This is a genomic window from Micromonospora sediminimaris, from assembly GCF_016863575.1.
GTDB classification, from domain to species: Bacteria; Actinomycetota; Actinomycetes; order Mycobacteriales; family Micromonosporaceae; genus Micromonospora; species Micromonospora sediminimaris.
The window spans coordinates 1-57172 of the sequence record NZ_BOPD01000007.1; the positions used below are offsets into that span (position 1 = coordinate 1).

52 protein-coding genes (1 of these 52 cut by a window edge) are annotated in these 57172 nt (G+C 72.1%); 20 read left to right on the forward strand and 32 right to left on the reverse strand.

Going from position 1 to position 57172, the window contains the following annotated elements:
- Positions 1–353, reverse strand: a 353-nt coding sequence (locus tag Vse01_RS03960) for a PadR family transcriptional regulator (RefSeq protein ID WP_204019232.1), incomplete at its 3' end; no start/stop codon positions are given.
- A 97-nt stretch (positions 354–450) separates the two neighbouring features.
- Positions 451–1875, reverse strand: a complete 1425-nt coding sequence (gene glnA, locus Vse01_RS03965) for a type I glutamate--ammonia ligase (RefSeq protein WP_093401257.1) — start codon at positions 1873–1875, stop codon at positions 451–453.
- Positions 1876–2184: 309 nt separating this feature from the next.
- Between glnA and Vse01_RS03970 the strand changes: the two genes are divergently transcribed.
- The gene (locus tag Vse01_RS03970) at positions 2185–2589 is read left to right on the forward strand and encodes an RDD family protein (RefSeq protein ID WP_093401256.1); all 405 of its coding nucleotides are present in this window, start codon (positions 2185–2187) and stop codon (positions 2587–2589) included.
- Between the two features lie 63 nt (positions 2590–2652).
- Here Vse01_RS03970 and Vse01_RS03975 read toward each other — a convergent pair whose 3' ends face one another.
- Entirely contained in the window at positions 2653–3342 is a 690-nt protein-coding gene (locus Vse01_RS03975) for a DUF4191 domain-containing protein (RefSeq protein ID WP_093401255.1), read from the reverse strand.
- Between the two features lie 195 nt (positions 3343–3537).
- Here Vse01_RS03975 and Vse01_RS03980 point away from each other — a divergent pair, with 195 nt between their 5' ends.
- Both Vse01_RS03980 and Vse01_RS29585 read left to right on the forward strand, forming a co-directional pair.
- The gene (locus Vse01_RS03980) at positions 3538–3708 is read left to right on the forward strand and encodes a hypothetical protein (protein WP_170863258.1); all 171 of its coding nucleotides are present in this window, start codon (positions 3538–3540) and stop codon (positions 3706–3708) included.
- Positions 3709–3785: 77 nt separating this feature from the next.
- A complete protein-coding gene (locus tag Vse01_RS29585) occupies positions 3786–6665 on the forward strand; it encodes a helix-turn-helix transcriptional regulator (RefSeq protein ID WP_275415489.1) in 2880 nt (959 codons plus the stop codon).
- Positions 6666–6689: 24 nt separating this feature from the next.
- Here the strand turns inward: Vse01_RS29585 and lipA are convergent, their stop codons facing one another.
- Positions 6690–7682: a lipoyl synthase gene (gene lipA, locus Vse01_RS03990; protein ID WP_093401253.1), complete on the reverse strand. Its 993-nt coding sequence runs from the start codon at positions 7680–7682 to the stop codon at positions 6690–6692.
- A 484-nt stretch (positions 7683–8166) separates the two neighbouring features.
- Here lipA and aspS point away from each other — a divergent pair, with 484 nt between their 5' ends.
- Positions 8167–9453 carry an aspartate--tRNA(Asn) ligase gene (gene aspS / locus Vse01_RS03995; RefSeq protein WP_093401252.1) on the forward strand — a complete coding sequence of 429 codons (1287 nt, stop codon included), beginning with the start codon at positions 8167–8169 and terminating at the stop codon, positions 9451–9453.
- Between the two features lie 108 nt (positions 9454–9561).
- Here aspS and lipB read toward each other — a convergent pair whose 3' ends face one another.
- Positions 9562–10206 (reverse strand): lipoyl(octanoyl) transferase LipB, encoded by a 645-nt coding sequence (gene lipB, locus Vse01_RS04000; RefSeq protein WP_093401251.1) that lies wholly within the window; start codon positions 10204–10206, stop codon positions 9562–9564.
- Positions 10207–10274: 68 nt separating this feature from the next.
- Positions 10275–12095 (reverse strand): DUF6311 domain-containing protein, encoded by a 1821-nt coding sequence (locus Vse01_RS04005; RefSeq protein ID WP_093401250.1) that lies wholly within the window; start codon positions 12093–12095, stop codon positions 10275–10277.
- Between the two features lie 170 nt (positions 12096–12265).
- Between Vse01_RS04005 and Vse01_RS04010 the strand changes: the two genes are divergently transcribed.
- Positions 12266–13507 carry an extracellular catalytic domain type 1 short-chain-length polyhydroxyalkanoate depolymerase gene (locus Vse01_RS04010; protein WP_093401249.1) on the forward strand — a complete coding sequence of 414 codons (1242 nt, stop codon included), beginning with the start codon at positions 12266–12268 and terminating at the stop codon, positions 13505–13507.
- A 95-nt stretch (positions 13508–13602) separates the two neighbouring features.
- Here Vse01_RS04010 and Vse01_RS04015 read toward each other — a convergent pair whose 3' ends face one another.
- The 3 genes from Vse01_RS04015 to Vse01_RS04025 form a co-directional block, all read right to left on the reverse strand.
- Positions 13603–14502, reverse strand: a complete 900-nt coding sequence (locus tag Vse01_RS04015) for a TIGR01777 family oxidoreductase (protein WP_093401575.1) — start codon at positions 14500–14502, stop codon at positions 13603–13605.
- Positions 14503–14549: 47 nt separating this feature from the next.
- Positions 14550–15557 (reverse strand): aldo/keto reductase, encoded by a 1008-nt coding sequence (locus Vse01_RS04020; protein WP_093401248.1) that lies wholly within the window; start codon positions 15555–15557, stop codon positions 14550–14552.
- A 226-nt stretch (positions 15558–15783) separates the two neighbouring features.
- Entirely contained in the window at positions 15784–16128 is a 345-nt protein-coding gene (locus Vse01_RS04025) for a hypothetical protein (protein WP_093401247.1), read from the reverse strand.
- 60 nt (positions 16129–16188) lie between these two features.
- Between Vse01_RS04025 and Vse01_RS04030 the strand changes: the two genes are divergently transcribed.
- Positions 16189–17028, forward strand: coding sequence for an alpha/beta fold hydrolase (locus tag Vse01_RS04030; protein ID WP_093401246.1), 840 nt, complete (start codon positions 16189–16191; stop codon positions 17026–17028).
- Between the two features lie 99 nt (positions 17029–17127).
- On the opposite strand, the gene Vse01_RS04035 is transcribed toward Vse01_RS04030, so the two are convergent.
- The 3 genes from Vse01_RS04035 to Vse01_RS04045 are packed head-to-tail and all read right to left on the reverse strand — an operon-like array spanning position 17128 to position 19565.
- On the reverse strand, positions 17128–17565 hold the full coding sequence (locus tag Vse01_RS04035) for a type II toxin-antitoxin system Phd/YefM family antitoxin (protein WP_093401245.1): 438 nt from the start codon (positions 17563–17565) through the stop codon (positions 17128–17130).
- Positions 17566–17618: 53 nt separating this feature from the next.
- Complete coding sequence (locus Vse01_RS04040; protein WP_093401244.1) at positions 17619–18941, reverse strand: low temperature requirement protein A; 1323 nt, start codon at positions 18939–18941, stop codon at positions 17619–17621.
- 45 nt (positions 18942–18986) lie between these two features.
- Positions 18987–19565, reverse strand: a complete 579-nt coding sequence (locus Vse01_RS04045; RefSeq protein ID WP_093401243.1) for a TetR/AcrR family transcriptional regulator — start codon at positions 19563–19565, stop codon at positions 18987–18989.
- A gap of 137 nt (positions 19566–19702) precedes the next feature.
- Here Vse01_RS04045 and Vse01_RS04050 point away from each other — a divergent pair, with 137 nt between their 5' ends.
- A complete protein-coding gene (locus Vse01_RS04050) occupies positions 19703–20656 on the forward strand; it encodes an SDR family NAD(P)-dependent oxidoreductase (protein WP_093401242.1) in 954 nt (317 codons plus the stop codon).
- Between the two features lie 98 nt (positions 20657–20754).
- Here the strand turns inward: Vse01_RS04050 and sucB are convergent, their stop codons facing one another.
- Positions 20755–22566 carry a 2-oxoglutarate dehydrogenase, E2 component, dihydrolipoamide succinyltransferase gene (gene sucB / locus Vse01_RS04055; protein ID WP_093401241.1) on the reverse strand — a complete coding sequence of 604 codons (1812 nt, stop codon included), beginning with the start codon at positions 22564–22566 and terminating at the stop codon, positions 20755–20757.
- Positions 22567–22638: 72 nt separating this feature from the next.
- Positions 22639–24030 (reverse strand): dihydrolipoyl dehydrogenase, encoded by a 1392-nt coding sequence (gene lpdA / locus Vse01_RS04060; RefSeq protein WP_093401240.1) that lies wholly within the window; start codon positions 24028–24030, stop codon positions 22639–22641.
- A gap of 179 nt (positions 24031–24209) precedes the next feature.
- Here lpdA and Vse01_RS04065 point away from each other — a divergent pair, with 179 nt between their 5' ends.
- Complete coding sequence (locus Vse01_RS04065) at positions 24210–24539, forward strand: hypothetical protein (RefSeq protein WP_093401239.1); 330 nt, start codon at positions 24210–24212, stop codon at positions 24537–24539.
- Between the two features lie 159 nt (positions 24540–24698).
- Here the strand turns inward: Vse01_RS04065 and Vse01_RS04070 are convergent, their stop codons facing one another.
- Positions 24699–26270, reverse strand: coding sequence for a leucyl aminopeptidase (locus Vse01_RS04070; RefSeq protein ID WP_093401238.1), 1572 nt, complete (start codon positions 26268–26270; stop codon positions 24699–24701).
- Between the two features lie 162 nt (positions 26271–26432).
- Here Vse01_RS04070 and gcvT point away from each other — a divergent pair, with 162 nt between their 5' ends.
- Complete coding sequence (gene gcvT / locus Vse01_RS04075) at positions 26433–27557, forward strand: glycine cleavage system aminomethyltransferase GcvT (protein ID WP_093401237.1); 1125 nt, start codon at positions 26433–26435, stop codon at positions 27555–27557.
- 152 nt (positions 27558–27709) lie between these two features.
- On the opposite strand, the gene Vse01_RS04080 is transcribed toward gcvT, so the two are convergent.
- The 5 genes from Vse01_RS04080 to Vse01_RS04100 all read right to left on the reverse strand — a co-directional run bounded on the left by Vse01_RS04080 (position 27710) and on the right by Vse01_RS04100 (position 33777).
- Positions 27710–28999: a DUF2314 domain-containing protein gene (locus Vse01_RS04080; RefSeq protein ID WP_093401236.1), complete on the reverse strand. Its 1290-nt coding sequence runs from the start codon at positions 28997–28999 to the stop codon at positions 27710–27712.
- Between the two features lie 67 nt (positions 29000–29066).
- A complete protein-coding gene (locus Vse01_RS04085; protein ID WP_093401235.1) occupies positions 29067–29840 on the reverse strand; it encodes an adenosylcobinamide-GDP ribazoletransferase in 774 nt (257 codons plus the stop codon).
- Positions 29830–31776, reverse strand: a complete 1947-nt coding sequence (locus Vse01_RS04090) for a bifunctional adenosylcobinamide kinase/adenosylcobinamide-phosphate guanylyltransferase (protein WP_093401234.1) — start codon at positions 31774–31776, stop codon at positions 29830–29832. The genes Vse01_RS04085 and Vse01_RS04090 overlap by 11 nt, the downstream gene beginning before the upstream one ends.
- Positions 31777–31850: 74 nt before the next feature.
- Complete coding sequence (locus Vse01_RS04095; protein ID WP_093401233.1) at positions 31851–32057, reverse strand: hypothetical protein; 207 nt, start codon at positions 32055–32057, stop codon at positions 31851–31853.
- Positions 32058–32109: 52 nt separating this feature from the next.
- Positions 32110–33777 carry a serine/threonine protein kinase gene (locus Vse01_RS04100; protein ID WP_093401232.1) on the reverse strand — a complete coding sequence of 556 codons (1668 nt, stop codon included), beginning with the start codon at positions 33775–33777 and terminating at the stop codon, positions 32110–32112.
- A 117-nt stretch (positions 33778–33894) separates the two neighbouring features.
- Between Vse01_RS04100 and Vse01_RS04105 the strand changes: the two genes are divergently transcribed.
- Positions 33895–34095, forward strand: coding sequence for a hypothetical protein (locus tag Vse01_RS04105; RefSeq protein ID WP_093401231.1), 201 nt, complete (start codon positions 33895–33897; stop codon positions 34093–34095).
- The gene (locus Vse01_RS04110; RefSeq protein WP_093401230.1) at positions 34095–34886 is read left to right on the forward strand and encodes a site-2 protease family protein; all 792 of its coding nucleotides are present in this window, start codon (positions 34095–34097) and stop codon (positions 34884–34886) included. The genes Vse01_RS04105 and Vse01_RS04110 overlap by 1 nt, the downstream gene beginning before the upstream one ends.
- 60 nt (positions 34887–34946) lie before the next feature.
- On the opposite strand, the gene Vse01_RS04115 is transcribed toward Vse01_RS04110, so the two are convergent.
- Together Vse01_RS04115 and Vse01_RS04120 are read right to left on the reverse strand one after the other, a co-directional pair.
- Positions 34947–35945, reverse strand: a complete 999-nt coding sequence (locus Vse01_RS04115; protein WP_093401229.1) for an aldo/keto reductase family protein — start codon at positions 35943–35945, stop codon at positions 34947–34949.
- Positions 35946–35990: 45 nt separating this feature from the next.
- Positions 35991–36656, reverse strand: coding sequence for a TetR/AcrR family transcriptional regulator (locus Vse01_RS04120; RefSeq protein ID WP_093401228.1), 666 nt, complete (start codon positions 36654–36656; stop codon positions 35991–35993).
- A gap of 101 nt (positions 36657–36757) precedes the next feature.
- Between Vse01_RS04120 and Vse01_RS04125 the strand changes: the two genes are divergently transcribed.
- Complete coding sequence (locus Vse01_RS04125; RefSeq protein ID WP_093401227.1) at positions 36758–37282, forward strand: quercetin 2,3-dioxygenase; 525 nt, start codon at positions 36758–36760, stop codon at positions 37280–37282.
- Positions 37283–37459: 177 nt separating this feature from the next.
- Here Vse01_RS04125 and Vse01_RS29235 read toward each other — a convergent pair whose 3' ends face one another.
- The 4 genes from Vse01_RS29235 to nadA all read right to left on the reverse strand — a co-directional run bounded on the left by Vse01_RS29235 (position 37460) and on the right by nadA (position 45516).
- Positions 37460–41533, reverse strand: coding sequence for a WG repeat-containing protein (locus Vse01_RS29235; protein WP_232510993.1), 4074 nt, complete (start codon positions 41531–41533; stop codon positions 37460–37462).
- A 538-nt stretch (positions 41534–42071) separates the two neighbouring features.
- Positions 42072–42677, reverse strand: a complete 606-nt coding sequence (locus Vse01_RS04135) for a DUF3043 domain-containing protein (protein WP_093401226.1) — start codon at positions 42675–42677, stop codon at positions 42072–42074.
- Positions 42678–42757: 80 nt separating this feature from the next.
- The gene (gene murA, locus Vse01_RS04140; RefSeq protein ID WP_093401573.1) at positions 42758–44113 is read right to left on the reverse strand and encodes a UDP-N-acetylglucosamine 1-carboxyvinyltransferase; all 1356 of its coding nucleotides are present in this window, start codon (positions 44111–44113) and stop codon (positions 42758–42760) included.
- A gap of 227 nt (positions 44114–44340) precedes the next feature.
- Positions 44341–45516, reverse strand: a complete 1176-nt coding sequence (gene nadA, locus Vse01_RS04145) for a quinolinate synthase NadA (protein ID WP_093401571.1) — start codon at positions 45514–45516, stop codon at positions 44341–44343.
- A gap of 68 nt (positions 45517–45584) precedes the next feature.
- Between nadA and Vse01_RS04150 the strand changes: the two genes are divergently transcribed.
- From Vse01_RS04150 to Vse01_RS04160, 3 genes are all read left to right on the forward strand, one after another.
- Complete coding sequence (locus Vse01_RS04150; RefSeq protein ID WP_093401572.1) at positions 45585–46724, forward strand: glycerate kinase family protein; 1140 nt, start codon at positions 45585–45587, stop codon at positions 46722–46724.
- 152 nt (positions 46725–46876) lie between these two features.
- On the forward strand, positions 46877–47245 hold the full coding sequence (gene erpA, locus Vse01_RS04155; protein ID WP_093401225.1) for an iron-sulfur cluster insertion protein ErpA: 369 nt from the start codon (positions 46877–46879) through the stop codon (positions 47243–47245).
- A 261-nt stretch (positions 47246–47506) separates the two neighbouring features.
- Positions 47507–48484, forward strand: a complete 978-nt coding sequence (locus tag Vse01_RS04160) for a carbohydrate kinase family protein (RefSeq protein WP_093401224.1) — start codon at positions 47507–47509, stop codon at positions 48482–48484.
- A gap of 106 nt (positions 48485–48590) precedes the next feature.
- On the opposite strand, the gene Vse01_RS04165 is transcribed toward Vse01_RS04160, so the two are convergent.
- On the reverse strand, positions 48591–48809 hold the full coding sequence (locus Vse01_RS04165) for a sulfurtransferase TusA family protein (protein ID WP_093401570.1): 219 nt from the start codon (positions 48807–48809) through the stop codon (positions 48591–48593).
- 71 nt (positions 48810–48880) lie between these two features.
- The gene (locus Vse01_RS04170) at positions 48881–50032 is read right to left on the reverse strand and encodes a cysteine desulfurase family protein (RefSeq protein ID WP_093401223.1); all 1152 of its coding nucleotides are present in this window, start codon (positions 50030–50032) and stop codon (positions 48881–48883) included.
- A 193-nt stretch (positions 50033–50225) separates the two neighbouring features.
- Here Vse01_RS04170 and ctaC point away from each other — a divergent pair, with 193 nt between their 5' ends.
- Together ctaC and Vse01_RS04180 are read left to right on the forward strand one after the other, a co-directional pair.
- Entirely contained in the window at positions 50226–51197 is a 972-nt protein-coding gene (ctaC, locus tag Vse01_RS04175) for an aa3-type cytochrome oxidase subunit II (RefSeq protein ID WP_093401222.1), read from the forward strand.
- Between the two features lie 10 nt (positions 51198–51207).
- Positions 51208–51636 (forward strand): cytochrome c oxidase subunit 4, encoded by a 429-nt coding sequence (locus tag Vse01_RS04180; protein WP_093401221.1) that lies wholly within the window; start codon positions 51208–51210, stop codon positions 51634–51636.
- 67 nt (positions 51637–51703) lie between these two features.
- Here the strand turns inward: Vse01_RS04180 and Vse01_RS04185 are convergent, their stop codons facing one another.
- From Vse01_RS04185 to Vse01_RS04200, 4 genes are all read right to left on the reverse strand, one after another.
- Positions 51704–51904: a hypothetical protein gene (locus Vse01_RS04185; RefSeq protein WP_093401220.1), complete on the reverse strand. Its 201-nt coding sequence runs from the start codon at positions 51902–51904 to the stop codon at positions 51704–51706.
- Positions 51905–52010: 106 nt separating this feature from the next.
- On the reverse strand, positions 52011–53057 hold the full coding sequence (gene trpD / locus Vse01_RS04190) for an anthranilate phosphoribosyltransferase (RefSeq protein WP_093401219.1): 1047 nt from the start codon (positions 53055–53057) through the stop codon (positions 52011–52013).
- Between the two features lie 84 nt (positions 53058–53141).
- Positions 53142–53537, reverse strand: a complete 396-nt coding sequence (locus tag Vse01_RS04195) for a response regulator (protein ID WP_093401218.1) — start codon at positions 53535–53537, stop codon at positions 53142–53144.
- A gap of 163 nt (positions 53538–53700) precedes the next feature.
- Positions 53701–54642, reverse strand: coding sequence for a cytochrome c oxidase assembly protein (locus Vse01_RS04200; RefSeq protein WP_093401569.1), 942 nt, complete (start codon positions 54640–54642; stop codon positions 53701–53703).
- A gap of 168 nt (positions 54643–54810) precedes the next feature.
- Here Vse01_RS04200 and ctaE point away from each other — a divergent pair, with 168 nt between their 5' ends.
- The 3 genes from ctaE to qcrA all read left to right on the forward strand — a co-directional run.
- Entirely contained in the window at positions 54811–55410 is a 600-nt protein-coding gene (gene ctaE / locus Vse01_RS04205) for an aa3-type cytochrome oxidase subunit III (protein ID WP_093401217.1), read from the forward strand.
- 76 nt (positions 55411–55486) lie between these two features.
- Positions 55487–56326 (forward strand): cytochrome bc1 complex diheme cytochrome c subunit, encoded by an 840-nt coding sequence (gene qcrC, locus Vse01_RS04210; protein ID WP_093401216.1) that lies wholly within the window; start codon positions 55487–55489, stop codon positions 56324–56326.
- 11 nt (positions 56327–56337) lie between these two features.
- Positions 56338–57172 carry the 5' portion of a cytochrome bc1 complex Rieske iron-sulfur subunit gene (qcrA, locus tag Vse01_RS04215; RefSeq protein WP_093401215.1) on the forward strand. Its footprint extends 251 nt past the window's final position, so only the first 835 of its 1086 coding nucleotides appear in the window; the start codon lies at positions 56338–56340; the stop codon falls past the right edge of the window.

The following is a 57172-nucleotide window of genomic DNA, read 5'->3' on the forward strand; positions in this document are numbered from 1 at the left end:
AGCCCTCCGGCGGTACGCGGTGCGAGCGGGCGCGCGGCGCGGGCGCGCAGTCGGGCGGTGGCGGCCTCGACGTTGCGGCGCAGCCGTTCGGTCTCGGCGGCGAGAGTGGCGTCACCGGTGGGGGAGAGGCGGTAGTAGCGGCGTAACCGTCCGTCGACGGTCTCCTCCCGGTCGAGTTCGACCAGGCCGGCGTCGGTGAGCCGGTCCAGCGCGCCGTAGAGGGTGCCGGGGCGCAGCGACAGCCGCCCGTCGGAGAGGGCCGCGACCTCGCCGATGATCGCGTAGCCGTGCATCGGCTCGCGGGCGAGCGCGGTCAGGATGAGGAAGGTGGGTTCGCGTAGCGGAGTGTCCACGCCCTCAATATATCGGACGCGAAGGTATTGGGTTGGCCGAAATGCCGCGGGCCGGCTCCGCGTGGTGCGGAGCCGGCCCGGAAGGCGCTGAGTGAGATCAGCAGTCGAAGTACATGGCGAACTCGTGCGGGGTCGGGCGCAGACGCACCGGGTCGACCTCGTTGGCCCGCTTCCAGTCGATCCAGGTGGAGATCAGGTCGGGGGTGAAGACGCCGCCGTCGAGCAGGTAGTCGTGGTCGGCCTCAAGCGAGTCCAGCACGGCCGGCAGGGAGCCCGGCACCTGCTTGACGTCGCCCCACTCCTCCGGCGGGAGGTCGTAGAGGTCCTTGTCGATCGGTGCCGGCGGCTCGATCTTGCTCTTGATGCCGTCCAGGCCGGCCATCAGCATCGCCGAGAAGGCGAGGTAGACGTTTGCCGACGGGTCCGGCACCCGGAACTCGACCCGCTTGGCCTTCGGGTTGCTGCCGGTGACCGGGATACGGGTGCAGGCGGAGCGGTTGCGCTGCGAGTAGACCAGGTTGACCGGCGCCTCGAAGCCCGGGACCAGGCGACGGTACGAGTTGACCGTCGGGTTGGTGAAGGCCAGCAGCGACGGCGCGTGGTGCAGCAGACCGCCGATGTACCAGCGGGCGGTGTCGGACAGGCCGGCGTAGCCGGTCTCGTCGTAGAACAGCGGCTCGCCGCCCAGCCAGAGGCTCTGGTGGGTGTGCATGCCGGAGCCGTTGTCGCCGAAGAGCGGCTTCGGCATGAAGGTGGCGGTCTTGCCGGCGGCCCAGGCGGTGTTCTTCACGATGTACTTGAAGAGCTGGAGCTGGTCACCGGCGTGCAGCAGGGTGGAGAACTTGTAATTGATCTCCGCCTGGCCGGCGGTGCCGACCTCGTGGTGCGAGCGCTCCACGGTGAAGCCGGTGTCGATCAGCCGGCGGACGATCTGGTCACGCAGGTCGGCGTAGTGGTCGACCGGCGGCACCGGGAAGTAACCACCCTTGTACGCGGTCTTGTAGCCGCGGTTGCCGCCCTCCTCCTCACGGCCGGTGTTCCAGGCGCCCTCGATCGAGTCGATGTAGTAGTACGCCTGGTGCGCGGAGGTCTCGTGGCGGATGGAGTCGAAGATGTAGAACTCCGCCTCCGGACCGAAGTAGGCGGTGTCGGCGATGCCGCTGGCGGCCAGGAAGGCCTCGGCCTTCTTCGCCACGTTACGCGGGTCACGCGAGTACGCCTCGCGGGTGAACGGGTCGTGGATGAAGAAGTTCAGCGCGAGGGTCTTCTGCGCGCGGAACGGGTCGATGAAGGCGGTGGCGACGTCCGGGAGCAGGAGCATGTCCGACTCGTGGATCGCCTGGAAGCCGCGGATCGACGACCCGTCGAAAGCGAGACCGTTGGTGAAGAAGTCGTCGTCGACGGACTCCACCGGCAGGTTGAAGTGCTGCATGACGCCGGGCAGGTCACAGAAACGAACGTCGACGAACTTCACGTCCTCGTTCTTGAGGTAACGCAGGAGTTCCTCGGGATTGGCGAACACTCGTCCTCCTGGCACGTCCACGGATAGCTAGGCTCCTGGCGACGCTATGGCCGTGCGGTTGCCCGGCCATGTCTCCAGTGTTTCCGCCGTGTTACGTCCCTCGCGTTGGGTCACCCCGAGTGCCTGACCCGGACACCTCAACCCGAGGAACGGGTCCGGCTGTGCCAGTGTAGTGAAGCTTGATGAGATTGGTCCTTTTTGGCGTTCCGCGTCGGCGCGCCCGGCACCGGTCCGGCTCCTGCCGGCACCGGTCCGGCTCCCGCCTGGCGCCGGGCCTGCGCGGGGCCGGCTGCCGCGCTGGCTAGGCTCATGCAGGTGACCACCCAGCCGAGCCCCTCGCCACCCCCCGCCGCGGATCCCGACTTCGTCCCGGCCGACCTGGGCCGCCGGTTCGGGGCTCTGGTCATCGACTGGATTCTCTGCCTGCTCGCGTCGGGCCTGTTCGCCAGCCCCACCCGGGACGCCTGGGCGCCCGTGCTGGTGCTGATCCTGCTGTACGGCGTGTTCCTGGGCCTGTTCGCCCAGACCCCCGGCATGTACCTGACCCGGATCCGGTGCGTCGACTGGACCGACGGCGGCCGGATCGGCCTGCTCCGGGCACTGCTGCGGGGTGTGCTGCTGGCCCTGGTCGTCCCGGCCCTCCTGATGGATCAGCACCGGCGCGGCCTGCACGACCGCCTCACCGGCTCGGTCGTCACCCCCGTACCGCGCTGACCCGCCCTCTCGCGCGAGCCCAGGGGCCCGAGCCGTGCGCTGACCGACCCCTCCGTGCTGGGCTCAGCGGCCGCGCATCTGGCGGGACGCGCCACGGGGCGGGCGGAGATTCTTGGGGATGGCGCCCTTGGGCATCTGGGGGCGGGAGGTGAGCGCCTTGAGGCGCTTGTCCAGTGAGTTGACGTCCTTGCCGCTGAGGTTGCGGGGCAGCCGCATCAGCGTCATCCGCAGCTTGCGGATCGGCAGCTCGCCCTCGTCCTGTCCGATGACGTAGTCGTAGAGCGGGGCGTTGCCGATCACCTTGGCCAGCCGACGCTTCTCCTGGCCCAGCAGGCCCCGGACCCGCTGCGGGTTGCCCTCCGCCAGCAGGATCACGCCGGGCCGCCCGATGACCAGGTGCACCATGTCCATCTGGGTGGTCGAGCTGACCGCCGGGGAGACCCGCCAGTCACCGCGCATGTTCTCCATGATCTGCGCGGCGGCGCCCGGTTGCCCCTCGGCCGCGTTCATCATCGCCCGGTTCGACCGAAGGTTGAGCACGATCAGCAGGCAGAGCAGGGCGAACAGGATGCCCAGCGGCAACCAGAGCCAGCCCCAGAGCGCGACCGCGACCACGGTCAGCGCAAGCGGGATCAGCACCGCACCGGTGGCCAAGGGGGCGAACCACTTGTCCTGCTTGGCGGTGAACCGGAACACCAACCCGATCTGCTTCAGCCGCTGGCCGAACGAGACCTTCTCCTGGGGCTTTGCCATGTCGTCGAGTCTAGTGGTCGCCCGCCGCACCGTTGATCCGCGGCCGGCTGAGTACCTTACGACGCCGCTACGCCGCCAGCGACCCGGCGTAAGGAGGGCGAGTGGGCACAGATCAGGCGCGGTGCCCATGCCCCGGCGGCACCTTCGCGAGCAGAGTCAGAGTCACCAGTTGACGACGATCGCAGGGAGCGCGCCATGTTCGGTCACGACGCCAACCTCATGCTCACCCTCTACCGTACGCACGCCGCGGAGCTGCGGGCCGAGGCCGCCCAGGACCGGCTGGCCCGGTCGCTACCGCACCGCTCGGCCCGCGGCTGGCTGCACCGCCGGCACCATCGGACGCGTACCGACGAGGCACGCCACTGAGCGCCGACCCGGGAGCAGCCGACCGGGAGGACGGCGGCCGACGGGCGGGCGACGGCGGGCGTGGCATGCTCGGTGCCGTGAGCGTCCGCCCCACCAGCACCATCCTCGTCGGCCGTCAGCGGGAGATGGCGCGACTACGTGCGGCGGCTGGCCGCGCCCGCGCCGGGGAGCCGGTCACCGTTCTGGTCGGCGGCGAGGCCGGGGTCGGCAAGACCCGCCTGCTGGAGGAGTTCGGCCGCTCTCTCGGCGACGACGCCCGCCTGCTGGTCGGGCAGTGCCTCGAACTCGGCGAGGCCGGCCTGCCGTTCGCTCCGTTCGCCGCGGTGCTGCGGACGGTGCTGCGCCGCGACGGCCCCGGTGTCCTCGACGGGTACGACGCCGAGTTCGCCCGCCTGCTGCCGGAGCTGGCCCGGCCGGCCGGTGCCGCCGCGCCCGCCGCCGGACCGCCCTCGGACGCCCCCCGGGGTTACCTCTTCGAACTGGTCGCCCAACTGTTCGGCCGGCTCGCCGCCGCCCAGCCGCTGATCCTGGTGATCGAGGATCTGCACTGGGCGGACCGGTCCACCCGCGACCTCATCGCTTTCCTGGTGCGAGCGGCCCGCACCGGCCGGCTGCTGCTGGTCTGCACCTACCGGACCGACGAACTGCACCGGGGTCATCCGCTGCGGCCCTTCCTGGCCGAGTTGGACCGGGCCCGGGGCGTCGAGCGGATCGAGCTGTCCCGGCTGGAGCGGGACGGCACCGGGGCGGTCCTCGCCGGGCTGCTCGGTGCCGAGCCGGCCGCGCGGGCGGTCGACGACATCCACGACCGTACGCAGGGCAACCCCCTGTTCATCGAGGAGCTTGCCGCCGCTGGCAGCCCGATCGGCTGCGCCGCGCTGCCGGAGACGCTGCGTGATCTGCTGCTGGCCCGGGTGGACCGGCTACCCGAGCCAGCCCAACGGGTGCTGCGGATCGCCGCCGCCGGCGGCAACCGCCTGGCCCACCAACTGCTCGCCGAGGTCGCTGGCCTGCCCGAGGCGGAGCTGGACGACGCCCTGCGGGCCGCCGTCGCCGCTCAACTGCTGGTGGCCGACCCGGACGGCGACTACGAATTCCGCCACGCGCTGGTCCGTGAGGCGGTCCACGACGAGTTGCTGCCCGGCGAACACGCCCGGCTGCACGCCCGATTCGCCGCCGCCATCGAGGCACACCCGCACCTGGTCGCCGCCGGCCGGGCGCCGGCCGAGATCGCCCACCACTGGTACGCCGCCCACGACCATCCCCGAGCCCTGGTGACCGCCCGGGTGGCCGCCTGCGCCGCCGCCGACCGGTACGCGTACGCCGAGCAGACCCGGCTGCTGGAACGGGTGCTGGAACTCTGGGAACTGGTGCCCGACGCCGCCGACCGGCTCGGCATGGACCACCTCGCGCTGCTTGAGGAGACGCTCGGCGCGGCGACCACCGCCGGTGACTACCAGCGGGCGTTGACCCTGACCCGGGCTGCGCTGGCCGAGGTGGACACCGGTGAGCAGCCGCTGCGCGCGGCGCGGCTGCTGGATCGGCGTGGCCGGATGCTGGCCATGCTCGGCAAGAGCGACGGCGCGACCGAGCTGCGGGAGGCGTACCGACTGGTGTCAGGGGTGTCGGACGGGCCCGACCGCCTGCGGCTGCTCGCCGACCTCGCCGATCACCTGGCCCGCATCGACCATGCCGACGCGGCCCGGATCGCCGCCGAGGTGGTGACCGCGGCACGGGCGGCCGACACCGACGCAGCCCTGCTGCTGGTGCAGCTGGCGGTGCTGAAACGACGGGAGGGCGCGGCCGATCTCGGGCTGGCCGAGCTGCGCCGTTGCGAGGCGCTGGCGCGTGCCGCCGGGGAGACGCCGGCACTGGTCAGCGCGCTGGTACACATCTCCGACGTGCTGTTCGAGCTGGGCCGGTACGACGAGTCGGCGCAGGCCGCCGCGGACGGGGTGAGCGAGGCACGTCGGGTCGGCATCAGCCGCTCCACCGGGGCGTACCTGCTCTCGAACCGGGCGGAGGCGCTGCTGGCGCTGGGCCGTTGGACGGAGGCCGACCAGGTCTGCGCCGAGGCGGCCCGGCTCGATCCGCCGGGCGTCTCCGGCCTGCACTGGCTGCAACTGCGGGCCGCGTTGCGACTGGCACAGGGGCATCCCCGCGCCGACGAGACCGTCGCCCGGGCGCTGAGCTTCCTCACCAAGCCGTACCTGCATCCGCACAACCGGCTTCCGCTGTACCTGCTGCGGCTGGAGACGGCGCTGGCGGCCGACGACCGGGCCGAAGCGCTGCGGGCGGCGCAGGCGTGCCTGACCGACCCGGCGATCGTCGACTATCCCCGGTACAGCTGGCCGGTGCTGGCCGCGGCGGCCCGGGCCGCCCGACACGTCGGCGATGAGGCGGTGGCGGGCGAGGTCGCCGCGCTGGCCGGCGGCGTCGCGGCCCGCTTTCCCGCCGAGCGGGCGTACGCCGCCGAGGTGGTCGCCTGCGGAGCGTCAGGTGCCGAGACGCTCGTCGCCTGGCGGACCGCGGTCGCGGCCTGGCGGACCGCCGGTCAGCCCGGGGAACTGGCGCGGGTGCTGCTGGGCTACGCCGAGGCGGCGGCGGGTGCGGGAAAGCGCGACGAGGTCGGCGCGGCGGTGAGTGAGGCGGCGGGGCTCGCCGACGGGCTCGGCGCGGTCCGGCTCGCCGAACGCGCGGCCACCCTGGCCCGCCGGGTGGGGCTGCGTGGTGCCGGCAACGGTCGACCGGGCGCGGATCTGCTGACCGAGCGGGAGCGTGAGGTGTTGCGTCTGGTCGCCGCGGGTCACAGCAACAGCCGTATCGCCGAGCAGTTGTTCATCTCGCCCAAGACGGCGAGCGTGCACGTCTCCCGGATCATCGCGAAACTCGACGTGACCAACCGCGTCGAGGCCGCCGCCCTCGCCCACCGCCTCAACCTGCTCACCGACCCCTGACGCGGCGGGCCCGGGGCGGGTGGGTCAGCGGGTGGCCAGGGTTGCCGGTTCGCGGGCCGCGAGGGCCTGCTGGTAGAGGCGGCCGGCGCGGTAGGAGGAACGGACCAGGGGGCCGCTCATCACGCCCGCGAAGCCGATCTCCTCGGCCTCCTCCCGCAGCTCGACGAACTCCTCCGGCTTGACCCACCGTTCCACCGGGTGGTGCCGGGGGGAGGGGCGCAGGTACTGGGTGATGGTGATCAGCTCACAGCCGGCGGCGTGCAGGTCGCGCAGGGCCTGGGAGATCTCGGAGCGCTCCTCGCCCATGCCCAGGATCAAGTTGCTCTTGGTGACCAGGCCGTCGGCGCGGGCCTGCGAGATGACGTCCAGGGACCGCTCGTAGCGGAAGGCCGGCCGGATCCGCTTGAAGATCCGGGGAACCGTCTCCACGTTGTGCGCGAGCACCTCCGGTTTGGCACCGAAGACCTCGGCAAGCTGCTCGGGTACCGCGTTGAAGTCGGGGATCAGCAGCTCGACACCGCAGCCGGGCTGCAAGGCGTGGATCTGCCGCACGGTCTCGGCGTACAGCCAGGCGCCGCCGTCGGGCAGGTCGTCACGGGCGACACCGGTGATGGTGGCGTACCGCAGCCCCATCGACACCACCGACTCGGCGACGCGACGCGGCTCGTCGGCGTCGAATTCGGCCGGCTTGCCGGTGTCGATCTGGCAGAAGTCGCAGCGGCGGGTGCACTGGTCACCGCCGATGAGGAAGGTGGCCTCGCGGTCCTCCCAACATTCGTAGATGTTGGGACAGCCGGCCTCCTGGCACACCGTGTGCAGCCCTTCGCGGGCGACCAGCCCACGCAGCTGGGTGTACTCGGGGCCCATCTTGGCCTTGACCTTGATCCACGGCGGTTTGCGCTCGATCGGCGTCTCGGCGTTGCGTGCCTCGATCCGCAGCAGTCGCCGCCCCTCAGGGGCGGGCGTCGCGGTACTCGCGGCCTGGCCGGTCGTCGGCGCGGAGTGCTCGATCGTCACAAAACGAGCCTACGCCGGACGGCGGCGGTCGATGAACGGCGGGCGACGGCCGTCACCCCGGAAATCCTGTGACGCCGGACACCGGACTGCAAAAAAACACGTAACAGGACGACCCGACGGGGTGTTAGCGTGCGCGGCGAGTAGCGACGACGGAGCCGAGTAGCGCACCGATCCGCCAGTTGAAGAGAGCCGCCGGTTGCTGCGAGGCGGTCTGGCACCGGGGCCGCGAAGACCCTCCCGAGCTGCGGGAAGAACAGCGTTTGGTGCCTGGACGGTCCTGAGCAGGGCGGCTCCGGCATCCACGCCCAGTAGAGCCCGCCCGGCTGGCCCCGGTGAAAAGGCGACGAACGAGGCTCCCGTCCCCGACGGGAGCGAAGGTGTGGTGGCACCGCGAGGTTCCCGCTCGCCCACACCTCCCGGGGCTGAGGCGACGCCTCGCCACCCGAGGTGGCCAGGGCGTTGCGATCGACCGAGGAGAGCCACTGTGCAACGCATCCTGTCCGACCAGCTCGCGCCGTACACCGGGCGTACCGTCCGGATCGCCGGCTGGATTCACCGCCGCCGCCTGCTCAAGTCGGTGGCCTTCCTGATCGTCCGGGACGCCGCCGGCCTCGCCCAGGTGGTCGTCACCGACCCCGCGGTGCGTGCCGAGGTCGAGGCGTTGCCGGAGGAGACCGTCGTCGAGGTGGTGGCCACCGTGGTCACCAACGCGGCGGCGCCCGGCGGGTTGGAGCTGACCGACCCGACGGTACGGCCACTCGGACCGCCCGCCGTACCGCCCCCGTTCGACCTCTACCGACCCGAGCTCGCCGCCACCCTGCCGACGCAGCTCGACCACGCCCCGGTCGCCCTGCGCCACCCGACCCGATCGGCCGCGTTGCGGATCTCGGCGGCGGCGGTGGCCGGCTTCCGGGCCACGCTGGACTCCCGCCGCTTCGTGGAGATCCACACGCCGAAGGTGGTCGCCTCGTCCACCGAGAGCGGGGCGAACGTCTTCGACCTGGACTGGTTCGGCCGGCCCGCGTATCTGGCCCAGTCGCCACAGTTCTACAAGCAGCTCATGGTCGGGGTCTTCGAGCGGGTCTACGAGGTCGGGCCGGTTTTCCGCGCCGAGCCGCACGACACCGTGCGACACCTGGCGCAGTACACCTCGCTCGACGTGGAGCTGGGCTTCGTCACCGACCACCGCGACGTGATGACGGTACTGCGGGACACCCTCGCCGGGATGTTTGACGCGGTCGGTGACCGGGCCGCGGGTGCGCTGGACACCCTCGGCGTCACACCCCCGCCGGTGCCGGCGCAGATCCCGGCGGTGCACTTCACGGAGGCGCTGCGGATCGCCAACGCGCCCGCCGACGAGCCGGACCTGGCACCGGCGCACGAACGGACGCTGGGGGAGTGGGCCCGGCGCGAGCACGGGTCGGAGTTCCTCTTCGTCACCGGGTACCCGATGGCGAAGCGGCCGTTCTACACCCATCCGGACCCGGCGCGGCCGGGCTACTCCAACGGCTTCGACCTGCTGTTCCGGGGCCTGGAACTGGTCACCGGTGGCCAGCGGCTGCACCGGCACGCCGACTATCTGGCCGCGCTCGCCGACCGGGGTGAGCCGGTGGAACCGTACGCCGGCTACGTCGACGCGTTCCGCCACGGCATGCCCCCGCACGGCGGCTTCGCCATCGGCCTGGAACGCCTGGTCGCCCGCCTCACCCACGCCCCCAACATCCGCCAGGTAACCCCCTTCCCCCGCGACCTCCACCGCCTAACCCCCTAACCCCCCCACCCCACCCCCCGGTGGGGTTGATCAAGAAGTTTGCGTCGGGGATCCGCACCGGAACCGACGCAAACTTCTTGATCACCGCGGGACTGGGTGGGGGTGGGGTTAGGGGGTGGGGAGGAGGGTGGGGAGGTGGCGTTCTACTGCGGGGAGGACGTCGGCGATGGTGACGGGGTGGCCGAGCTCGGCGGTCAACGAGGTGACGCCGGCGTCGCGGATGCCACACGGCACGATCCGGTCGAAGTACGCCAGGTCGCAGTCGCAGTTGATGGCGAAGCCGTGCAGGGTCACGCCGCGGGCTACTCGGATGCCGATCGCCGCGACCTTGCGCTCCGGACCTTTGTCGTCGGCGGGCACCCACACCCCGCTGCGCCCGTCGACCCGGCCCGCAACCAGCCCGAACTCGGCGCACACGTCGATCAGCAACTGCTCGACCCGGCGTACGTACGCGACCACGTCGACCGGGTCGGGTAGGCGCACGATCGGGTAGCCCACCAACTGGCCCGGGCCGTGCCAGGTGATCTTGCCGCCGCGGTCCACGTCGATCACCGGGGTGCCGTCGACCGGGCGGTCCCACGGCTCGGTGCGCTTGCCGGCCGTGTAGACGCTCGGGTGCTCCAGCAGCAGCACGGTATCGCCCTGCCCGCCGGTGACCACCGCCTCGTGCAGGCGCCGCTGTTCGTCCCAGGCGGCGGAGTAGTCGAGGACACCGGCGCGTACGGCCGTCAGGCCGGAGGTCGTCACGGTCACGCGTCCAGCCTAGACCCGTACCCGCTGGTCACCAGTGGTGAGCCGGCTCACGGCCGGACCCGGCTGGCTCACCGCCGGACCTGCCACACCCAGACGTCCTCGACCCGCTCCGGCTCACCGAAGAGCAGGACCAGGGTGCGGCGGATGGCCTCCTCGTCGACCGGCCACTTGGCACCGTGGACCTGGTCGGCGAGCACCACGGTCTCGATTCGCCAGTGCTCCAGGTCGGCCCGGACCTCTTCGCGGGTGCCCTCGGTGACGATCGGCGGCAGACCGCTGCGGGCGGCCTGGTCCAGCAGCGCGCCGAACGGGCGCGGCACCGGACCGATGCGTCCCCGGTCGTCCGGACCGCCGGGGCCGAGGAAGAAACCGGACGGGATGGCGAATTCTCCCTGTCGGTTCGCAAGCGCGTACGCCTGCCAACGCTGGCCGTCGGGGTAGACGTCGAGGGTGAGCGGTGCCGGAGTCAGCACCCCTCCCGTGGAGACGTAGTTCCGCCAGGCGCCGGAGGTGATGAAGCGGGGGATCGGCTCACGTTCGCTGGTCAGCAGCGGAGTGGGGAGCAGTGGCACCAGGGCCACCGCGAAGCCGACCGTCCAGGCCACAGCCGCGGGGCGGGAGGGCGGACGTCGACGCAACTGGTCCACCGCGTACGCCAGCAGCAGGCCGATCACCGGCGTCACCACCAGCGCGAACCGGGCGGGCAGCGCGGCGTTCACCACCGGCAGGTGCCCGAGCAGGTCGAAGGGCATCGGCAGGTCGGTTCGCCGGCCGTCGACCTTGGCCACCGGCCCGAACGAGAGCGCGGTGAACACCACCGCGACGATCCCGAGGGCCCACAGGGTGGCCCGTCGACGGGCGTCACCGCCCCGCCACAACAGCACGAAACAGCCGACGGCGAGCACCAGCAGCGGCAGCCCGAAGAAGGAGTTCTCCTCGGTGGGGTTCGGTGCCAGCGAGGTGCCGAACCCGGCCTCGCCGCCCAGGGAGCGGCGCGGATAGGCGGCGTACGCGGCGATGTCCTCGGAATGGATCACCGCGTCGAAGCCGGTGCCGTGGAATCGCTGCGGCCCGGCGAAGTGCAGCCACAGTGGGTAGGCCAGCAACACCCCGGCGACCACCGCGGTCACCGCCAGCCCGCGCAGGAACGAGGGCAGTACGGCGCGGGCCTCGGTCCGGTTGGCCGGGTGCAGCGCCCAGACGGCGACGAAGAGTCCGAGCGCCAGCGCGGTGAAGAAGAGTCCCTCGGCGGCGATCGAGAAGGCGACCGCGACGAGTACGCCGAGGGTGGCGCCGTCACGCAGCCAGTGGCCTGGCCGGCGCAGCGCGAACAGTCGCCATGCCAGCAGTGGCACCAGCCAGCCGGCGGTCCAGTTCAGGTGGGCGTTGGCGTGCGAGACCATCCCGGGGGAGAAGCCGATGAACAGTCCACCGACGGCCGCGGCGAGCGGGCTGCGGACCAGGTGCCGGGAGAGCAACCAGTACCAGGCGACGGCGGTGGCGGCCAGATTGAGGGTGAGGATCACCAGGAAGGTGGCCGACGGGCCGATCAGGTACGTCAGCGGGGCGAAGACCGCCGCGTACACCGTGATCGAGGTGTTGACCGCGAGGTTTACCCCGTCCGGGACGTTGATCAGATAGGTGAAGAGGGGGTTGTCCCCATGGGTCAGCGCGTGCCCGCCGAAGGCCAGCAACCATTCGAACAGCGCCTGGTCGCTGGAGTTGACGGTGATCGCCCGCCCGTTCGGGTCGATCCACAGCCCGCTGGTCACCCAGACGGCGAGCGCCAACGCGACAAGCACCACGATCAGATCGACGCGGCGGTCGCGGGCGACCCGCGACGGCGACGGTGAGGCGGGCGCGGGAGCCACGGACGGGGAGGTGGGCACCTAGCGGACGTTACCAACCGCACCGGGACACGCCGGTCAGACCCGGCAGGTAGGCGGCGGCCCGCGCTGCCACACCCGGACATCGACGAATATGTGCACGGCCGCCATGTCATCGGTGTGACACAAGTGCGTAACGTCGCGGCAATCATTGGTGACCCAGCTCACACCCTATGGAGGCTCTCGTGCGCCGCACCCGTACCCGGCTCGCCGGTGCGCTGGCCGGGCTGGCCCTGGCCGCCACCGCGCTGGTGGCCGTCGCCGCGCCCGCCCAGGCCGCAACCCTGACCCAGGTCACCGGCTTCGGCTCCAACCCCGGCAACCTCGCCATGTACGCGTACCGGCCGGACAACCTGCCCTCCGGCGCCCCGGCCGTGGTGCTGCTGCACGGCTGCGCCCAGAACGCCAGCGGCTACTTCGCCAACTCGGGCTGGCAGAAGTACGCCGACCAGTGGCGGTTCGCGCTGATCGTCCCCGAGCAGCGTTCGGCGAACAACTCCAGCTCCTGCTTCAACTGGTTCGAGACCGGTGACACGTCCCGGGGGCAGGGCGAGGCGCTCTCCATCAAGCAGATGGTCGACCACGCCCGGTCGGTGTACGGCACGGCCGCCAACCGGGTCTACGTCAGCGGGCTGTCGGCCGGCGGGGCGATGAGCGCCACCATGCTGGCGACCTACCCGGATGTCTTCGCCGGAGGCTCGATCATCGCCGGGCTGCCGCACCGGTGCGCCACCAGCATGATCAACGCCTTCTCCTGCATGAGCCCGGGTGTGGACAAGAGCCCCGCGCAGTGGGGCGATCTCGTCCGCAACGCCTACCCCGGCTACTCCGGTGCCCGCCCGAAGGTGGCCATCTGGCACGGGACCAGTGACTACACGGTGGCAACGGCTAACGCCACCGAGTCCCGCGACCAGTGGACCAACGTGCTCGGTGTCTCGCAGACGCCCACCAGCACCCGACAACTGCCGGCCGGCACCAGCGTCGAGGTCTACGGCAACGACGTGGTCCGCGTACACCGGGTCTCCGGCATGGGGCACGGCACCCCCGTCGACCCGGGCTCGGGCGCGGACCAGTGCGGCACCGCCGCCGCGTACTTCCTGGACACCATCTGTTCGACGTACCACGACGCGGTCTTCTTCGGCCTGAACGGCGGCGTCACCCCGACCCCGACGGCGACCCCGACCACGTCGCCGAGCCCGACCGCGTCACCCACCCCGACCGCGAGCCCGACCCCCACCGGTGCCCCGACCTGCGTCACCGCCAGCAACTACGCCCACGTCTCCGCCGGCCGGGCGTACCACTCCGGCGGCTACGCCTACGCCAACGGCTCCAACCAGCGGATGGGCCTCTACAACACCTTCTACACCACCACCCTGCGCCAAACCGCACCCAACCACTGGCTCATCGGCTGCTAACCACCCCCGCGACGCCTGCGTTGATCATGAGGTTGGCGGCAGTTTCAGATCAACCCTGCCGCCAACCTCATGATCAACAGGCTGAAGGGGAGGGGTCAGTCGTGGAGGGCGGCGTGGAGGGCGGTGCGGAGGTCGGGGTGGCGGAAGGTGAACTGGGCGCGGTTGAGGACGCCGGGGAGGACGCGGGTGCTGGTCAGCGCCTCCTGGGCGAAGCCGCCCAGGGCGACCTTCAGGGCCAGCGCCGGGATCGGGATGACCGCGGGACGGTTCAGTTGGCGGGCCAGCTCGCGAGTGAACTCGGCGTTGGTGACCGGGGCCGGGCCGACCACGTTGACCGGCCCGGCGAGGTCCGCCCGGGCCAGCAGGAACGTGGTGGCGTTGAGCCAGTCGGTCATCGAGATCCACGGAATCCACTGCCGGCCGCTGCCGAGCCGGCCGGCGATACCCAGCTTGAACGGCAGCAGCTGCGGCTTGAGCAGCCCACCGTCGCGGTGCAGCGGTAGCCCGGTGCGCAGCCGCACCACCCGTACCCCGGCGTCCTCGGCCGGCCGGGTGGCCGCCTCCCACACCCGGGACACGTCGGCGAGGAAACCCTCGCCGGCCGGCGCGTCCTCCTCGACCACCCGGTCGCCGGTGTTGCCGTACCAGCCGATCGCCGAGGAGTTCAGCAGCACCTCCGGCCGATCGGCCGCCGGCAGCCCGGCGATCGTGGTGGCCAGGGTGGTGGTGGTGTCCACCCGGCTGGACCGGATGAGCTGCCGGTACCTGTCGTTCCAGCGCCGGTCGCCGACACCGGCGCCGGCCAGGTTGATCACCGCGTCGGCCTCGGCGACCACCGCCGGGTCCAACTGCGCCGCCGACGGCGACCATCGTCGCTCGTCGGCGGCCCGCGGCGGTCGTCGTACCAGCCGGGTCACCTGGTGCCCGTCGGCGACGAGCAGATCGACCAGCCGGGTGCCGAGGAAGCCGGACGCGCCGGCCATGAGGATCCGCATGCCCTCCATCTTCGGGTACGCGCGGCGACCCGGCCCGGTCGAGTCGGTCACGCCCGCGTGGCGGCCCCGTCCCGACGTAGCTCCGACAGGTGCCGCTCGACCTCGTCGTAGGCGTCGGCGGGCAGCGGCCCGAGGGTGAGCACCCGGGCGTTCTCCTCGACCTGCGCCACCGTGCGGAAACCGGGGATCGGCACCGTACGCGGGCTGCGGGTCAGCAGCCAGCCGAGCGCGCCCTGGGCGAGGGTACGGCCGTCGGCGGTGAGTGCCTCGCGTACCCGAGCCACCCGCTGCGCCCACTGCGGCGCCGGCCTGCCGTCGGTGAACCAGGGCAACCACTCCGGTGCCCGCCCCCGCACGTCGTCGTCGCCAAGCGACCGGGTCGCGGCGGTCAGCAGCCCCATCGCCAGCGGCCCCCGGTTGATGCTGGCCAGGTCGTACTTCTCGCAGACCGCCAGCATGTCGGCGTTGTCCCGCAGCACGGACTGGTCGTGCTGGATCGCCGTGCAGTGCGGGGCGGCCGGTGCGAAGGCGGTGGCCGAGTCGGGGTGGTCGGTGCTCCACCCGTACGCCCGGATCTTGCCCTGGGTGACCAGGCCCTCCAGCGTGTCGACCAGGTCGAGCGCGAGCGCCGGCGCCAGGTCGTTCAGGTGCAGTTGCAACAGGTCGACGTGATCGGTGCCGAGCCGGCGCAGCGACGCCTCCAGGCTGGCCACCGCGTACTCGGGACGGTGGTCCTCGCCGGTGGCCCGGCGGGTCGCCTCGTCGGAGGTGAAGCCGAACTTGGTGGCGATCACCACCCGGTCCCGCCGCCCGGCGAGCGCTCGGCCGAGCACCCGCTCGCTGTGTCCGGCCCCGTAGTTGCTGGCCGTGTCGAAGAAGGTCACGCCGTGCTCAAGCGCCGCGTGCACGGCCCGTACCGACTCCTCGTCGTCCACCTCGCCCCAGCCCAACGGCTGCCGGTCGTCACCCCACAGCGGTCCGCCGATCGCCCAGCACCCCATGCCGATCGCGCTGACCTCGATCCCGCTGCGACCCAGTTTCCGTGTCGTCGTCATGCCGCCAAGCGTCGCGCTTGGAGCGCACTCGAAGTCAAGCGCGCCCTGCGCGGGTGTGGCGGTGGCGCGTACGGAGGTCAGGTGCCTCGGTGGCGGCCTCGCGGTCCGGGCCGACCAGCGACCGGCTGAACAGTCCCAGCCGGTCGACCGGTCGCCGTGCACGCTATCGGAGCCGGTCGGCCGGTGCCGTCGGGCAGGATGACAGCTGCCGACGTCGTGGCCGGCATCATTTGATGCCGTGGAGGAAGCAGGCGGCCAGGTCCCGCAGCCGGTCGAGGCTCGCGACGTAGTAGCTCTCGGGTTCTGGCCGGGGGAAGCTGGGGTGCGCGGTATGCCCGGCAACCCAGCTCGGGATCGAGCGAAAGCCCTCCACCAGCCACCGGTCGGGCGCCTCGCGGCGGTCGTACCGCTCACAGACGACGCGCATCGCCGCCGCCAGGCGGGCGAAGGCAGCGCGATCCCATGTCAGGTCGATGCGTAGTTGCAGCAGGAAGGAGCCGTCATCGGCCCCGAACTCGCTCCGCAACTCGTCGAGCGCTTCTTCGACCGTCTGCTCGCGTCCTCCGCTCACCGGCGCAGCTTAGCCAGCCGAAGCTGCTCGCACCGATGGCCGTCTGGCAACCTTGGCCGGATGGATCTGACGGAAGAGTTCGAGTGGCGCGGACGTACGGTCCGATGGGGTCGGACGGGTTCCGGGCCCGCCGTCGTGTTCTGCCACGGGACGCCGTGGTCGTCGCAGTTGTGGGGCCCCTACGCCGAGGCCCTGAGCGACCAGCTCACGGTCCACCTGTGGGACATGCCCGGTTACGGGCTCTCCTCGAAGCTGCCAGAGCACCGGGTGTCGCTCGACGTCCAGGGTGAGTTGCTGGCCGACCTCCTCTCGTACTGGGAGTTGCCGTCCCCACATGTCGTGGCGCACGACTACGGCGGGGCCGTCGCGTTGCGGGCTCGTCTCCTGCACGGCTGTTCGTTCGCGTCGCTGGCGCTGGTCGACGTGGTGGCGCTGGCTCCCTGGGGCTCGGATTTCTTCCGGCTGGTACGCGAGAACGTCGACGTTTTCAGCGCCATGCCGCCCGCCGTCCACGAAGGAGCGCTTCGGGCCTACATCGCCGGAGCCAGCCACCGGGGTCTCACACCCGACCAGATGCAGGCACTCGTGTCTCCGTGGCTCGATGCGACCGGGCAGGCCGCTTTCTACCGGCAGATCGCCCAGGCGGACCAGCGCTACACCGACGAGATCCAGGACCTTTACCCCCGTCTGGACCTGCCGGTCCTGGTGGTGTGGGGTACGGACGACACCTGGATCCCGGTCGACCGTGCCCACCGACTGGCCGACCTCGTCCCGGGCGCCCAGCTCAAGCTGATCGAGGATGCAGGCCACCTGGTCCAGCTCGACCAGCCCGTACGACTGGCCATGACGCTGCACCGTTGGCTCACCGCCCAGGCCCTGCTGGAGGCCGGTGATTCGTGATCGCTGGCCAGCGGTTGCATCCGAGCCACCTCCGGCAGGGTCGGTGCTGATCGTCAATCGTCGGCCGGGGACTGCCAGCAGCTCCAGCGGGCGTGGACGTTACGTACTGACCAAGGTCAGGCCGATGGTGGTGGCGAGGCGGGTGAGGTCGGCGGGGGTAGGGCCGGCGTGCAAAACGGCGGCGAGTGCAGCGCGGGCGATGGGGGCGCGCTCGGGTTTCGGCGGGGGCGATCTGGTCGGCAGTGACGAGGATGCGGGCGGCGGCATGGTGGCCGCCAAGCGCCAGGTACGACGGGTGGTGCGGCCGGTGGCCGGGACCGCGCCAGTGATCAGGCCGAAGGCGCCTGCCGCCTCGGCGTCGAAGGGCAGTGGGTCGAACGTGGCCTCGGTGCGTTGCCGGAGCGGGATCAACTTGCCGATCGGCGTGCCGTTGCGCGTGATGATGAAGGAATCACCCCGCTCCACGCCGCGCATGATCGACCCGGACTCGTTGCGCAACTCTCGCTGGGTGATCTCCCTGTGCGCGTGCTTCGCCATGGTCCCATGCTGGGTGAGGGTGCTACAAAGTGCTACAACCTGCTTCTTTCGCGTTAGGTCGTGCCGGGGGGTTGGCCGTGCCAGCGGGCGCGGTAGGCGGCCTCGTTGGTCTCGTGAGCGGTGCGTTCCTCGAAGACCACCGCACGCAGCGTGTGCCGGGCCTCGGACATCAGCACCACCTCGGCGAAGACCAGGCCGACGCAGATCGCGGTGAGCAGCCCGAGAGCGGCCAGCCCGGGCATCGGCATGGCGACCGGGATCGCGACGAGCAGCACGACCAGGGTGCCGACCCGGGTCCAGGTCAGCGTGTGCAGGGTGCGTAGCTGGAACGCCATGTTCCCGAGCAGGTAGAGGAACACCCCACCGAACAGCATCGGCACGTCCGGCCCGTGGGCCGGCTCGGTCACCGGCACGCCGGGCTCGGCGACGTCGTGCACGATGCCCTCGGCACCGAGGGCGAACAGGATGATCCCGGCGATCATCGGCAGGTAGAGGTACGCGTAGGCGTCTCGGGCCATCAGCACCCGGGCGCGACCCAGGCTGGCGTGCAGGGCGATCCGGGCGGCCGGGCCGATCAGGTCGTAGTGCACCCACCAGAGGGCGGCGGTGAAGAAGATCCCGAAGACGGCGGCGGTCACCCCGGGCCAGGTCGGTGCCTGGCCGAGCAGGTTGCTGCCGACGCCGACGGAGATCACCGACTCGCCGAGCGCGATGATCAGGATCAGGTCGTACCGCTCGGTCCAGTGCTCCGCCGAGGTCACCTGCCAGCCCCAGGTGCGGGCCAGCAGCCCGGTGCCGTACTGGAGCAGCACCACGCTCACCCAGAGCGCGTCGCGGACGAGGGCGGCCGTCCCGGCATCGGGGATGTGGGTGGGTAGCAGTGCCGCGACGAGCAGCAGCATGGTGCTCAGCGCCAGTTCGGGGGCGTATCGGAGCAGTTGCCGGCGTTCGGTCGGATCGTTCCGTACGACGTGCAGGAACAGGATCAGGTGGATGGCCCGGATGACCACGTAGCTGACCGCGACCACGACCGGACCCGCTTCGTCCTTGTGGTCCATGAACGCCTGCGGCAGGGCGAGGGCGAAGCAGAAGAGCGCGGCCATCCCGACGACCATCAGCACCGGCACGAAACCCTCGCCGATGCGGATCCGGGTGGCGACCACCGTGTGCACCACCCAGCACCACCAGAGCACGGCCAGCACGAGGGCGGCGTGCAGCAGTTGGCGACCGTTGATGTTGGCGGCGGTGGCGCGGGTGATGATGAAGAACGAGAAGACGAAGACCAGGTCGAAGAAGATCTCGAACTTGTCGACCCGGGCGCCGGGTGCGACGCCGACGGCCGGCCCGAGCCGCCCTCGCCAGCCCATGTCGCCCACGGGCTGAGTCTGGCAGCGCCGACCTGGGCGTACGCCCGTTTCCGATCAGTCAGGCCGGCGGTACCGCAGGCCGTCCATCAACAGGTCGAGCAGGCGTCGGGCCTGGTCGCGCTGTTCCCGGCCGCCGGCGGCGAGCGACACTCCGCTGAGCCCGGCGAGGACGTCACCGGGTTCCACGTCCGACCTGATGGTGCCGGCTGCCGCGCCCGCCGCCAGCAGTCGGGTCAGGGCTGAGAGCAGCCGGTCCCGGCTCTGCGCGAACGGGTTGGTGCCGGCAGCGATCACCAGGCGCAGCGCGTCGGCCATTTCCCGCTTGGTGGCGAGGTAGTCGATGAAGTGGTCCATCCAGGCCCGGGTCGCCGCCTCCGGAGGCAGCCGGTCGAGCAGCTCGGCGGCGGAGTCGCAGAGGCGCTCCAACTCGTTGCGGTAGGCGGCCTCGACCAACGCCTCGCGGGTGGGGAAGTGCCGGTAGAGCGTGCCGATTCCGACTCCGGCGTCGCGGGCTATCTGCTCCAGGGTTACCTCCGCCCCGGACCGGGAAAACGCCCGGACGGCCGCCTCCAGCAACCGCTGGCGGTTGCGCAGCGCGTCGGCGCGCAACGGTCGGGATGGCTGCTCCGGCACGTACTCCTCCTGACAGTCGGCCTCCGACCGGTTGGCAAACGGAGGAACCTCCGGTTAGCCTGGCGGTAACGGAGGAGCCTCCGCTTCTCATCGTAGCGGCGGACCGACCCGCCGCACATCTGAGACAAGGATGGATCATGACCATCGGCACACCTGTCAGCACCCCGTTCACCGCGGCGTCCACCGCGCTGGAGGTCGTCGCCGGCATCGACCTCACCGGGCGCCGGGTCGTCGTCACCGGCGGCGGGTCGGGCATCGGCGTGGAGACCGCCCGGGCGCTCGCGTCCGCCGGAGCCGACGTCACCCTCGCCGTCCGCAAGCCCGAGCAGGGCGACCGGGCGGCAGCGGAAATCATCGGTACGACCGGCAATGACCGGGTCACCGTGGCCCCGCTCGACCTGGCCGACCCGGCCTCGGTGGCCGCCTTCGTGGCGAACTGGGACGGCCCGCTGCACATCCTGGTCAACAACGCCGGCATGATGGCCTCGCCGGAGATGCGTACCCCGCAGGGCTGGGAGATGCAGTTCGCCACCAACCACCTGGGGCACTTCGCGCTCGCCACCGGGCTGCACCCGGCCCTCGCCGCCGCGCAGGGCGCCCGGATCGTCTCGGTCAGTTCGGCGGCGCATCTGCGCTCACCTGTCGTCTTCGACGACATCAACTTCGAGCGCCGGGTCTACGAGCCGTGGGCCGCGTACGGGCAGTCCAAGACCGCCAACATCCTCTTCGCGGTCGAGGCGAGCAGGCGCTGGGCCGACGACGGCATCCTGGTCAACGCGCTGCACCCCGGCGCGATCCGTACCAACCTCCAGCGCTACGTGACCGAGGACGACCTGGCTCGGATGCGCGCCCAGAGCGGGCCGGCCACGCCATCCTGGAAGACCCCGGAGCAGGGGGCCGCCACCTCGGTCCTGGTGGCCACCTCACCGCTGCTCGACGGGGTCGGCGGCCGCTACTTCGAGGACTGCCAACAGGCCGGCCCCCACCAGCCCGGCACGCGCACCGGCGTGGCCGACTACGCCCTCGACCCCGAATCCGCCCACCGCCTCTGGAACCTCAGCACCCAATCAACAACGCCGCTAACCTCCTGATCAACAGGGGGCGGGCGGGGTCGGGGTGCGGGTAGGCAGGGGCAGACAGCAGGGCGCCCCGGTCCGGAAGACCGGGGCGCCCTGCTGGTGCGCTGGGGTTACAGGCCCAGTTCGGCTTCGAAGTTGCCGGCCTCCAGGCGCTCCTTGACCGCGGTCAGGAAGCGGGCCGCGTCGGCACCGTCGATCAGCCGGTGATCGTAGGACAGGGCCAGGTAGACCATCTGGCGTACCGCGATGACCTCGCCCAGATCCGGGTCGTTCACCACTACCGGACGCTTGACCACGGCACCCGTACCCAGCATCGCCGACTGCGGCGACGGCACGATCGGGGTGTCGAAGAGAGCGCCCCGGCTGCCGGTGTTGGTCAGCGTGAAGGTCGCACCGGCGATCTCGTCCGGGCTGATCTTGTTGGTCCGGGTCCGCTCGGCCAGGTCGGCGACCCGCTTGGCGATACCGCCCAGGTTGAGGTCACCGGCGTTGTGGATGACCGGCACCAGCAGGCCCCGCTCGGTGTCCACCGCGATGCCGAGGTTCTCGGCGTCCGGGTAGGTGATCGTCCCGCCGTCCAGGTCCATGCTGGCGTTGACGATCGGGTACGCCTGAAGCGCCTCGATGGCCGCGAGAGCGAAGAACGGCAGGAACGACAGCTTGACACCGTGCCGCTGCTGGAACGACTCCTTGGCCTGCGCCCGCAGCTTGGCGACCTTCGTGACGTCCACCTCGACCACCGTGGTGAGCTGCGCCATCTCGTGCAGCGACGAGAGCATCCGCTTGGCGATGGCAGCGCGAATGCGCGGCAGCTTCTCGGTGGTGCCCCGCTTGGCGCTCGGCTGCGGCTTGGCGGCCGGCTTCGCCGGTGCACCCGCCGCCGGCTGTGCTGCCGCCGGTGCCGGCGCAGCCTTGGCCGCCTTGGCCTTCTCAGCCGCTTCCAGCACGTCCTGCTTGCGGATCCGACCGCCGACACCTGTGCCATTGACCGAGGCGAGGTCCACGTTGTGCTCGCTGGCCAGCTTGCGTACCAGCGGGGTCACGTAACCGGCTGCCTGCTCGCCGCCGTTGGACGGCGCCGCCGCGCGCTGCGGGGCCGCGGCCGGCGGCTGCGCCGCCTGCTCGGCCTTGACCGGCTCCTGCGCGGTCTCGGCCTCGGCGGCCGGCTCGTTGTACGACATGCCGGGCGTCGGCTCGGAGACCTGCGGCTCCGGCTTCGCCTCGGGCTCCGGCTCGGGCTTCGCCTCCGCCGCGGGCTTCGGCTCCGGCTTCGCCTCGGCCGGCGCGGCACCGGCGGCACCAACCACGGCCAGGGTCGCGCCGACCTCTGCGGTCTCGTCCTCGGCGACCTTGATCTCCAGGACGGTACCGGCGACCGGCGAGGGAATCTCCGTGTCGACCTTGTCGGTGGAGACCTCCAGCAGCGGCTCGTCGACCTCGACGGTCTCGCCGACCTGCTTGAGCCAGCGGGTGACCGTACCCTCGGTCACGCTCTCGCCCAGTGCCGGCATCTGCACCGGAGTTCCCTCGCCCGACGGCGCCGGGGCCGCCTGCGCCGGCTGCTCGGCCGGCTCCTCGACGGCGGGCTGCTCCGCCTCGGCCTCCGGCTCCGCCGCAGCCTCGGCGGCCTGCTCGGCGGGGGCCTCCTGCTGCTTCGGGGCGGCTCCGCCGCCGGCCGACTCGCCCTCGCCGGAGATCACCGCCAGCTCGCTGCCGACCTCGGCCGTCTCGTCCTCGCCCACCACGATCCGGGTCAGCACCCCGGCCGCCGGGGACGGGATCTCGGTGTCGACCTTGTCGGTGGAAACCTCGAGCAGCGGCTCGTCGACCTCGACGGTGTCACCCTCCTGCTTGAGCCAGCGCGTGACGGTGCCCTCGGTGACGCTCTCGCCGAGCCGGGGCATGGTGACCGATACCGGCATGTTCTCCAGACTCCTTCATTTCCCTGGTGGGGGGAGCGTCGCCCGTCGCCGGACGCCGCGGGTACGTCGTGATCAGGCGTGCGCGTGCAGCGGCTTGCCGGCGAGGGCCAGGTGCGCCTCGCCCAAGGCCTCGTTCTGCGTCGGGTGGGCGTGCACGAGCTGCGCCACCTCGCCCGGGTACGCCTCCCAGTTGTAGATCAGCTGCGCCTCGCCGACCAGCTCGCCGACCCGCGCGCCGACCATGTGCACGCCGACCACCGGACCGTCCTCGACCCGCACCAGCTTCACGAAGCCGGCCGTCTTGAGGATCTGGCTCTTGCCGTTGCCGCCGAGGTTGTAGTTGTAGGTCTTGACCTTGTCAGCGCCGTACTGCTCCTTGGCCTTCGCCTCGGTGAGGCCGACCGACGCCAGCTCCGGGTCGCTGTAGGTGACCCGGGGGATGCCCGCCTCGTCGATCACCGCCGGGTTCTGGCCGGCGATCTCCTCGGCGACGAAGATGCCCTGCTGGAAACCGCGATGGGCGAGCTGGAGACCGGGCACGATGTCGCCCACGGCGTAGACGTTCGGCACGTTCGTGCGCAGCCGCTCGTCGGTCAGCACGTAGCCCCGGTCCATCTTCACGCCCTGCTCCTCGTAGCCGAGGTCGGCGGTGTTCGGGCCCCGGCCGACCGCGACCAGCAGCAGCTCGGCCTCGACGGTGTCGCCGCCGGCGATTGTCACCTTCACGCCGTTGTCGGTCTTCTCGACCTTCTCGAACGGCTTGCCGACCTTGAAGTTGATCTTCCGCTTGCGGAAGGCCCGCTCCAGCGCCTTCGACGACTCCTCGTCCTCGGCGGCGACCAGCCGGGGCAGCGCCTCGACGATCGTCACGTCCACTCCGAAGGACTTCCACACGCTGGCGAACTCGACGCCGATCACGCCGCCGCCGAGCACGATCGCCGAGGCGGGGACCCGGTCCAGGGTCAGGGCGTGGTCGCTGGTGATGACCCGCTCGCCGTCGACCTCCAGGCCCGGCAGGCTCTTGGCGTACGACCCGGAGGCCAGCACCACGTTGCGGCCGGTGTACCGCTTGCCGTCCACCTCGACCGCGTTCGGCGCGACAAGCTTGCCGTACCCCGCGACGAAGGTGATCGACTTGTTGCCGTTGACCAGCCCCTGCAGGCCCTTGTAGAGCCGCGAGATCACGCCGTCCTTGTACGAGTTGACCCCCGCCATGTCGATGCCGACCAGCTCGGCCTTGATACCGAACTGCTCCGACTCGCGGGTCTGGTCGGCGATCTCGGCCGCGTGCAGCAGCGCCTTGGTCGGGATGCAGCCGTTGTGCAGGCAGGTGCCGCCGAGCTTGCCCTTCTCGACCAGCGCCACGGAAAGGCCCAACTGGGCGGCACGCAGTGCGGTCGCGTAACCGCCGCTACCACCTCCGAGGATGACGATGTCGAAGGTTGCGTCGTTCGGCTCGCTCACGTCCAACTCCCAGGTCGCTTCGCTGCATCGGGGGTCACGGCGGGGTAACACGGACACACCCCACCTCGGCCATCTTGTCACCACCGCGTCGCACCCGCGTACCGAGGTGCCCAACGACACGTTGCCGCCACGTACCCTTGGCTCTGCCTTCGATACGCCACGACTGGGGAGACGGCTCGGTGGGACTGTTCCGGCGAAGCAAGCGACCACGCGCGGCTGACCCTGACCGTACGGCTAATCGTGCCGATCTGGAGCACCTTGAGAACTTCGTCCGTACCCGTAAGGGCGTCGAGGCGTACATCGAACCGCGTACCACAGTCACCGAGACCACGGTGATCCTCATTGCCGACGACGGCGAGTGGACCCGACGCCGGATCGACGGGCCGGACGGCGCGCGGCGGTTCGCGTACCGGTTGAGCATCCCGATCTACGACGTGGCGCTGATGGGCTACCCGCAACGCATGCGCGACTACAACGAGCGCCGCAAACGCCGCCCCGAGCAGTACTGACCCGCATCCGCGCCGCAGCCGCGCGCTTACCGCCCCGCGCCCCGCGCCCGCGCCGGGAGGCAGCAGTTTCGGGGAAGTTACTGCCTCCCGGCGCGTGGACACAACAACTTCCCCGAAACTGATCGAAACCTGCGCAGCCCCGCGCAGCCTGCGCGGGGCTCAGCCGTTGGCGGCCACGTCGTCGATCAGGTGCAGCAGGGTGCGGACCGGGACGCCGGTGCCGCCCTTGGTCCAGTAGCCGGTCGCCTCGCCTGCGTGGTACGAGGGGCCGGCGATGTCGATGTGCGCCCAGGCGACATCGTCGGTGACGAACTCGCGCAGGAAGACACCGCCCTGGAGCATGTGGCCGGCCCGGTCCATGCCCGCGTTGACCTGAGAGATGTCGGCGACGTCGGAGTCCATGCCCTTGCGCACGTCGTCCGGCAGCGGCATCGGCCAGGCGGGCTCGCCGACCGCGTCACCGGCACCGCGGACCCGCTCGCACAGTTCGGCGGTACCCATCACGCCGGAGATCCGCTTGCCCAGCGAGACGACCTGGCCGCCGGTCAGGGTGGAGGTCTCGAACAGGTAGTCGCAGCCGTCGGCGCAGGCCCGGGCCATCGCGTCACCGAGGATCATCCGGCCCTCGGCGTCGGTGTTGAGCACCTCCACCTTCTTGCCGTTGAACATGGTGACCACATCGCCGGGCCGGTACGAGGTCCCGGACGGCATGTTCTCCGCCATCGGCACGTAACCGGTCACCGCCACGGACGGCTTCAGCTCGGCCACCGCCAGCATGGTGGCCGCCACCGCCGCCGCCCCGGCCATGTCGGACTTCATCTCCCACATGCCCTGGGCCGGCTTGATCGAGATGCCACCGGTGTCGAAGGTGATGCCCTTGCCGACGAGGGCGACCCGCTTACCGGTGCCGCCACCGTCCGGGGTGTAGGTCAACTTGACCAGTCGTGGTGGGGCCTCCGAGCCCTGACCGACGGCGATGATGCCGCCGTACCCGCCCTCGCGCAGAGCGACCTCGTCGAGCACCTCGACGTCGAGACCGGCCGCCCGACCCGCCTCGGCGACCGCGTCGGCGAAGGCCGGCGGGCGCAGCTCGTTCGGGGCGATGTTGACCCAGTCGCGGGTACGTCGAACCGCGCCGGCCACCGTCTGGGCCCGGACCACCTCGGCCTGTGCTGCCGCGTCCGCAGCGTCCGGTACGGCCACCAGCACCTCGGCGACCGGCTCGCGGCGGGTCGGCTGCGGACGGGTCTTGTACCCGGCGAAACGGTAACCGCCCAGCAGCGCGCCCTCGGCGACCGCGCGCAGCGCGTCGGCGGCGTCGGCGTCGTCCGGCAGCGGCAGCGTCATCGCCACGCGGGCCGAGCCGGCCAGGGCACGCACGGCGGCGCCCGCCGCCCGGCGCAGCGTCTCCGGGGCGGGTGCCGCACCACTGGGCTCCGGGCCGAGGCCGACGGCGGCGAGCACCGGCGCGGTGACCGTGCCCAGCGTCGCCAACTTGATCACCTCGCCCGGGCCGCCGGTCGCACCGAGCAGTGCCAGCGTCTCGGTCAGCTTGCCGTCGAAGGCGGCGGCGATGCTCTCGGCGCCGCTGGCGAGCAGCAGGGTGCCGGCGAGGCCGCTGGTGGCGTCCTGCTCGCCGGTCGTACTGTGCACGCCGATCACGATCGCGTCGACGGCGAGCTCGGCGGGGTCGGTGTCGACCAGGCTCAGGGTGGTGCTGGGCGATGTCACGGAGGCTGCTCCCGGGCGGGCCGGGCCGGTCGCGTGGTGGCGTACCGGCGATGGAGTTCCCCGACGGATGATTACCCGCCGGACGTCATTGCTGCCCCGCCGGGTCATCCGGCGGTCCCGCCGATGCTAACCAGCCCGGTGCGTCCCGGTAAGTTGCCACCCATGACCGAGGTGACCACCGACGCCGCCGCGACCCGGCTGCGTCGTTCTCCGCTGGCCGGCCGGCACACCGCGCTCGGCGCCAAGTTCGCTCCGTTCGGCGGCTGGGAGATGCCGCTGGAGTACGCCGGCGGCGGGGTGTTGCGCGAGCACACCGCGGTGCGTACCGATGTCGGCGTGTTCGACGTGTCACACCTGGGCAAGGTGCGGGTGACCGGGCCGGGGGCGGCGGAATTCGTCAACACCTGCCTCAGCAACGACCTGGGCCGCATCGGGCCGGGCCGGGCGCAGTACACCCTCTGCTGCGACGAGGCGACCGGTGGGGTGGTGGACGACATCATCGCCTACCTGCACGCCGACGACCACGTCTTCCTCATCCCGAACGCGGCGAACAGCGCCGAGGTGGTACGCCGGCTGCGCGCCGCCGCGCCGTCGCAGGTCACGATCAGCGACGAACACGAGGGGTACGCGGTACTGGCCGTGCAGGGGCCCCGGTCGGCGGAACTGCTGAGCGATCTGGGTCTCCCCACCGAGCACGGGTACATGAGTTTCACCCGGGCGACGCTCGGCCCGGTCGAGCTGACCGTGTGCCGTACCGGCTACACCGGCGAACTGGGCTACGAGTTGGTGGTCCCGGCCGGCGACGCGGTCGCGGTTTGGGACGCGTTGTTCGCCGCCGAGCCGGCGCCGCAGGCGTGCGGGCTGGCCGCCCGGGACACGCTGCGCACCGAGATGGGGTACCCGCTGCACGGGCAGGATCTCTCGCTGGAGATCACGCCGGTGCAGGCCCGCTCCGGTTGGGCGGTCGGCTGGGACAAGCCGGCCTTCTGGGGTCGCGACGTGTTGGTCGCGGAGAAGGCCGCCGGTCCGGCGCGTACGCTGCGCGGCCTGGTCGCCGTCGAGCGCGGCATTCCCCGCCCCGGCATGGCCGTGTACGCGGGCGACACCCGGGTCGGCACCGTCACCAGCGGCACTTTCAGCCCCACGCTGAAGCAGGGCATCGCCCTCGCCCTGATCGACACCGCCCCCGCCCTGCCCGACGGCGCCGAGCTCCACGTCGACATCCGCAACCGCCGCACCCCCGTCCACCTAACCCGCCCCCCCTTCATCCACCCCTCCGTCAAATAACCCCCACCCCACCCACCCACCCCACCGGCAGAACCGCGTTGATCAAGAAGTTTGCGTCGCCGTGCAGCACGGAACCCGACGCAAACTTCTTGATCAACGCGAAGGTCCGGGGGGACCCGGGGGGTGGGGGGTGGGGGGACCGGGGGGGGAGGTTAGGGGGTGGGGGGTTGGCCGGCGTCTAGGACGGCTTGGGTCCAGCCGCCCTCGATGACGCCGCTGGTGCCGAGGACGGCCCAGTCGACGATGTCGGCGACCTCCACCACGACGGGGGAGCCGATTCGTACGGTGGGGTCGGTGTTGGCGTCGCTGGCGCTGGCCCCGACGATCCGGTCCGGGGTGTCCCAGTCCGTCACGCCGGCCCAGACGTACTCCGGGCCGTCGTCGCCCGGCAGCCCGTACTTGACGACCAGCTGCGTCTCCGGTGGCAGCTGACCGTCGCGGAACCGGGCCCGGATGTCCGCCAGCCCGGCGCGGGCGGTGGCGATCGCCCGGCTCATCGCGTCACCGGCGCGGGCGTACCGCACGTCGGGCTGAATCCCGGAGAAGAGGGTGGCGCAGGCGTTGGCGAAGTAGCGTCCGGCCGGACCGGGATGCCCGGCCGGCGGGCGCAGGCTGAGGAAGGAGTCGGCGTCCGGGTCGGTGGCCGGATCCAGCTCCAGGCGCAGCAGCACCGGCGCGGTCGCCCCGTGCTGCTCCGGATTGCCGTACGCCACCGCGATGTCGTGTCCGGTCACCGTGGCCAGCACCGGTAGCTGCACGAACGCCGGCACCTCCTCGCCGGCCAGCCCGTCGGTCCAGTCCCGCAGCAGGCGTCGGGCGGCACCGGTCATCACCGCGCCCCAGGCCCGGGTGAGATGGTCGGGTACCCCCTGGGTCTGCAACTCCAGCAGGCCGAAGCGGCGCAGTCCCTTGGTGGTGAACCAGAGCCCCTCGGCGTCCGACGAGTAGGGCACCAGCACCCAGTCGACCAGCCGGACCCGGCCCTGCGCGTCGGGCAGCGAGCGCAGCGCCGCGGCAGGGTCCAGGAACTGCAGGCCGAAGACGTCCACCACGTCGCCACCCACTGCCTCGGCGACCGCCGCGGCCACCGCCCGGGCGGCCCACTCGTGGGCGGGCGGCCAACCCGGCCGGTACTCCGCCTGCACCACCACCAGGTGGGTCGCCGCGGCGAGCCGGTCCAGCTGCGCCTCGCTGGCCCCGAAGGCGGTGAGCAGGTCCGGCGGCAGCTCGGGAAACTCGCCGACCGGCCGGATGTCGACGCTCATCAGCGGACTGTCCAGCATCTGCCGGGCCAGCCCGTACACCGGTTCGGCGAGCCGGCCGGCCAACTTCCCGACGGCCGTGCGGGCGGTCACCGACGGCAGCCCCACCGTCGGCACCAGGTAGGTCGCGCTGAGCGACTCCGGGACCGGAACGGGCAGGAAGTCGTCGGTGATGAGCATGTCGTCCCCCGGGTGGCCGCGCCGGTGCTGTCGTCGCAGGTACGCTACCCGGCGCCGGGCCATCGACTCAGGCGGACAGCACCAGTCCCAGGTAGACGAGCGTGGTGACCAGCTCGACGATCGCGCCGAGCACGTCTCCGGTGATCCCGCCGAGCCGGCGTACCACGTGTCGCAGCAGCCCGGCCGCGACGGCGAGCGCCGCCAGGACGGCCAGCGGGCCCTGCCACGGCCGGTGCGGCACCGCCGCGATCGCCAGCAGCGCGACGGCGGCGGTGGCGACGCCCAGCGCCATCGGTCCGACGCTGCCGGCGACCAGCGCACCCAGCCCTTCGGGGCGCGCCGCCGGCACCCCACGGCGGCAGGCCAGCGTCACTCCGAGCCGCCCCGCGGCGGTGGCCGTCAGCACGGCCGCGAACACCGCGGGACGGGACCGACCGGCCAGCTCGGCCAGCGCCGCGGCCTGCACCAGCAGGACGAGGACCAGAGCGACCACGCCGAAGGGCCCCACGTCAGGCTTCTTCATGATCTCCAGAGCGGCCGGTCCGCGTCGGTATGACCCGAGCGCGTCCACGGTGTCGGCCAGCCCGTCCAGGTGCAGCCCCCGGGTGAGCAGGGCGGCCACCGCGACGGTCACCCCGGCGGCGACCAGCGGCGCGGTGCCGGCGTCCAGCAGCAGCAGTACGCCGGCCAGCGGCACCCCGAGCAGCAGGCCGACCACCGGGGCGAGCGTCATCGCCGTACCGGCGGTGGCCCGGTCGATCCGGCCGACGCGCAGCGGCAGGATGGTGAGGGTGGTCAGCGCCAGCCGCGCCCCGTCGCCGAGCCGGGGCTCAGCCGGCACGTGCGGCGGAGGTCTCCGCCGGCTCGGCGGCCGGCGTGGTGGTGGTCGGGCCGGGCCCCTCGGGTTCCGGCTCGTGGAAGTCGGGCTCCGCCTCCTCGACGGGGTCCACCTCGCCGCCCTCGCTGTCGTCGCCCTCGGGGCGGGTCGGCAGCGCGGCGGACAGCGCCAGCGCCGAGCGCAGCAGCGGCAGGAGGGTGAGCGCGTTCGCCCCCTCGCCGAGGTCGAGCCGCAGCTGGGTCAACGGGTCCAGGCCGAGCACGTCGGCGGCCAGCCGGACGGCCGGATGCCCGCCGTCGTCGGCCAGCAGGCACCAGTGCCGGGCCTGCCCGGCCAGGTCCCGACTGATCAGCGCGGAGGCCACCCCGACCGGCCCGTCCAGGAGCACCGGCAGCCGGCGGGCGGTCGCACCCAGCAGGATGCCGGTGGCGACGGCGATGTCCCCGCCGCCCAGCTCGGCGAGCACGTTCGCGGCGTCCCGGGAGGAACGACGGGTGCGGTGCAGGGCGTCGCGGACCGCGGCGCAGCGGGCCATCCAGGCCACGTCGTCGATCTCGCCACCCGAGGTGACCACCCGGGCGAGCACTGCGGGCGGTTCGGCGCCGGCGGTCGCGGCCAGCACCGCCGCGGCCGTCGCCTCCGCGCCGGCCCCGCACGCGGCCAGCACCAGCAGCTGTACGCCGGCATCCGCCGCCTCCTCGGCCAGCCGCCAGCCGTAGCGCAGGGCCGAGTCCACCTGCTCGGGGTCGAGCGCCGGGCCGTGCTCGATGGGTGCGGCGGCGGGCGCGTCCACCACCTGGAGGCTCGCGCCGCTCTCGGCGGCCAGCCGGGCGAGCACACCCTGCCCGGCCCGGGCCTGCTCGGCCCGCCGGTCCGATTCACCGGTCACCGTGCCGGCGGCGACCCCGCCGGCGTGGTCGCCGTGCACCACCAGCACCCGCACCGACCGCCACGGCGTGGGGGTGGGGGTGCCCTGGGTGGCGGCGGCGAACGAGATCACCTGCTCCAGCGCACCGAGCCCGGTGCCCGGCACGTCCAGGCCCGCCAGCCGCTCGACGGCCTGCGGTCCGGTGTACTCGTCGGGCATGGGCAGTTCCATGCCGGGCTGGATGACCAGGCCGGTCGCGGCCGCCGGGAGCGCCATGGTGGGCGCGGTCCAGCCGGTGCCGCCAACGTCGGAGTTGGTTTCGGCGGGCACCTGTGGGGTGGTCACCGGCGGTGAGCCGGGCAGCGGCGGACCATCGGGGCCGACCGGCGACTGGCCGGTCGGACCGGCCTGTGCGGGCACCGTGGCGGCGGTCGGGCCGTTCTGGGCGGACACCGTCGCAGCAATCGGGGCGGGAGTGGCCGTCGCCGAGTCGGCCTGAGTGGGGTGGCCGACGGCGGGCTGGCCGACGGCGGGCTTCAACCAGCACGGCTGACCGGCCACCACCAGGACGACCGTGTCGCAGGCGTCCGCGACGGCGCGGTTGACCGCGCCGAGGGCGTCGGTGAAGGCCCGGCCCAGCGGTGTGGTGGGTACCAGGGAGAGCCCGACCTCGGGACTGACCAGCACCAGCCGGGCGGCGCAGGACCGCACGGCCGCGGCCAGCTCGTCGACGGTGGCGGTGTCGTCGGCCGGCTGGTGAGCCGGGTCGAGCAGCACGGTCACCCAGCCACCGAGGTCGTCGACGAGCAGCGTCTCCTCCGGCCGGGCGTTGGAGATCACGTCCGCGAGACGACGCGGGTCGGTCGCGGTCTCCTCCGTGCTCCAGGTCTCGGGCCGGCGGGCGCGGTGCGCGGCGAGTCGCGCGGCCCACTCGGGGTCGTCACCCGGGTCGGCGGCGGTGGCCAGGTAGCGGACCGTGGGCGCGTCGGCTACCAGGGACTCGGCGAACTCCGACTTGCCGGACCGGATGCCACCGAGGACCAGAAGCGTGTTCCACCCGTCTTGGGACATGCTGCGTACCTTACGTCCAGCGGGGCGACCGGGGCACCGCAGGTGCGGCACCGTACCGCCGCCCCGCGACGCGTTCAGTGCCGCTCGGGGGCCTGGTACCGGAAGTCGTTGGGGTTGACGTTCGCCGGCTTCGGATCCTCCTGCCAGGCACCCTCACCGGGGCGGGCCTGCAGGGCGTCGATCAGTTCGTTCCGGTCCATCTCCCGCGCCCCTTCGATTCCGCCGCGCACCGCGATGTCGCGCAGTTCCGCCGTGTCCATCTGCGGGATCGGTGTCGTCATTGTCGCCTCCTGTGCGTCGGGTTCCCGAAACACATACCCGGCCACGGCAGGCTCAGTCGCAGTGCTCGAAGGGGCTGCTGTAGCTGGCGCCACCGGCGGAACCGCCCCACTTGACGCAGGTGCCGGCCGCCTCGGCCCGCACCGGGCCGGCGTAGTAGCGGAACGAGCCGTCGTCGGTAGACCGCCCGCGTCCGCGAACCTCCAGGAAGGCCGAGACCGCCGTCTGCGCGCCGACCGCGCTCTCCTTCAGCGTCACCACGCAGTTCGAGCCGGTGCCCGCGTGGTAGAGCAGGTGGACGGTGGCCTGCCGGCGACCGTCCGCGGTCAACGGCGCCGAGTTGATCAGCCGGTAGCCGCTGCCGCACGCCTGGGTGGCGGTGTAGGGGTTCGCCTGATCGCCGCTGCTGGGTGTGGCGCTCGGCCGGGGCGAAGGCGAAGCGGAATGGGTCGGTTGCGGGGTGACCGCCCCGGCGTCGTCGCGCCCCGGTGCCGGCGACGAGGTGCCCTTCGTCGTCGGTACGGAGGCTGTCGGTGACCGGCTCGCCGACCGCTCACCCGTGCCCTGCGCGCCGGTCTCGCCGGCGGTCACCAGTCCCGCCGCGTCCGGCGCGGACGCGGCCACCGGAGGGTCGGCGCCTTCGGCGTCCGGCTGCGACACCACTGCGAGCGCCACCCCCGCCGCGGCGACGATCACGACACCGGCCACCGCGGTCACCATGGCCGGTGCGCCGAACCGCCGGCCACCGTCCGGACGCGTCGGGGCGCTCGCCACGGTGATCGCCCCGGTACCGGATTCGGCCCCGACCGGCGTGGCCATGGCCAGGCCACCCTGCCCCGGATGCGCAGCCGGCGGCGGCACCGCGAAGCCGCTCGGCCCGGGAGGTGGGGCCTGCTCCGGCGCGCTGGCGCGGGCAGCGGCGGCCAGGTCCGCCGCGCTGGCGTGCCGGTCGCCGGGCTGCCTGGCCATGGCTCTGAACACCAGTTCGGCCACCGGCGGGGGAACGTCCGGCGGGAGCGGCGGTGGCTCTTCCCGCAGTCGCCGCAGGGCCACGTCGAGCGGGTTGTCCCCGACGAACGGAGGTCGGCCGGCGAGGCAGAGGTACGCCACGGCGCCGAGCGCGTAGATGTCGCTCAGCCCGGAGATCGGCTGGCCGCCGGCCTGCTCGGGGGACATGAACGAGGCGGTGCCGAGCACCGTGTGGGCGGCGGTGATCCCGGCCGTGGTGCCGGAGCGGGCGATGCCGAAGTCCACAAGCACCACCTGGCCGTCCGCCTTGACCAGGAGGTTGCCGGGTTTCACGTCCCGGTGCACGATGCCGGCGAGGTGGGCGGTGTGCAGCGCCTCGGCGGTCTGGGCCACGACGGACATGGTGGTGGCCGGGTCCAGCCGGCCCAGCCGGCGCAACCGGGCGCTCAACGGCTCGCCCTCGACGTACTCCATCACCAGGTAGTCCACCCGGCTGCCGTCGGCGAGTGTGGCCTGGCCGACGTCGTGCACCGCGACCACCCCGGGGTGCCGCAGCGCGGCAAGCATCCGTGCCTCGGCCCGGAAGCGGGTGGTGAACTCGGGTTCGACGGTCAACGCCGGCAACAGCACCTTCACCGCCACCTCGCGGCCCAGCAGCAGGTCCGTCGCCCGCCAGACCGCGCCCATCCCACCGGTCGCCACCCGCTCGCCCAGCCGGTACCGTCCGCTGAGCACGCCCCCTTGAGTCAGCACCGGGCCACGGTACCGGCCGCCGATCGACGCCCGTGGCCCGGTCGGCGGCCGTGCGGTACGACTACGCTGGCGGAGGTCCGTCCCATGGGGGCAGCAGCGGCGAGGGGAGACGCGCACATGGCGTGGAGCTGGCGGTACGAGGGCGCGAACGGCGAGTCGGTCGACGGGCCGGCCGAGTCGTTCGGCAGTCAGGCGGATGCCGAGTCGTGGATCGGTCAGACCTGGCGGGAACTCGCGGCGTCCGGCGTCACCTCGGTCGCGCTCCTGGAAGACGATCGGGTGGAGTACCGGATGAGCCTGCAGCCCGTGGCCGAGTGATGACACCCAGGGACTCCGAGCCGTTGGTGCTCGGGGTGCCCCGGGCGGCCTTCCGACCCAGCCCGGTCTTCCTGGCGCTGGTCGCCCTGCTGGTGACCAGCGCCGTGTTGACCTGGCATGGGATCGGCAACGTCCGGCTCACGGTGTTCGGCTTCGTCGTCTGCGGCTGGCTGGTCTCGTTGTGCCTGCACGAGTACGCCCACGCCGTGGTCGCGTACCGCAGCGGTGACCGGGGGGTGGCCCACCGCGGCTACCTGACGTTGAACCCGTTGAAGTACAGCCATCCGTTGCTGTCCATCGCGCTGCCGGTGGTGGTGGTACTCCTCGGTGGGATCGGCCTGCCCGGTGGCGCCGTCTGGGTCGACCGGCACGTCATTCCGGGGCGGTTACGGCACACCCTGGTCAGTCTCGCCGGGCCCGCCACCAACGTGCTGTTCGCGCTCGTGCTGGTGGTGGTGCTGCGGCTCGGTGCGGGCGGCGGTGGGCCGGTGGAGTTCTGGGCGGCGGTGGCCCTGCTGGCCTTCCTCCAGATCACCGCCAGCCTGCTCAACCTGCTGCCGGTGCCCGGCCTGGACGGCGGCAACATGATCCAGCCGTGGCTGACGCCGCAGTACCGGCGGATGTACGACCTCTTCGCGCCGTACGGGTTCATCCTGCTCTTCGCGTTGCTGTGGAACCCGACGATCGGCGGCTGGTTCTTCACCGCCGTCTTCGCCGTCGGCGACGCGCTCGGCCTGCCGCCCTGGCTGTACGCGACAGGTCTGGACCTGATCCGCTTCTGGCAGGGCTGAGCAGGCTCGGGCGGCCCGTCCGCCCGGCCGACGTGCGGTACGCCGGCCGGGCGGGGTGGGTCAGGGCCGTTCGGCCGGCGACTCGGTGCGCGCCGGGTCCCGCTCGGTGACCGGGTCGACGATCTCGTCGATCGCCTTGAGCAGGCCGGCGTCGAGTTTCACGCCGGCCGCCTTGACGTTGTCGTGCACCTGCTCGGGCCGCGACGCGCCGATGATGGCCGACGACACGTTGGGGTTCTGCAGCACCCAGGCGATGGCCAGCTGGGGCATGGTCAGCCCGGCCTGGTCGGCCAGCGGCTTGAGCTGCTGCACCCGGGTCAGCACGTCGTCGGTCAGCCATTTGGCGATGAAGCCCGCGCCGGACTTCTCGTCGGTGGCCCGGGAACCGGACGGCGGCGGCTGGCCGGGAAGGTACTTGCCGGAGAGCACGCCCTGGGCCATCGGCGACCAGACGATCTGCCCGAGGCCCAGCTCTTCGCTGGTGGGGATGACCTCGCTCTCGATGACCCGCCAGAGCATCGAGTACTGCGGCTGGCTGGACACCAGCGGGATGCGCAGCTCCCGGGCGAGGCCGTGCGCCTCGCGGATCTGCGATGCCTTCCACTCGGAGACGCCGATGTAGTGCGCCTTACCGGAGTGCACGACGTCGGCGAACGCCTCCATCGTCTCCTCCAGCGGGGTGCTGTAGTCGTACCGGTGGGCCTGGTAGAGGTCCACGTAGTCGGTACGCAGCCGGCGCAGCGATCCGTTGATCGACTCCATGATGTGCTTTCGGGACAGGCCCCGGTCGTTGCGGCCCGGCCCGGTGGGCCAGTACACCTTGGTGAAGATCTCCAGACCCTCGCGCCGCTCCTGCTGAAGCGCCCGGCCGAGAACGTCCTCGGCGCGGGTGCCGGCGTACACGTCGGCGGTGTCGAAGGTGGTGATGCCGGCGTCGAGGGCGGCTCGCACGCAGGCGAACGCCGCTTCCTCCTCGACCTGCGAACCGTGGGTGATCCAGTTGCCGTACGAGATCTCACTGACCATGAGGCCGGAGCGGCCCAGGTGTCGGAATTCCATGCTCTGACCCTAGCCCGCCCTGATGCCCCCGGCAGGAGACGGTGATCAGTCCTGGTCCGACAGCAGCGCATGGCGCAGGCTGCGGCCGAGCCACTGCCGGAAGGTCTCCTCGTGCCAGCCACGCTCCAGCACCAGCGCGCCGTAGTGCGCCGGGTCGTTGTAGAACCACACCTCGTCGATGGCAGCCTCGATGTCGGCGCCCTGGCGCAGCGGCCCACCCAGGGCGCACACCCGCTCGACCACCATCGTGGCGCCGAGCCGCCGGTTGCGTAGCAGCGTCTGCCAGACCTCGGCCACCTCGGGGCTGCTGTCGGCGGCGCGGCGGACGGTCTCGAACACCCGGGCGGTCCGCCCGCCGATCATGGTGCAGACCCCGGCGTACGCGTCGAGCACCTCGCCCCCGGTGGTGGCCTCCCAGACCGGCTGGTACCAGGGGCGTTGCGCCACCGGCACCGGCTCGTCGTCGCCGGCGAGCGCCTCGTCGAGCACCTGACGCAGCAGCGCCGCCTTGGCGCCGAACGTGGCGAACACGGTGGGTCTGGCCACCCCCGCTGCGGCGGCCACGTCGGCCAGCGACGTGGCCGTGTAGCCCCGCGCGACGAAGAGGTCGGTCGCCGCCGCGACCACGGCCTGCCGGGTGCGGCGGGCGTTCTCCTCGCGGATCCGGGAGCGGTACGGCCGGGTCGGTTTTCCGTCCTTGACTTCATCCATGGCGTCGTCATACTAGCAATGTATTCACTAGACTCCCAGCTATCGAATAGCTGGTTGGCTATTCGATAGCTGGCTGTCCAATGAAGTCCCTGGGAGGCGCCATGTCCGTCGATCCGTTCGTCCGCCGCCCCGACGAGGGGGAGGCGTACTGGTTCCTGGGCAATCTGGTCACCGTCAAGGCGACAGGTGCGCAGACCAGCGGCCGGCTCACCGCTGTCGAGTTCGTCAACCCGCCCGGATTCGCTCCGCCACTGCACCGGCACCAGGTCGAGGACGAGATGTTCTACCTGCTGTCCGGCACCGCCACGTTCTACTGCGGCGACACGGTGCTGACCGCCGCACCTGGTGACTTCGTGCTGCTGCCGGCGGGTCTGCCGCACACCTTCGCGGTCGGGACGGACGAACCGCTGCGGGTGCTGCAACTGACCACCCCCGCCGGTTTCGAGGAGTACGTCGCCGACGTCGGGGTGCCGACGCTCGAACGTCGGCTGCCGGACCCGGCGCCGATCGATCCGGCCGCGCTCGGTCACGCCTCCGCGCGGCACGGGATCGAGCTGCTGGGACCGCCGCCCGGTCAACAGCCGACCGGCCAAGCCGACCAACCGACCCACCGGCCAGTGCCGTGACCACCGTCGGCGCCCGCTGGGACGAGACGCGGGGCCCCAAGACCGGTCAGGCCCGGCCCCACCACGCCCGGTGGGAGACGTCGGCCTGATCCTGGCCGACAGCAGTGGTGCCCGGACGGCCCGGACGGTCGTCGTCCGGGCCGGCGCAGTCGGGCACGGCCTCCTCGAACAGGCTTTTCAGAGCACCGGGTTGGCGTCGGCGAGCAGCCCGTCGATCTCGGCGACGACCGCGCTCGGGTGATGGAACATCGGGTCGATCAACGACTCGCCCCGCCGGTCCAACGCACCCCAGTTCCCGGCGCTGTTGGTCGCCAGGAAGGCGACCGGGTGGATCAACAAGGCCGGATGCGCCGGTGCGACGATCACCTGCCCGTTACGGTCCACCACACCCTTGCGGCCAGCCAGATCCACCACGGCCAGCCCCTCCTCGGTGAAACCGTCGACGTAGTGACCGTCGGCCAGTGTGGTGTGGAAGCCGTGGTAGCGGGTCGGCACCACGATTCTTCCGGTGCGGTCGACGGCCCCCCAGCCCTCTCGGCGTACCACCGCCACGCCCTTGTGGAAGGGCCGCACGTCGGCGAAACCCGGCGGCACCGCGACCTCACCCGTGGTGTCGACGGCGTGCCAGCCGCTCTCGTCCCGTACCACCCAGGCCAGGCCGTCGGAGAACGGCCGAGCCGCCAGGTAGGTCGGCCCGAGCACCGGGTCGCCAGCCAGGTTGATCAACGACCACCGGTCGCTCTGCGGTCCGCGTACCCAGGCCAGGCCCTCCCGGAACGGCTGTGCCTCCGCGTACCGGGCGGGCACCACCATGTCGCCGTCCGCGTCCGCGTAACCCCACAGGCCCTGGCCGCCGTCGCGTGCCGGCACCGGCGCCCGGTCACGCTCCAACACCTCGTCCCAACTGCGCGGGTACGGCCCGAAGCCGCTCTCCTCGGCGCGGGCGGCCACCGCGTCGAGGCCGGTCCGGACCCGGGCCAGCAACTCGGCGTCCTGCTCGCCACGCAGGTCGAGAGCTCGCTCGAAATGATGGCACGCCTCGATCAGCCGGCCCTGGTCGTAGCAGCAGCGGGCCGAGTGCTCGTGCAGTGCGGCGCGGAGCCGGTCGGGTAGTTCGATCGAGTTGGCCTCCGCGAACAGCCGGTCGGCCTCCGCGAACTCGCCGCGCCAGCGCAGCACATGGGCCAACCGGGCCTGGGCGAGCGCGGCCCGGCGCAACTCCCCGGTCGCCTCGGCGTAGGTAAGCGCCATCCGGGCGTCGTCCAGCGCGTCGTCCAGGTCGTCGAGGACCCGCGAGGCCACCGCGCGCAGACTCAGCAGCCGAGCCCGAGACCGGTTGTCCAGCGCCGAGGCGAGCTTCTCGGTGAGCCGCTCCCGGACCTCCCGCAGTTCCTCCGGGTCGTCCACGATCTCGCGCAGAGTTGCTGGATCGAGTCGCCAGCGGAAGTTCGCCAACACCTGTTCGGGATCGGCCGGCGGTTCGGATGCGGGCTCGTCGTCCTCCGCGTCCTCGGTGCTCTGCTCGCCGTCGGCCGGTGGGCCGGCTTCGGCGGAGGTGGCGAGTGTCGCGTCGACCGGGCCAGGACCATCACCCGGCGATCTCCCGTCACCGATGTCACCGGGCGGGGTGTCGACCGGAGGCTCGATGGTGTCAACGGATGCCTCGGTGCTCTCGGTAGTACCGGACTCGGTGGGCCCGACCTGAGCCTGGTCATCCGAGGACGCGGAGTCAGCCGGCGGTGCCGACACCGGCACGGCGGAAACCGGCGCGTCGAGGTCGGGCTCGCCGGGGAGCGCGGAGATCGACGACCCGTACGCCGGCGGCGCGGAAACCGGCGGTGTCGGGGTCGGCGACTCCGGTACGGGAGGTGCCGGGACCGGGGACGCCGAGGTTGGCGGTGTGGAGGCCGGCAGGTCGGACGGGGGTGCAGGCGGTGCGGAGACGGGAGGCGCCGAGACCGGCGGCGCGGGGGCCTCGATGTCGTCGAGCGGCGCGATCTCCGGTGACGCGGGCCGGTCCGGCGCGGGGAGGTTGGGCGGTGCCGGCACGGAGTCGGCGAGCGGATCGGTGCCAGGTGCGGCGCGCTGCTCCCGTGGCGGGGTGGTGGCCGGTGCCGCGGCTGCCGGCTCGGCGGCGGGCCCGAACCAGCTCTGCGGGCCGTCGGAGGCGGGACGGGCGGGCGGGGGCGCGGACGGCTCGGGTGCTGGTGGGACGTACCGGGTGGGCCGGCGGGCGGCCGGTGTGCTCGGCAGCCCGGCGTCGCCGCCGGCCCGGTCGGGTCGACCTATCGGCGGCGGTCCGACCGGTGCCGGGCCGGTGAGGGCACCGGACGTCGGCCCCGACGATGCAGGCCCGGCCGGCTCGCTGGGTGGCGCGGAGACCGGTTGGTGGGTCGGTGGTGCGGAGACCGGTTGGTGGGTCGGTGGTGGGGTGACGGGTGGTGCGGAGACGGGTGGCGCGGCGGCAACCGAGGGGGCCGGGGCCGGTGGTGGTGAGGCGACGACTGGCTGGTCGTGCAGGGGCGCCGGACGGACCTGGTGCTCGTGCAACGGCGCGGGACGTACCTCGTGCTGGTGCAGGGGTGCCGGCCGGACCGCGTCCCCGGTCGGGGCCCGGTCGGCGCCGGAGGCGACGGCGGGCCGGTCCCGGTCCCGGCCGGGAGGGTCGACCCGGTTCCGGTCGGGTCGCCCGGTCGGACCACGGTCCTGACCCGGCAGGTGGGTGTCGCTCCGGTCCCTGGCAGTGGCGGCGGGGCGGCTCCGTTGCGGGCGTTCGATCTCCGGCTGAGGGTGCTGCGGAGCCGGGGAGACGGGCCGGGCCCGGCCGGCTGCGGGGGAGACGGGACGATCCCGTTCCGGAGCGGGGGAGACAGGATGGTCCGGCACCACCGACAGGTGCCGGCGGCGTGGATCCTGGTCGGGTGCCGCGGAGACCGGCCGTTCGGGGTCGGGCAGCGCAGCGGCCGGCCGGTCGACGAACCGCTCCGGGCCGGGACCGTCAGGTGCGCCGATCGGTCGCCGGTCGGCCTCCGGCTCCTGTGGTTTCGGCCGCTGGTACTCGCGATGGTCCCGTCCGCTGCTCGGTCGCAGCGGTCCGGGCGCGGGCCAGGGCAGGTCGCCACGCGACGGAGCGCCGTACGGCTGCTGATCCGGCGTCGGCGGTTCCGGGCGTCTCCGACGGGGATCCGGGCGGACCCATTCGTCGGGCGCGGCCGGGATCGGTTCGTCGTCGACAAAGCCGTCCGGGTACGGAGCGGCGTCCGGATCGCCGCCGCCGACGAAGTCGGTGCGGTAACCGTCCACCAGTGGGCCGTCGGTGCGGGTCGGCTGCCCGGGGTGGTGACTCCACTGGTAGCGAGGGCGCGGGGAGGTGTCTTCAGGCGCCCGGCGGTCGGCACCTTCCACCGGGCGGTGTGCGGCGGCGGGCCGGCGCGTCTCCTCGTCCACCTCGGCAGCCCAGCCGGGTTCCGGACGGGGGGCCGGGGACACCGGCGCGCCGCGCCGGTAGTCGTCGCGGCCAGCCGGCTCGGAGCGTCGGCGCGGCCGGTCCGGGTACGGCTCGGGTTCGCGCTGGCCACGTCGCTCTGGTTCGGGTCGCGGGTATCGGTTGTCGCGACGGTCCGGGTCACGCCGTTCGGGCTCCTGCCGGGCGTGCCGCTCCGGGCCGCGTCGCGCGTACCGGTCCGGGTCGCGCTGGTCGCGGCGGCGATCCGGGTCGCGTGGGTCGGGAAACCGATCGGGTTCACGCTGGTCGCGTCGATCGACATACCGGTCCGGGTCACGCTGGTCGCGTCGTGGTGGTGCGCCGGTACCGGTGCCCTGCGGGCCGAAGTCCGACCAGACGACCCCGTCGCGACCCCGGGCGGGCTCACCGTACGGCGAGCGCCGTCTGTCGGGCCTCGCCCTTTCGGACCGGGAGTCGGGCGGCACCGACCGGTCGTACGGTGACGAACCGTTGGGGCCGTCGGCGGGCCGCCGTTCAGGTGCCTCGTGTCGGCCCGGCCAACCATCCGGCTCGTCGTCCCAGGACCGGCCGACGTACGTGCCGTCGGGTCGGGTCGGCGCGAGCGGCGGCACCTCGGCGCGCCCGACGGCGCTCGCTCGACCTCGGGCGGACGGTGGCTGGTGCTCGACGCCGATGTCACCCGGATAACGCTGGCCAGGGAACTGCGGCTGCCACTCGCTCGTCGGCTCGACGACCCAGGATGGCTCCGCGGGATCGTGCCACCGGTCGGCGTAGCCGCGACTCATCCGCCGGACCTGTCGCTGCGGCCGGGACGCCGCCGGGCGGCGGCGCCAGTCACGACAGAAGACGCTTGGGCGCGTGCGGCGGAACCCCAACGATCGAGCCCGCCGTCCCGGCACGTGCCAGAACTCAGGGCCGGCGCCCGCTCGCTCACGGTCGCGCCCCGGTGGTCGGCTCGCGTCCGCTCGCTCACGGCGATGTCACCTCGTCGGAAATGGTCGCGCTGGGCACCCCGGAGACCGGTGAAATCGCTCGTCCGGGCACCGAATGGCTGCGCAAGGAGGGTAGCGGCGCGGGCTCGGTCACCGCCACTGCGGCACCCTCGTCAACCCAAACGTTATCCTATTGATCCGGACATTTATCCCTATGCCGGTATCGGACTTCCGACGATGCCGCACCCACCGTCAGTCGCCCGTTGCGGCTGCCCGGGGGCGGGTGACGTGACCCAGGATCGGGTGACGTGAGCCAGGATCGCTCCGGTGCCAGCCCGGCGGAAGGGCCCGATTCGAGGATCCGACAGTGCTCGGCGTGCCCGGGTGGCGATCAGACCTGGTCGCCGATGGCGACCCGCGGCTCCGGCGAACGCAGCTTGCGGAAGGTGATCGAGCGCATGATCGCGTAGAGGTACAGCGAACCCATCCGCTGGGTGGACTTCGGGAACCGCTCGCGGACCAGCTTCTTGATCCTGCGGGAGATGAGCACCGAGTCGATCACCACGCCCAGCGCCAGCGCGCCCCAGAGCAGGTTGGAGGCCAACCGGATCACCGGCGGCATCGCCTGGTTCGAGCCGATCAGCACCACCAGGGCGCCGCCGAAGAACCAGGTGCCGACGGTGCGTCGGGAGTCGACGACGTTACGGGCCAGCAGCCGCTCCGGACCCCGGTCACGGGGACCGCCCTCACGCCGGAACTCCGCGGCCGCCTCGGCGCGTCGTTGCCGGCGCAGCGCTTTCGCCTCGTCCTTGCTCAGCGGCTTCGTCGCCCCGGCGGGTCGGCGGCCGGTGACGGGCCGCTTCGGCGTCTCCCGTCCCTTGGCCGGGGTGTAGGCACGGGACCGCGCCGCCTCGGCTGCCTCCTCCTGCGCCGGGGTCAGCGGCTCGGTGGGAGGATCGGCGAGGTCGGCGGACTTGCGACGAAACAGCGACGGCACGCGGCAAGGGTAGCCAACGCCGCGCGCCCGGTGCACATCGCGGTGCAGGCGAACGCGCGGCAGGCGGCGCGTCGAGTCGACTACGGCCGTTCCACCTGCGCGCCGAGATCGGCGAGCTTGGCCTCGAAGTCCTCGTAACCCCGGTTGATCAGGTCGACGCCGTAGACCCGCGACGTGCCCTCGGCGGCCAGCGCGGCGATCAGGTGGCTGAAGCCCGCCCGCAGGTCGGGAATGACCAGGTCGGCGGCGTGCAGCTTGCTCGGGCCGGCGATCACCGCGGAGTGCTTGAAGTTGCGCCGGCCGAAGCGGCACGGGGTGCCGCCCAGGCAGTCCCGGTAGACCTGGATGTTGGCGCCCATCGAGTTCAGCGCCTCGGTGTAGCCGAGCCGCTGCTCGTAGACCGTCTCGTGGACGATGGACAGCCCGCGAGCCTGAGTCAGGGCCACCACCAGCGGTTGCTGCCAGTCGGTCATGAAGCCCGGGTGCACGTCGGTCTCCAGCGCGGTGGCCTGGAGTTCACCGCCGGGGTGCCAGAAACGGATGCCGCCCTCCTGGCCCGGCTGTCCGGGCCGAGGCGGACGGGTGTCGGTCACCTCGTACTCGCCGCCGACCGACCGGAAGACGTTCAGGAAGGTCATCATGTCGGCCTGCTCCGCGCCGAGCACCTCGACGTGGCCACGGGTGGCCAACGCCGCCGCCGCCCAGCTCGCCGCCTCGATCCGGTCCGGGATCGGCCGGTGGGTGTAGCCGTGCAGCTTCGGCACGCCCTGGATCTCGATGACCCGGTCGGTGTGCACCTTGATGATCGCGCCCATCTTCTGCAGCACACAGATCAGGTCGACGATCTCCGGCTCCACGGCCGCGTTGCGCAGCTCGGTGACACCCTCGGCCATCACCGCGGTCAGCAGCACCTGCTCGGTCGCGCCGACACTCGGGTAGGGCAGCGCGAACTTGGTGCCGTGCAGCCCGTTCGGCGCGGACAGGTGCAACCCTTCGGGGGTCTTGTCGACGGTCGCACCGAACTCCCGCAGCGCCTGCAGGTGGAAGTCGATCGGCCGGGGCCCGATGTGGCAGCCGCCGAGGTCCGGAATGAAGGCGTGCCCGAGGCGGTGCAGCAGCGGCCCGCAGAACAGGATCGGGATCCGGCTGGAGCCGGCGTGCACGTTGATCTGGTCGGTGCTGGCGCTCTCCACGTTGGCCGGGTCGAAGACCAGCTCACCGTCCTCGACGCCGTCGGTGACCTTGACGCCGTGCAGCCCCAGCAGGCCCCGGACGACCTCGACGTCGCGGATCTTCGGTACGTCGAACAGCCGGCTCGGGCTGTCGCCGAGCAACGCGGCGACCATCGCCTTGGAAACCAGGTTCTTCGCGCCGCGCACGCGGATCCGCCCTTGCAGCGGCGTGCCTCCGTGTACGACCAGGACGTCGTCGGTCAACGCAACCTCCAGCGCGTGCGTGCTGCCGTTTCGATGGATGGACACCACCCGGTTCGCTACCCGGGACGCGGTCGCGCCCAAACGCCCGCGCCCGCGTATGTCGTCGCCCGGCAGCATAGCCCTCCGTGATGAGAATGGATCCGGTCACACCGCTTCGGAGGGCATTTATCGGTGATCCGGCACTTTCGCGTACACCGTCCCTCACTCAGTGTGAGGGACGGTCGAGGTCAGGCCCCGGGCAGTGCGAGCATCTGGTCCAGCGCCACCCGTGCGTGGTGCGCGGTGTCCGCGTCGACCGTGATCCGGTTGACCACCCGACCGGCGACCAGCTCCTCCAGCGCCCAGACCAGGTGCGGCAGATCGATCCGGTTCATCGTCGAGCAGTAGCAGACGGCCCGGTCCAGGAACATGATCTGCTTGTCCGGGTGGGCCAGCGCCAGCCGGCGGACCAGGTTCAACTCGGTGCCGACGGCCCACGCGGAGCCGGCCGGGGCGGCCTCGATGGTCCTGATGATGTACTCCGTCGACCCGACCAGGTCGGCGGCCTGCACCACCTCGTGCCGGCACTCCGGGTGCACCAGCACGTTCACTCCCGGCACCCGCTGCCGAACGTCGTTGACGCTGTCCAGCGTGAACCGGCCGTGCACCGAGCAGTGCCCGCGCCAGAGGATCATCTTCGCCTCGCGCAGCTGCTCCGCGGTGAGCCCGCCGTTCGGCTTGTGCGGGTCGTACAGGACGCAGTCGTCCAGGGAGAAACCCATCTCCAGCACGGCGGTGTTGCGGCCCAGGTGCTGGTCGGGCAGGAAGAGCACCTTCTCACCCTGCTGGTACGCCCACTCCAGGGCCCGCTTCGCGTTCGACGAGGTGCAGACCACACCGCCGTTGCGGCCGACGAAGCCCTTGATGTCAGCCGAGGAGTTCATGTAGGTGACCGGGACGGTGAGCTCGGTCAGGCCCAGCTCGGAGAGGACGTCCCAGGCGTTCTCCACCTGCGGCAGCGCGGCCATGTCCGCCATCGAGCAGCCGGCGGCCAGGTCGGGCAGCACGACCTGCTGCGTGTCGGCGGTGAGGATGTCCGCGCTCTCGGCCATGAAGTGCACACCGCAGAAGACGATGTACTCGGCCTGCGGCCGGGCGGCGGCCTCGCGGGCCAGCTTGAACGAGTCGCCTGTCACGTCGGCGAACTGGATCACCTCGTCGCGCTGGTAGTGGTGACCCAGCACGAAGACCCGGTCGCCGAGGGCGGCCTTGGCCGCGGTCGCACGGGCCACCAGGTCGGGATCGCTCGGTGCCGGCAGGTCACCCGGACACTCCACGCCACGTTCGGTGGCGGGGTCGCTGCCGCGGCCGAGGAGCAGCAGCGCAGTGGCGGTGTTGGAGGGCTCAACCCAGGTCGACGTCACGCTCTCCATGGTCCCACAGCATGACCGCCGTGCCGCCCGTGCCGGTGTGGGCTGCCACACTGCCAGGCATGCGCGTACTGCTCTGCCCGGACAAGTTCGCCGGTACGCTGCCGGCCCCGCAGGTCGCCGCTGCCGTGGCCGACGGCTGGCGGGAGGTGGCACCCGGCGACGACCTGCTGGTCAGACCACTGGCCGACGGGGGACCGGGCTTCCTCGACGTGCTCGCCGAGGCGCTGCCCGGTCGGCGGGTGCCGGTGCCGACGACCGATCCGCTGGGCCGCCCGACCACCGGTGAGATGCTGCTCACCGAAGGGGGTGCGGTCGCCTGGCTGGAGAGCGCGCAGGCCTGCGGCCTGCACCTGCTCGACGCCGCCGAGCGTGACCCGTTGACCACCACGTCGTACGGCCTGGGTCTGCTGATCGCCGCCGCGGTGGAGGCCGGCGCGCGCACGGTGGTGGTCGGGCTCGGTGGTTCCGCGACCAACGACGGCGGCGCGGGAATGCTCGCCGCCCTGGGTGCGGTGGGCCTCGACGGCACCGGCGCGGCCCTGCCGTACGGTGGTGCGGCCCTGGCCGCCGCGGCGAAGCTCGACGGGCTGCCCCGGTTGCGTGAGGCCCGGCTGATCGCGGCCACCGACGTCGACAACCCGTTGCTCGGTCTGCACGGCGCGAGCAACGTCTTCGGCCCGCAGAAGGGCGCCGACCGGGCCGACGTGCTGCTGCTCGACGCCGCGCTCGGGCGCTGGGCCGAGGTGCTGGAGCGGGACCTGCCCGGCTGCCCCAGCGGGCTGGGCGCGCTGCCGGGTGGCGGCGCTGCCGGCGGCATCGGTGCCGCGTTGCTCGCCCTCGGCGGGCGGTGCGAGTCCGGCATCGGCCTGGTCAGCCGGGCCGTCGGGCTGGAAACAGTGCTCGACGAGGTGGATCTGGTGGTGACCGGGGAAGGCCGGTTCGACCACCAGTCGCTGCGCGGCAAGGTGGTGGCCGGCGTGGCCGGCGCCGCCCGCGACCGGGGCGTACCCTGCGTCGTGCTCGCCGGGCAGGTGAGCACCGGGCGGCGGGAGGCGGCGTCGGTCGGGGTGACCGACACGTACAGCCTGGTGGAGCACTTCGGCGGCGAGGAGCACGGCGGGCTGGCCGCCGCGCTGGAGCGTCCGGCGGAGGGGCTGCGGGCGCTCGGCGCCCGGCTGGCCCGGCAGTGGAGCCGCTGATCCCGGTTCCCACCGAGTGCCTGGTCACGCCGCCGGGCCAGGCCGCCACCGGCGGCCTACAATCAAGAACTGGACCACTGTGGGAATCGCTGACCGGCGGCTGACGTTGGCCAGGGGAGGACCACACCGACGCGCCGCAGGGAGAATTCCACGTGACCACGCCAGCGCAGACCGAGTCGACCGAGGCCAAGGCCCCCACGTCCGTCGTCCTCACCGACGTCGCGGCGCAGAAGGTCAAGGCCCTGATCGAGCAGGAGGGCCGCGACGACCTGCGGCTCCGGGTCGCCGTGCAGCCGGGCGGCTGCTCCGGCCTGCGGTACCAGCTCTTCTTCGACGAGCGTTCGCTCGACGGTGACATCGTCACCGACTACGACGGTGTCGAGGTCGTCGTCGACCGGATGAGCGCCCCCTACCTGGCCGGCGCCACCATCGACTTCGCCGACCGGATCGACGCCCAGGGCTTCACGATCGACAACCCCAACGCGGGCAACTCCTGCGCCTGCGGAGACTCGTTCAGCTGAGTCCGGTTCTGCACGCGGACGGCGGTACGGCCCCAGCGGCCGTACCGCCGTCCGCGTCTCTGCATCCCCGGCCGCCGCGCCCACCCAGTTGACCAAGAAGTTCTGGTCGCGATATGGCCGGCGGCGCGGCCAAAACCTCTTGATCATCCGTGCAGGGGGGGTGGGGTGGGGTGTGGGTGGGTGGGGTGGAGTCGGGTGGTCGCTCGGGGGTCGCGGTGCCGGTAGGCTGATCGGGCTCTGCTGCCGATCCCGAGGGTTGCCATGAAGATCGCCGTGACCGGCTCGATCGCCACCGACCACCTGATGAGCTTCCCGGGGCGGTTCGCCGACCAGCTCATCGCCGATCAGCTGCACAAGGTGTCGCTCTCCTTCCTGGTGGACGATCTGGTGCTGCGCCGGGGCGGGGTGGCGGCCAACATCGCGTTCGGCATGGGGCAGCTCGGTCTCCGGCCGGTGCTGCTCGGCGCGGTCGGCGCCGACTTCGCCGACTACCGCTCCTGGCTGGAGCGGCACGGGGTGGACTGCGACTCGGTGCACGTAAGCGAGATCGCCCACACCGCCCGCTTCGTCTGCACCACGGACACCGACATGTGCCAGATCGCCTCGTTCTACGCGGGCGCGATGAGCGAGGCCCGCAACATCGAGCTGCACCCGGTCGCCCAGCGTCTCGGTGGGCTCGACCTGGTGCTGGTCGGCGCCAACGACCCGGAGGCGATGCTGCGGCACTCGGCCGAGTGCCGCGAGCGTGGCTACCGGTTCGCCGCCGACCCGTCCCAGCAGCTCGCCCGGATGCCCGGCGAGGACGTGATCGCGCTGATCGACGGCGCCGACTACCTGATGACCAACGACTACGAGAAGTCGCTGCTGCAGAGCAAGGCCGGCCTCTCCGACGACCAACTGCTGGACCGGGTGAAGATCCGGGTCACCACGCTGGGCAAGCACGGGGTGGAGATCGCGGGGCGGGAGATCGAGACGATCCACGTGCCGATCGCCCGGGAGACCCAGGCGGTCGACCCCACAGGTGTCGGGGACGGCTTCCGCGCCGGCTTCTTCACCGCGCTGTCCTGGGGGGTAGGGCTGGAGCGGGCCGCCCAGGTCGGCTCCCTGCTCGCCACGCTGGTGCTGGAGACCGTCGGCACCCAGGAGTACCAGGTGCGCCGGGACGTGTTCGTCAAGCGCCTCGCCGAGTCCTACGGCGACCACGCCGCCAACGAACTCCGCCCGCACCTCCTCCCCTGACTCGAACCCCGAGCGTGCACCAGCATCCCGGCGTCGGGATCGGTGTTGATCATGAGGTTGGCGGCAGCGTTCGATCCCACGGTGCCGCCCACCTCGTGATCAATTGTTAGTGGGTTCGGCGGATGTGGTAGGTGGGGCCGGGGTGGGCGCCGAGGAACTCCTGGCCGCGCATCCGGCACCAGGCCGGGATGTCGACAGCTGCCGCCGGGTCGTCGGCGAGTACCCGGACCACCGCGCCCACCGGCAGCTCCGGTAGCCGGCGGGCCAGGGCGATCACCGGCAGCGGGCAGCGCTGGCCGAGACAGTCGAGCACCTCGTCAGGCAGCTGACCGGGCAGGTCGCTGGACGCGCCCCCCACGGGGCGGTCCGGTGTGTCACCGGTGGCGTCGGGGACGTTCACAGCCCTGTCACTCCCGCCTGTTCCCGCAGGTCGGCGACGATGCCGGGCAGTTCGGTGAGGAAGCGTTCCACATCGGCCTCGGTGTTGCCGGTGTGCAGCGAGACCCGGACGTTGCCGTGCGAGAGCACCCCCATCGCCTCCAACACGTGCGACGGGCGCAGGGTGGACGAGGTGCAGGACGAGCCCGACGAGACGGCGAAACCCCGTCGGTCCAGCGCGTGCAGCAACGCCTCCCCGTCGACGTACAGGCAGGAGAAGGTGACCAGATGCGGTAGCCGGTGCTCGGGATCGCCGACCACCTCCACGTCCGGCACCTCGGCCGCCACCCGGGCCCGGATCCGGTCCACCAGCGCGGACAGCCGCGTCGCCTGGGCCGCCGCGTCGGCCGTCGCCGCGCGCAGGCTCGCCGCCGCCGCCACGACCGCCGGCAGGTTCAACGTGCCGGGCGTACGCCCCGACTCACGCTCGTCGGCCGGCCAGGGTGACTCCCAGCGGGTGCCTTTGCGGACCACGAGCAGTCCGACGCCGGGTGGACCGCCCCACTTGCGGGCACTCGCGGTCAACACCGACCAGCCGGACGGCACCGGTACCCGGCCCACCAGCTGCGCGGCGTCGACGTAGAGCGGCACGCCGACCCGGGCGCAGGCCGCCGCGGCGGCCTCGACCGGCTGGACGGTGCCCACCTCGTGACTGGCCGCGATCAGCGCGGCCGACGCCACCTCGGCACCGGTGACCGCCGCCGACCAGGCGTCCAGGTCCAGTCGGCCGAGGCGGTCGACCGGCACCTCGACCGCCGTGCCACCGCCGGCGACGTGCTGTTCGGCGGCGTGCAGCACGGCCGAGTGTTCGATCGCCGAGTGCACCAGGACTCGGCCGGCCCGTCGGCGTCCGCGCAGCCCACCGAGCACTGCGGTGTGCGCGGCGCTGGTGCCGCTGGCGGTGAAGGACAGCTCGTCGGGGCGTACCCCGAGGGTGTCGGCGGTGGCCTCGCGGGCGGCGTCGAGCAGGTGGCGGGCGCGCCGGGCCTGCGAGTAGAGCCGGTCGGGGTCGGCCCAACCGTCGTCGAGCGCGGCCAGCAGCGCCTGCCGGGCGACCGGATGCAGCGGCGCGGCGGTGGCCGCGTCCAGGTAGACGGGGGAGGAAGTCACGTCTGCCCACGCTATCGCCTCGGTCGGCACAAGATCCCTCGTCGGGTGCGGACAACGACCCCAACCGGGTCCAGCCCGTCATGGTCGAGTAATCTGCGACCGTCGGTGACGCCTTTGCCGCCGGTGCGGCGGCTCCGCTCGGCGGAGCCGGCCGAAACGAGGACACCGCGGCGCGCTAGGGAGGCAGGACCAGGTGGTCGCAAGGAGTTCGGAGGTACGGCCGACGGCCGTACGGCGCAGCGCAACCCCGCGAGCCGGTGGGCGGCGGGGGCGTCGTGCCGGGCGTCTCGCCGGGCTCGGATTCAGTGGGGCGGCGCTGCTGGTCCTGCTCACGGGCTGTGACGTCGGTGCGGCGTTCGGGGGCTTCGGGTGGCCGCAGGGCGGCATCACTCCCGAGGCCCGGCGGATGTACGACCTGTGGATCGCCTCGTGTGTCGCGGCACTCGCGGTCGGCTTCTTCGTCTGGGGCCTGATCTTCTGGTGCATCGTGCGCTACCGCAAGCGCGGCAACGAGCTGCCGGTGCAGACCCGCTACAACCTGCCGATGGAGTTCCTCTACACCATCGCGCCGGTGCTGATCGTCTCGGTGCTCTTCTACTACACCGCGGTGGTGCAGACCGACGTGGTGAAGACCACCAACAACCCCGACGTCACCGTCGAGGTCGTGGCCTTCAAGTGGAACTGGCAGTTCAACTACCGCGACGGCCAGGGCGTCGACGCCGAGACCACCGCGTCGGTGCTCGGCACCAGCGAGGTCATCCCGATCCTGGTGCTGCCGACCGGCCGGTCCATCCGGTTCGAGGAGACCAGCCGCGACGTCATCCACTCGTTCTGGGTGCCGGAGATGCTGTTCAAGCGGGACGTCATGCCCGGCAGCATCCGTAACGTCTTCGAGGTCTCCTCGCTGGAGACCGAGGGGGCCTACGTGGGCCGCTGCGCCGAGCTGTGCGGCAGCTACCACGCCTTCATGAACTTCGAGCTGCGGGTCGTCTCGCCGGAGAACTTCGACCGCTTCCTCGCCGCGAAGCAGGGCGGTGCCTCGACCCAGGACGCGTTGACGTCGATCGGTGAGGAGCCGTACGCGACCACCACGCGGCCGTTCGAGACGCGGCGCACCGAGAGCAACTTCAACCCGGACACCGCTCCGGCCGGCACGGGAAGCTGAGGCAACCGGCATGAAGACCGAGTGGCGTATCTTCCTGATCATCGCCGGGTTCCTGCTGTTCGCGACCTTCCTCTACGGCGGCTGGACGTGGGCCGAAGCGGACGGTCGGGTCGAGTGGATCGGCACCGTGGCCCTGCTGCTGTCGTTCCTGCTCTGCGCGATGTGCGGCGGCTTCTTCTGGTTCGTCTCCCGCCGGATCGACCTGCGTCCGGAGGACCGGCCGGACGCCGAGATCGCCGACGGCGCGGGCGAGATCGGCTTCTTCAGCCCGGGCAGCTACTGGCCGTTCGGGCTGGCCCTGGCCGCCGCGATCGCCGGCCTGGGCCTGGTGTTCTGGCAGTTCTGGCTGCTCGGCCTCGGTGCGCTGGCCGTGATCCTGGCCGCCTGCGGCCTGCTGTTCGAGTACTACAGCGGCACCCGGCGCACCGCCGAGCACTGAGCCGCGGAAACGAAGCGAGAGCCCGCCCCAACCGGGGCGGGCTCTCGTCGTTGGTGGGTGAGCCGGTTCAGGCGGCGCGGTGTCGGATCGCCGTGCGGCGACGGGACGACCGGCGCGGCGGGCTGAGGACGAAGACGGTGATGATCGCCGCCCCGCAGCCGGTACAGGCGCGCTCGGGGCAGTCGGCCCCGTGGCCGTCGACGCAGGGCGGCGCCTCGAACGGCTGGATGCTGCCGCAGGTGTCGCAGTGAAGGTCGCGCTCCGTCACGGACCTCTCCTTCCGCTCGGCGGCCGGTCGCTGGGCATCGCCGGAACTACTCAGTTGTAGTTTTCCACGGCCCTCCGACACACCCCGCGTCGAGCACCGGGTGGGATCAGACGGTGCGGGCGACCTCGATCCAGCGGTCCAGGGTGCGGGCGGCCGCGCCGGAGTCGATCGACTCGGCGGCGCGGCCCAGGCCGGCGCGGAGCGCGTCGGTCAGGTCGCCGTCCAGGGGCCCCTGGGTGGCCAGGGCCGCCGCCGCGTTGACCAGGACGGCGTCGCGTACCGGTCCCGGTTCGCCGGCGAGCAGCCGCCGGGCCACGTCGGCGTTGTGGGCCGCGTCGCCGCCGCGCAGGTCGGCCAGGGTGGCCCGGGGTACGCCGAGGTCGACCGCGTCCACCACGGCCTCCCTGACGGTCCCGTTCTGGGCGATCCAGAACCGGGTCGCCGCGGCAGTGGTGAACTCGTCCAGCCCGTCCTCGCCGCGCATCACCAGCACCGAGTCGCCGCGGGCCGCGAAGACGGCCGCCATCACCGGCGCCATCGTGGCGTCGAAGCAGCCGACGGCGCCCGAGCGGGGACGGCCCGGATTGGTCAGCGGGCCGAGGAAGTTGAACGCGGTCGGCACGCCCAGTTCCCGGCGGACCGGACCGGCGTGGCGCATGCCGGGGTGGAACCGGGCCGCGAAGCAGAAGCCGATCCCGGCCTCGGCCACGCAGCGGGCCACCTGATCGGGCCCGAGATCCAGTGGAATGCCGAGGAACTCCAGCAGGTCGGCGGTGCCGCAGGAGGACGAGGCGGCCCGGTTGCCGTGCTTGACCACGCGTACGCCGGCCCCGGCCACGACCAGCGCCGTCATCGTGGAGATGTTTACCGTGTGGGCGAGGTCGCCACCGGTGCCGACCACGTCGAGCGCCTCGGCGCGTACCTCCTCGGGCAGCTCGACCGGGACGGCCCGGCTGAGCATCGCCTCGACCAGCCCGGTCACCTCGGCCGGGGTCTCGCCCTTGGCCCGCAGCGCGACGGCGAAGCCGGCGATCTGGGCCGGCCCGGCCGACCCGGACATGATCTCGCCCATCGCCCAGGCGGTGTCGGCGGCGGATAGTTCCTCGCCGCGCAGCAGCGCGGTGAGCAGGTGCGGCCAGGTCCGATCGCCCATGGTGGGCCTCCCGAGCAGACGGTTACGGGTGGGACGGGACCGGCGCCGGCTCGCCCGGCGCCGTGGCGGTGCCGGAGTGGGACGTCAGGCGGGTGCGCCCGCGCGCAGCAGCTCGGTCACGGTGGCGGCGGTGGTGACCGGGTCGAGCGGGTGCACCAGAGTGGCGTCGACCTCGGCGAAGGACGCCAGCCAGCGGTCGGCGGCGCGGGCGATCACCACACAGGTGGGTGGGGCGTCGTCACGGTCGTCCTTGATCTGTCGGGCGATGCCGATGCCGCCGCCGGGGGTGGCCTCACCGTCGAGCAGCATCAGGTCGATCTCGTAGTCGTCGACCAGTCGGACGCACTCGGCGTAGGTGGACGCCTCGACGAACTCGACCCGCAGGTCGGCCGCGGGTCGGGTGCCGACGGCGAGCCGCATCCGGTCCCGCACCTGCGGGTCGTCGCTGTAGAGCAGGACGGTGCACAGACGGTCGCTCATGCCGACACTCCGCTTCGCTTCGGGCCGTCCTGAGACACCATCGCACCGAGCTTGATCCGCTCGCTCATGGCTTTCACGGCTCCCACTTCGTAGCTGCGTGGCTGATCGTACCGGTCGGTGTGGTGCGCGCGACACGCCGCCCCGGCCGGTTGCCGGGCTGCCCTCAGGCCCTCGTTTCCGCCGCTCGGCGGCGGGCCTCCTGGCGATCCAGTTCGCGGTCGATCCGGCGGGCCTCCCGCTCGGCCTGACGCATCCACTGCACCACCAGGACTGCGAGCATCGTCACGCTGACGAACTCGCCACCGGCCCACAGGATCCCGCCGGCGAGCACCTGGTCCTCCCACGGGTCGGCCCAGGTCAGCCCGAGCGAGGGGTACCAGTCGCCGCCGAAGAGGGTGGTGCTCTGCATGATCGTCAGCCCGAGCACGGTGTGGAACGGCACCGACAACAGCATCAGCAGTGCCCGCCCGGGGTACGGCCAGCGTCCCGGCAGCGGATCCAGTCCGAGCAGCGGCCAGAAGAAGACGCAGCCGGTCATGATGAAATGCACGTGCACCACCTCGTGCGCCCAGGCGTGCTCCAGCGTGTAGCGGTACAGGTCGGTGAAGTAGAGCGCGAACGGGTTCACCACGAAGATGGCGAACGCCACGAGCGGGAAGGTGTAGATCCGGGCGATCCGGCTGTGCACCACCGCGAGCAGCCGCTTGCGTGGACCGGTCGGCAGGGTACGCAGGGCCAGGGTCACCGGCGCGCCCAGCGCCAGGAAGATCGGCGAGACCATGGACAGCACCATGTGCTGCACCATGTGCACCGACAGCAGCGTGGTGTCGTACGTCTCCAGCCCGCTGACCGTCACCGAGGCGATGCCGCCGAGGCCGGGACCGAGGAAGAAGATCGTCCGGGCGACCGGCCAGCGGTCGCCGCGCAGCCGCAGCCGGTACACCCCGTAGAGATAGAGACCGGCGGCGAGGACCAGGCCGACGGCGAGCCAGCTGTCCAGCCGCGCCTCGGTCACCACGGCGGTGATGGAGAACGGCGGTGGGGCGGCTTCGGCCGCCACTGCCCCGACGCCCGTCGTCATCCCGTTCGCGGCAGAGCCGGTCATGGCCGCCGTGAGCAGCGGCGCGGCCGGAGCAGCCAGGGAGATCGGATCGACGTGCAGCACACCAAACAGCCTAGGTCAGGCGAACCGGACGGTACCGATCGGGCCACACCTGGCCCGGGTTTCACCCCCCGCTGATCGCCGGCCGTGGTGAACGGCAATAATGACCGCGTGACTGCGGCCCCAGCCATTGACAAGAGCCGGATCCACTCCCTGACGCGTCCCAACATGGTCAGCGTCGGGACGATCGTCTGGCTCTCCAGCGAACTCATGTTCTTCGCGGCGCTGTTCGCGATGTACTTCTCCATCCGCGCGGCGGCACCGGAGCAGTGGGCGGAGCACACCGAGGTCCTCAACATCCCGTACGCGACCACCTTCACGGTGATCCTGGTGTTGTCCTCGGTGACCTGCCAGCTCGGCGTGTTCGCCGCCGAGAAGGGTGACGTCCACGCGCTGCGGCGCTGGTTCACGATCACCTTCGTGATGGGTCTGATCTTCGTGCTCGGCCAGCTCAACGAGTACCGCGAGCTGGTGCACCACGGCGTCAAGATCAACAGCGACGGCTACGGGTCGATGTTCTACCTGACCACCGGCTTCCACGGCCTGCACGTCACCGGGGGTCTGATCGCCTTCGTGATCTTCATGATCCGTACCACCATGGGCCGGTTCACCCCGGCTCAGGCCACCGCCGCGATCGTGGTGTCGTACTACTGGCACTTCGTCGACGTCGTGTGGATCGCGCTCTACGCCATGATCTACTGGCTTCAGTGATCTTGGCGCGCGCCAGCCGCCTTGCCGCTGCTCCACCCCCCGCAACACAAGGTCCAACCGGTTAAGGACACAGGTCATGACTTCTGACAACGACCGCCGACGCGGTCTGCTCGCGCGGCTGCGCGGGCGGCCCGGGGCGCCCAGCAGGGGCCGCCGCCGGCTGGGTGCTGCGGTCCGGCTGGTCGCCGCGCTGATGCTGGCCGGCGGCGCCTACACCGTCCTCGCCCCCGGCGCTGCCGCCCAGGAGAACCCGCCGCTGAGCACCGCCGCCGCCGACGGCAAGGCGCTGTTCGACGTGAGCTGTGTGACCTGTCACGGTCGCAACGCGCAGGGGGTCGAGGGGCGCGGGCCGAGCCTCATCGGCGTCGGCGCCGCCTCCGTGGAGTTCCAGGTGGGCACCGGTCGGATGCCGATGGCCCGGCAGGAGGCCCAGGCGGCGCGCAAGCCCGAGGTGTTCACCCGCGACGAGATCGACCAGCTCGCGGCGTACATCCAGGAGCTCGGCGGTGGCCCGGTCGTGCCGGCCGGTGACAACCTGCACGCCGACGGCAACGTCGCGATCGGCGGCGAGCTGTACCGGATCAACTGCTCGCAGTGCCACGCGTTCAGCGGCGGCGGCGGCGCCCTCTCCTCGGGCAAGTACGCGCCGAGCCTCGCGCCGGCCACCGACCGGCAGATCTACGCGGCGATGCTCAGCGGCCCGCAGAACATGCCGGTCTTCGGTGACAACCAGATCACGCCGGAGCAGAAGGCGGACATCATCGCCTACATCCAGCAGACGCTGAAGGACGACGGCGACCCGGGCGGCCTGTTCAACCTGGGCCGGTACGGACCCTCCACCGAGGGAGTGGCGATCTTCCTCGTCGGTATCGTCGCGCTGGTCTTCGCCAGCCTGTGGATCGCGGGCAAGTCGTGAGCGGGGGGACCATGAGCAGCCAGACCGGGCAGCGGGCCCTGCCGGGCGGAGAGCCGCTCGACGTGAACGACCCCCGGCTGAGTCGGTTCGACATCGTCCGGGAGGGTGCCCGGCGGGACGACATCGAGATCGTCCACTACGAGCCGCAGGTGGCACCGGGGACCAAGGCCGAACGGCGGCTGGTCCGCACGGTGGCGGGCTTCTTCCTGCTGACCGGGCTGGCGGCGACCGCCTTCCTGGCCATCTACATCTGGTGGCCGTGGGAGTACGAGCCGGGTCGCGGCGGCGACAAGCTCTACACCCCGCTGCTCGGGGTGACCCTCGGCGTCGCCCTGCTCGGCATCGGCTTCGGCATCCTCACCTGGGGCAAGAAGCTGCTGCCCAAGGAGGTGTCGATCCAGGACCGGCACGAGGGCGCGGTGCCCGCCGAGGACCAGCGGATCACCGGCGAGACCATGGCGTACATGGCCGACGAACTGGGGGTCAAGCGTCGGCCGCTGCTCGGGGTGTCGCTGCTGGCCGGGTTGCTGCCGGTCGGCGCTGTCGCCGCGGCGCCCCTGGTCGGCGGGCTGATCTCCGACCCGCACAAGGACGACCAGATGATGACCACCGGGTTCGCCCCCCGGGACGGTCAGAAGATCCGGCTGGTCCGCGAGGACGGCCGGCCCATCCGACCGGCCGACATCAGCGCCGGTGGTCAGATCACCGTCTTCCCGGGCGTGGAGCACGGGGTCAGCAACCGGTACGCGGACTCGCCCACCCTGCTGATCCACCTGCGCGAGGACGACGCCGAGGCGTCGCGCCGCAACAACGAGCGCGAGGGCCACGGCGGCTACATGTGGGGCA

What these genes read in the sequence shown, in the direction of transcription:
- Vse01_RS04020 (WP_093401248.1), bottom strand. Translation starts at nt 15,557, where the DNA reads ATGACGACGACACGGAAACTGGGTCGCAGCGGGATCGAGGTCAGCGCG.
- qcrC (WP_093401216.1), top strand. Translation starts at nt 55,487, where the DNA reads ATGACTTCTGACAACGACCGCCGACGCGGTCTGCTCGCGCGGCTGCGC.
- Vse01_RS04110 (WP_093401230.1), top strand. Translation starts at nt 34,095, where the DNA reads ATGACACCCAGGGACTCCGAGCCGTTGGTGCTCGGGGTGCCCCGGGCG.
- Vse01_RS04115 (WP_093401229.1), bottom strand. Translation starts at nt 35,945, where the DNA reads ATGGAATTCCGACACCTGGGCCGCTCCGGCCTCATGGTCAGTGAGATC.
- gcvT (WP_093401237.1), top strand. Translation starts at nt 26,433, where the DNA reads ATGACCGAGGTGACCACCGACGCCGCCGCGACCCGGCTGCGTCGTTCT.
- Vse01_RS29235 (WP_232510993.1), bottom strand. Translation starts at nt 41,533, where the DNA reads ATGAGTCGCGGCTACGCCGACCGGTGGCACGATCCCGCGGAGCCATCC.
- Vse01_RS04080 (WP_093401236.1), bottom strand. Translation starts at nt 28,999, where the DNA reads ATGCTCATCACCGACGACTTCCTGCCCGTTCCGGTCCCGGAGTCGCTC.
- Vse01_RS04095 (WP_093401233.1), bottom strand. Translation starts at nt 32,057, where the DNA reads ATGACGACACCGATCCCGCAGATGGACACGGCGGAACTGCGCGACATC.
- Vse01_RS04125 (WP_093401227.1), top strand. Translation starts at nt 36,758, where the DNA reads ATGTCCGTCGATCCGTTCGTCCGCCGCCCCGACGAGGGGGAGGCGTAC.
- Vse01_RS04050 (WP_093401242.1), top strand. Translation starts at nt 19,703, where the DNA reads ATGACCATCGGCACACCTGTCAGCACCCCGTTCACCGCGGCGTCCACC.
- Vse01_RS04200 (WP_093401569.1), bottom strand. Translation starts at nt 54,642, where the DNA reads ATGACCGGCTCTGCCGCGAACGGGATGACGACGGGCGTCGGGGCAGTG.
- sucB (WP_093401241.1), bottom strand. Translation starts at nt 22,566, where the DNA reads ATGCCGGTATCGGTCACCATGCCCCGGCTCGGCGAGAGCGTCACCGAG.
- Vse01_RS03980 (WP_170863258.1), top strand. Translation starts at nt 3,538, where the DNA reads ATGTTCGGTCACGACGCCAACCTCATGCTCACCCTCTACCGTACGCAC.
- Vse01_RS04160 (WP_093401224.1), top strand. Translation starts at nt 47,507, where the DNA reads ATGAAGATCGCCGTGACCGGCTCGATCGCCACCGACCACCTGATGAGC.
- Vse01_RS04035 (WP_093401245.1), bottom strand. Translation starts at nt 17,565, where the DNA reads ATGGCGAAGCACGCGCACAGGGAGATCACCCAGCGAGAGTTGCGCAAC.
- Vse01_RS04030 (WP_093401246.1), top strand. Translation starts at nt 16,189, where the DNA reads ATGGATCTGACGGAAGAGTTCGAGTGGCGCGGACGTACGGTCCGATGG.
- Vse01_RS04150 (WP_093401572.1), top strand. Translation starts at nt 45,585, where the DNA reads ATGCGCGTACTGCTCTGCCCGGACAAGTTCGCCGGTACGCTGCCGGCC.
- Vse01_RS04120 (WP_093401228.1), bottom strand. Translation starts at nt 36,656, where the DNA reads ATGGATGAAGTCAAGGACGGAAAACCGACCCGGCCGTACCGCTCCCGG.
- Vse01_RS04180 (WP_093401221.1), top strand. Translation starts at nt 51,208, where the DNA reads ATGAAGACCGAGTGGCGTATCTTCCTGATCATCGCCGGGTTCCTGCTG.
- Vse01_RS03975 (WP_093401255.1), bottom strand. Translation starts at nt 3,342, where the DNA reads ATGGCAAAGCCCCAGGAGAAGGTCTCGTTCGGCCAGCGGCTGAAGCAG.
- trpD (WP_093401219.1), bottom strand. Translation starts at nt 53,057, where the DNA reads ATGGGCGATCGGACCTGGCCGCACCTGCTCACCGCGCTGCTGCGCGGC.
- Vse01_RS04015 (WP_093401575.1), bottom strand. Translation starts at nt 14,502, where the DNA reads ATGCGGATCCTCATGGCCGGCGCGTCCGGCTTCCTCGGCACCCGGCTG.
- Vse01_RS03970 (WP_093401256.1), top strand. Translation starts at nt 2,185, where the DNA reads ATGCAGGTGACCACCCAGCCGAGCCCCTCGCCACCCCCCGCCGCGGAT.
- Vse01_RS04090 (WP_093401234.1), bottom strand. Translation starts at nt 31,776, where the DNA reads ATGTCCCAAGACGGGTGGAACACGCTTCTGGTCCTCGGTGGCATCCGG.
- Vse01_RS04010 (WP_093401249.1), top strand. Translation starts at nt 12,266, where the DNA reads ATGGAGGCTCTCGTGCGCCGCACCCGTACCCGGCTCGCCGGTGCGCTG.
- Vse01_RS04105 (WP_093401231.1), top strand. Translation starts at nt 33,895, where the DNA reads ATGGCGTGGAGCTGGCGGTACGAGGGCGCGAACGGCGAGTCGGTCGAC.
- Vse01_RS04195 (WP_093401218.1), bottom strand. Translation starts at nt 53,537, where the DNA reads ATGAGCGACCGTCTGTGCACCGTCCTGCTCTACAGCGACGACCCGCAG.